At 42.8% G+C, this 57,671-nt stretch carries 47 protein-coding genes, 2 tRNA genes and 1 riboswitch (1 of these 50 running past the window's edge); of the genes, 29 read left to right on the forward strand and 20 right to left on the reverse strand.

Annotation, left to right across the window (positions count from 1 at the left end):
- The 4 genes from rsxC to L4D20_RS09220 form a co-directional block, all read right to left on the reverse strand.
- Positions 1-2,227 (reverse strand): electron transport complex subunit RsxC (rsxC, locus tag L4D20_RS09205; protein ID WP_428801724.1); only part of this gene is annotated, 2,227 nt, incomplete at its 3' end.
- A 2-nt stretch (positions 2,228-2,229) separates the two neighbouring features.
- Positions 2,230-2,826: an electron transport complex subunit RsxB gene (rsxB, locus tag L4D20_RS09210; RefSeq protein WP_428801290.1), complete on the reverse strand. Its 597-nt coding sequence runs from the start codon at positions 2,824-2,826 to the stop codon at positions 2,230-2,232.
- Positions 2,826-3,407, reverse strand: a complete 582-nt coding sequence (gene rsxA, locus L4D20_RS09215) for an electron transport complex subunit RsxA (protein ID WP_428801291.1) — start codon at positions 3,405-3,407, stop codon at positions 2,826-2,828. Before rsxA ends, rsxB begins: the two co-directional genes overlap by 1 nt.
- Positions 3,408-3,662: 255 nt before the next feature.
- A tRNA-Asn gene (locus tag L4D20_RS09220) sits at positions 3,663-3,738 on the reverse strand.
- Positions 3,739-4,307: 569 nt separating this feature from the next.
- On the opposite strand from L4D20_RS09220, the gene uvrB reads away from it, so the two are divergent.
- The 3 genes from uvrB (at position 4,308) to luxU (ending at position 8,372) form a co-directional block, all read left to right on the forward strand.
- On the forward strand, positions 4,308-6,338 hold the full coding sequence (gene uvrB, locus L4D20_RS09225; protein ID WP_428801292.1) for an excinuclease ABC subunit UvrB: 2,031 nt from the start codon (positions 4,308-4,310) through the stop codon (positions 6,336-6,338).
- 301 nt (positions 6,339-6,639) lie between these two features.
- Complete coding sequence (luxO, locus tag L4D20_RS09230) at positions 6,640-8,028, forward strand: quorum-sensing sigma-54 dependent transcriptional regulator LuxO (RefSeq protein WP_428801293.1); 1,389 nt, start codon at positions 6,640-6,642, stop codon at positions 8,026-8,028.
- A gap of 2 nt (positions 8,029-8,030) precedes the next feature.
- On the forward strand, positions 8,031-8,372 hold the full coding sequence (gene luxU / locus L4D20_RS09235; protein WP_428801294.1) for a quorum-sensing phosphorelay protein LuxU: 342 nt from the start codon (positions 8,031-8,033) through the stop codon (positions 8,370-8,372).
- Positions 8,373-8,446: 74 nt separating this feature from the next.
- Here the strand turns inward: luxU and L4D20_RS09240 are convergent, their stop codons facing one another.
- A complete protein-coding gene (locus L4D20_RS09240; protein WP_428801295.1) occupies positions 8,447-9,337 on the reverse strand; it encodes a YvcK family protein in 891 nt (296 codons plus the stop codon).
- A 228-nt stretch (positions 9,338-9,565) separates the two neighbouring features.
- A riboswitch (molybdenum cofactor riboswitch) is annotated at positions 9,566-9,710 on the forward strand.
- On the opposite strand from L4D20_RS09240, the gene moaA reads away from it, so the two are divergent.
- The 12 genes from moaA (at position 9,699) to L4D20_RS09300 (ending at position 22,962) form a co-directional block, all read left to right on the forward strand.
- Positions 9,699-10,688, forward strand: a complete 990-nt coding sequence (gene moaA / locus L4D20_RS09245) for a GTP 3',8-cyclase MoaA (protein ID WP_428801296.1) — start codon at positions 9,699-9,701, stop codon at positions 10,686-10,688. It overlaps the preceding riboswitch by 12 nt.
- A gap of 97 nt (positions 10,689-10,785) precedes the next feature.
- Complete coding sequence (moaB, locus tag L4D20_RS09250; protein WP_428801297.1) at positions 10,786-11,298, forward strand: molybdenum cofactor biosynthesis protein B; 513 nt, start codon at positions 10,786-10,788, stop codon at positions 11,296-11,298.
- Between the two features lie 11 nt (positions 11,299-11,309).
- Positions 11,310-11,789 (forward strand): cyclic pyranopterin monophosphate synthase MoaC, encoded by a 480-nt coding sequence (moaC, locus tag L4D20_RS09255; protein ID WP_428801298.1) that lies wholly within the window; start codon positions 11,310-11,312, stop codon positions 11,787-11,789.
- Positions 11,786-12,031, forward strand: coding sequence for a molybdopterin synthase sulfur carrier subunit (gene moaD / locus L4D20_RS09260; RefSeq protein ID WP_428801299.1), 246 nt, complete (start codon positions 11,786-11,788; stop codon positions 12,029-12,031). The genes moaC and moaD overlap by 4 nt, the downstream gene beginning before the upstream one ends.
- A 2-nt stretch (positions 12,032-12,033) precedes the next feature.
- On the forward strand, positions 12,034-12,492 hold the full coding sequence (gene moaE / locus L4D20_RS09265; protein ID WP_428801300.1) for a molybdopterin synthase catalytic subunit MoaE: 459 nt from the start codon (positions 12,034-12,036) through the stop codon (positions 12,490-12,492).
- A 136-nt stretch (positions 12,493-12,628) separates the two neighbouring features.
- The gene (gene nrtS, locus L4D20_RS09270) at positions 12,629-12,829 is read left to right on the forward strand and encodes a nitrate/nitrite transporter NrtS (RefSeq protein WP_428801301.1); all 201 of its coding nucleotides are present in this window, start codon (positions 12,629-12,631) and stop codon (positions 12,827-12,829) included.
- Between the two features lie 150 nt (positions 12,830-12,979).
- Complete coding sequence (locus L4D20_RS09275; RefSeq protein WP_428801302.1) at positions 12,980-13,396, forward strand: CBS domain-containing protein; 417 nt, start codon at positions 12,980-12,982, stop codon at positions 13,394-13,396.
- 94 nt (positions 13,397-13,490) lie between these two features.
- Positions 13,491-14,975: an MATE family efflux transporter gene (locus tag L4D20_RS09280; protein ID WP_428801725.1), complete on the forward strand. Its 1,485-nt coding sequence runs from the start codon at positions 13,491-13,493 to the stop codon at positions 14,973-14,975.
- 86 nt (positions 14,976-15,061) lie between these two features.
- Positions 15,062-17,401, forward strand: coding sequence for a zinc/cadmium/mercury/lead-transporting ATPase (locus L4D20_RS09285; RefSeq protein WP_428801303.1), 2,340 nt, complete (start codon positions 15,062-15,064; stop codon positions 17,399-17,401).
- 295 nt (positions 17,402-17,696) lie between these two features.
- Positions 17,697-18,455 carry a uridine phosphorylase gene (gene udp / locus L4D20_RS09290; protein ID WP_428801304.1) on the forward strand — a complete coding sequence of 253 codons (759 nt, stop codon included), beginning with the start codon at positions 17,697-17,699 and terminating at the stop codon, positions 18,453-18,455.
- A gap of 230 nt (positions 18,456-18,685) precedes the next feature.
- Positions 18,686-19,843 (forward strand): efflux RND transporter periplasmic adaptor subunit, encoded by a 1,158-nt coding sequence (locus tag L4D20_RS09295; RefSeq protein WP_428801305.1) that lies wholly within the window; start codon positions 18,686-18,688, stop codon positions 19,841-19,843.
- Positions 19,843-22,962 carry an efflux RND transporter permease subunit gene (locus L4D20_RS09300; protein ID WP_428801306.1) on the forward strand — a complete coding sequence of 1,040 codons (3,120 nt, stop codon included), beginning with the start codon at positions 19,843-19,845 and terminating at the stop codon, positions 22,960-22,962. The genes L4D20_RS09295 and L4D20_RS09300 overlap by 1 nt, the downstream gene beginning before the upstream one ends.
- Before the next feature lie 66 nt (positions 22,963-23,028).
- Here the strand turns inward: L4D20_RS09300 and L4D20_RS09305 are convergent, their stop codons facing one another.
- Together L4D20_RS09305 and metG are read right to left on the reverse strand one after the other, a co-directional pair.
- Positions 23,029-23,571: a hypothetical protein gene (locus tag L4D20_RS09305; protein ID WP_428801307.1), complete on the reverse strand. Its 543-nt coding sequence runs from the start codon at positions 23,569-23,571 to the stop codon at positions 23,029-23,031.
- Positions 23,572-23,779: 208 nt separating this feature from the next.
- Positions 23,780-25,855 (reverse strand): methionine--tRNA ligase, encoded by a 2,076-nt coding sequence (metG, locus tag L4D20_RS09310; protein WP_428801308.1) that lies wholly within the window; start codon positions 25,853-25,855, stop codon positions 23,780-23,782.
- A gap of 157 nt (positions 25,856-26,012) precedes the next feature.
- Between metG and apbC the strand changes: the two genes are divergently transcribed.
- From apbC to L4D20_RS09325, 3 genes are all read left to right on the forward strand, one after another.
- Positions 26,013-27,104, forward strand: coding sequence for an iron-sulfur cluster carrier protein ApbC (apbC, locus tag L4D20_RS09315; protein ID WP_428801309.1), 1,092 nt, complete (start codon positions 26,013-26,015; stop codon positions 27,102-27,104).
- A gap of 159 nt (positions 27,105-27,263) precedes the next feature.
- Positions 27,264-27,905: a uridine kinase gene (gene udk, locus L4D20_RS09320; protein WP_428801310.1), complete on the forward strand. Its 642-nt coding sequence runs from the start codon at positions 27,264-27,266 to the stop codon at positions 27,903-27,905.
- A gap of 154 nt (positions 27,906-28,059) precedes the next feature.
- On the forward strand, positions 28,060-30,249 hold the full coding sequence (locus L4D20_RS09325) for an AsmA family protein (protein WP_428801311.1): 2,190 nt from the start codon (positions 28,060-28,062) through the stop codon (positions 30,247-30,249).
- A gap of 82 nt (positions 30,250-30,331) precedes the next feature.
- On the opposite strand, the gene cobO is transcribed toward L4D20_RS09325, so the two are convergent.
- Positions 30,332-30,937, reverse strand: coding sequence for a cob(I)yrinic acid a,c-diamide adenosyltransferase (gene cobO / locus L4D20_RS09330; protein ID WP_428801312.1), 606 nt, complete (start codon positions 30,935-30,937; stop codon positions 30,332-30,334).
- Positions 30,938-31,031: 94 nt separating this feature from the next.
- On the opposite strand from cobO, the gene L4D20_RS09335 reads away from it, so the two are divergent.
- Entirely contained in the window at positions 31,032-31,487 is a 456-nt protein-coding gene (locus tag L4D20_RS09335; protein ID WP_428801313.1) for a low molecular weight protein-tyrosine-phosphatase, read from the forward strand.
- Positions 31,488-31,516: 29 nt separating this feature from the next.
- Here the strand turns inward: L4D20_RS09335 and L4D20_RS09340 are convergent, their stop codons facing one another.
- The 3 genes from L4D20_RS09340 to sodB form a co-directional block, all read right to left on the reverse strand.
- Positions 31,517-32,200 carry an SDR family oxidoreductase gene (locus L4D20_RS09340; RefSeq protein WP_428801314.1) on the reverse strand — a complete coding sequence of 228 codons (684 nt, stop codon included), beginning with the start codon at positions 32,198-32,200 and terminating at the stop codon, positions 31,517-31,519.
- Positions 32,201-32,391: 191 nt separating this feature from the next.
- Entirely contained in the window at positions 32,392-32,895 is a 504-nt protein-coding gene (locus L4D20_RS09345) for a VC2046/SO_2500 family protein (protein WP_428801315.1), read from the reverse strand.
- A gap of 231 nt (positions 32,896-33,126) precedes the next feature.
- Positions 33,127-33,711: a superoxide dismutase [Fe] gene (sodB, locus tag L4D20_RS09350; protein ID WP_428801316.1), complete on the reverse strand. Its 585-nt coding sequence runs from the start codon at positions 33,709-33,711 to the stop codon at positions 33,127-33,129.
- 255 nt (positions 33,712-33,966) lie between these two features.
- Here sodB and grxD point away from each other — a divergent pair, with 255 nt between their 5' ends.
- Positions 33,967-34,302: a Grx4 family monothiol glutaredoxin gene (gene grxD, locus L4D20_RS09355; RefSeq protein WP_428801317.1), complete on the forward strand. Its 336-nt coding sequence runs from the start codon at positions 33,967-33,969 to the stop codon at positions 34,300-34,302.
- 84 nt (positions 34,303-34,386) lie between these two features.
- Positions 34,387-36,327, forward strand: coding sequence for a DNA topoisomerase III (locus L4D20_RS09360; protein WP_428801318.1), 1,941 nt, complete (start codon positions 34,387-34,389; stop codon positions 36,325-36,327).
- A 22-nt stretch (positions 36,328-36,349) separates the two neighbouring features.
- Here the strand turns inward: L4D20_RS09360 and L4D20_RS09365 are convergent, their stop codons facing one another.
- Both L4D20_RS09365 and L4D20_RS09370 read right to left on the reverse strand, forming a co-directional pair.
- Positions 36,350-37,042, reverse strand: coding sequence for an SDR family oxidoreductase (locus L4D20_RS09365; protein WP_428801319.1), 693 nt, complete (start codon positions 37,040-37,042; stop codon positions 36,350-36,352).
- Positions 37,043-37,264: 222 nt separating this feature from the next.
- Positions 37,265-38,308 (reverse strand): MBL fold metallo-hydrolase, encoded by a 1,044-nt coding sequence (locus L4D20_RS09370; protein WP_428801320.1) that lies wholly within the window; start codon positions 38,306-38,308, stop codon positions 37,265-37,267.
- Positions 38,309-38,450: 142 nt separating this feature from the next.
- Here L4D20_RS09370 and L4D20_RS09375 point away from each other — a divergent pair, with 142 nt between their 5' ends.
- Positions 38,451-39,074: a TetR/AcrR family transcriptional regulator gene (locus tag L4D20_RS09375; RefSeq protein WP_428801321.1), complete on the forward strand. Its 624-nt coding sequence runs from the start codon at positions 38,451-38,453 to the stop codon at positions 39,072-39,074.
- A gap of 55 nt (positions 39,075-39,129) precedes the next feature.
- Here L4D20_RS09375 and L4D20_RS09380 read toward each other — a convergent pair.
- A tRNA-Ser gene (locus tag L4D20_RS09380) sits at positions 39,130-39,220 on the reverse strand.
- Between the two features lie 445 nt (positions 39,221-39,665).
- On the opposite strand from L4D20_RS09380, the gene L4D20_RS09385 reads away from it, so the two are divergent.
- Positions 39,666-40,442, forward strand: a complete 777-nt coding sequence (locus L4D20_RS09385) for a ParA family protein (RefSeq protein ID WP_428801322.1) — start codon at positions 39,666-39,668, stop codon at positions 40,440-40,442.
- 144 nt (positions 40,443-40,586) lie between these two features.
- Here the strand turns inward: L4D20_RS09385 and L4D20_RS09390 are convergent, their stop codons facing one another.
- A complete protein-coding gene (locus L4D20_RS09390) occupies positions 40,587-42,380 on the reverse strand; it encodes a DUF3413 domain-containing protein (RefSeq protein WP_428801323.1) in 1,794 nt (597 codons plus the stop codon).
- A gap of 24 nt (positions 42,381-42,404) precedes the next feature.
- Positions 42,405-42,629 carry a YejL family protein gene (locus L4D20_RS09395; protein WP_248007220.1) on the reverse strand — a complete coding sequence of 75 codons (225 nt, stop codon included), beginning with the start codon at positions 42,627-42,629 and terminating at the stop codon, positions 42,405-42,407.
- A gap of 85 nt (positions 42,630-42,714) precedes the next feature.
- On the opposite strand from L4D20_RS09395, the gene yejK reads away from it, so the two are divergent.
- The 4 genes from yejK (at position 42,715) to asd (ending at position 47,943) form a co-directional block, all read left to right on the forward strand.
- On the forward strand, positions 42,715-43,713 hold the full coding sequence (gene yejK / locus L4D20_RS09400; RefSeq protein ID WP_428801324.1) for a nucleoid-associated protein YejK: 999 nt from the start codon (positions 42,715-42,717) through the stop codon (positions 43,711-43,713).
- Between the two features lie 103 nt (positions 43,714-43,816).
- Complete coding sequence (locus L4D20_RS09405) at positions 43,817-45,292, forward strand: Hpt domain-containing protein (protein WP_428801325.1); 1,476 nt, start codon at positions 43,817-43,819, stop codon at positions 45,290-45,292.
- A 100-nt stretch (positions 45,293-45,392) separates the two neighbouring features.
- Positions 45,393-46,577 (forward strand): chemotaxis protein, encoded by a 1,185-nt coding sequence (locus L4D20_RS09410; RefSeq protein ID WP_428801326.1) that lies wholly within the window; start codon positions 45,393-45,395, stop codon positions 46,575-46,577.
- Positions 46,578-46,824: 247 nt separating this feature from the next.
- Positions 46,825-47,943, forward strand: coding sequence for an aspartate-semialdehyde dehydrogenase (asd, locus tag L4D20_RS09415; RefSeq protein ID WP_428801726.1), 1,119 nt, complete (start codon positions 46,825-46,827; stop codon positions 47,941-47,943).
- A 76-nt stretch (positions 47,944-48,019) separates the two neighbouring features.
- Here asd and L4D20_RS09420 read toward each other — a convergent pair whose 3' ends face one another.
- Complete coding sequence (locus L4D20_RS09420; protein ID WP_428801327.1) at positions 48,020-48,862, reverse strand: ion transporter; 843 nt, start codon at positions 48,860-48,862, stop codon at positions 48,020-48,022.
- Between the two features lie 85 nt (positions 48,863-48,947).
- Positions 48,948-49,586, reverse strand: coding sequence for a YchE family NAAT transporter (locus tag L4D20_RS09425; protein ID WP_428801328.1), 639 nt, complete (start codon positions 49,584-49,586; stop codon positions 48,948-48,950).
- Positions 49,587-50,224: 638 nt separating this feature from the next.
- Between L4D20_RS09425 and adhE the strand changes: the two genes are divergently transcribed.
- Together adhE and L4D20_RS09435 are read left to right on the forward strand one after the other, a co-directional pair.
- On the forward strand, positions 50,225-52,897 hold the full coding sequence (adhE, locus tag L4D20_RS09430; RefSeq protein ID WP_428801329.1) for a bifunctional acetaldehyde-CoA/alcohol dehydrogenase: 2,673 nt from the start codon (positions 50,225-50,227) through the stop codon (positions 52,895-52,897).
- A gap of 205 nt (positions 52,898-53,102) precedes the next feature.
- Positions 53,103-53,492, forward strand: a complete 390-nt coding sequence (locus L4D20_RS09435; RefSeq protein WP_428801330.1) for a glycine zipper family protein — start codon at positions 53,103-53,105, stop codon at positions 53,490-53,492.
- Between the two features lie 155 nt (positions 53,493-53,647).
- On the opposite strand, the gene L4D20_RS09440 is transcribed toward L4D20_RS09435, so the two are convergent.
- Together L4D20_RS09440 and rne are read right to left on the reverse strand one after the other, a co-directional pair.
- Positions 53,648-55,207, reverse strand: coding sequence for a SulP family inorganic anion transporter (locus L4D20_RS09440; protein ID WP_428801331.1), 1,560 nt, complete (start codon positions 55,205-55,207; stop codon positions 53,648-53,650).
- Between the two features lie 270 nt (positions 55,208-55,477).
- Positions 55,478-57,671, reverse strand: the 3' portion of a protein-coding gene (gene rne, locus L4D20_RS09445) for a ribonuclease E (protein WP_428801332.1). The gene runs 812 nt beyond the window's last position; the window shows 2,194 of its 3,006 coding nt (coding positions 813-3,006); the start codon falls outside the window, past its right edge — the gene reads right to left on this strand; its stop codon occupies positions 55,478-55,480.

The following is a 57,671-nucleotide window of genomic DNA, read 5'->3' on the forward strand; positions in this document are numbered from 1 at the left end:
TTTTCTCGCTAGAGTTAGCCGGTTCAGAGTTAACGGATTCTTCAGCTTTGCTCTGCTTTGCCTTACGAGCTTTGGCTCTAGCAATAGCAGCGGCGACAGCGGCTTTTTTAGGGTCGTCTTCGCTTGAGTTAGTTGGTTCAGGTGTAACAGCTTCTCCAGCGGTACTCTGCTCAGCCTTTCGAGCCTTGGCTCTAGCAATGGCTGCGGCAACAGCGGCTTTTTTAGGGTCGTCTTCGCTAGAGTTAGCCGGTTCAGAGTTAACGGATTCTTCAGCTTTGCTCTGCTTTGCCTTACGAGCTTTGGCTCTAGCAATAGCAGCGGCGACAGCGGCTTTTTTAGGGTCGTCTTCGCTTGAGTTAGTTGGTTCAGGTGTAACAGCTTCTCCAGCGGTACTCTGCTCAGCCTTTCGAGCCTTGGCTCTAGCAATGGCTGCAGCAATAGCAGCTTTCTTAGGATCGCCTGGGCTAGAGTCGTTGTTGTTAGAAGAAACTTGCTCTGTAGTCGGCATTTCAGCTCCTGATGACTCCATCAGTGCTTTTTTCTGTTTCGCTTGCTGTTTTCGCTCGGCTCGCAGTCGACTCATATCTGAGTTATCAGGTTCACCCGATTCCGTTGCTTGTTGAGCTTTAGCTCTGGCAATCGCAGCCGCAACGGCAGGTTTAGCGGTGGGCGTGTTGTTCTCGCTAGCATTGGATTCTTGTTGAGCTTTAACTCGAGCAATTGCCGCAGCGACAGCATCGTCACCATCGGATTTTTTCATTTCGCTTCGACGTTTATCTGCCGCTTTTTTAAATCGATTCTCTCTTTCTGCTTTGGCTCTTTCTAGTCGAATATTTCGTTCTTCAAAGCGTTGGCGTGCACGTTCTGCAGCTTGAGCTTCTTCTTTACGTGAGCGAATTTCTGCTTTGGCTTGGCGGTAATATTGCACTAAAGGTATTTCGCTAGGGCAAACATAGGCACAAGCACCACATTCGATACAATCCTGAAGATTAAGCTCCGCGCATTTCTCATACTCTTCTGATTTAGCATACCACTGTAGCTGTTGTGGCAATAAAGACGATGGACAGACTTCGGCACATTGACCGCAACGAATACACTCCATCTCATATTTGTTTGATGGCAGCTCTTTCGCGCTAGGGGCAAGAATACAGTTACTTGTTTTCGTTATGGGTACAAGGGTGTGCGGAAGAGTAAAGCCCATCATTGGCCCACCCATGATAATCCTAGGGTTCTTTCTTAGAGCCTTGTATTTGAATTGTTCCAATAACGTATCAATAGGGGTACCAATAAGGGTCCATACGTTTCGCGGTTGAGGAAAGCAATCGCCGGTTAAAGTCACTATGCGCTCAATTAACGGCTCACCATCGAAAACGGCTCGCTTAATAGCGTACATTGAGGCTACATTTTGAACCAACATACCTATATCCGCTGGGATACCATTATTTGGTACTTCTTGATTAGTGAGAAGTTTGATTAGCTGTTTTTCGCCACCAGATGGGAATTTAGTGGGTACAACTCGAATAACAATATCTTTATCTTTTGCGGCTAACTCTAATGCTTGTATAGCTTCAGGTTTGTTGTCTTCTATGGCGATAATGGTAAGTTTCGGCGTGAGGATATGCTCAACAACCTCGATACCGAGTAGGATTTCATCCGCGTAATGCTGCATCAAGACATCATCAGCCGTGATGAAAGGTTCACACTCAGCAGCGTTGATAATCAACAAATCCGTTTTTGATAGTCCGGATTGGATTTTTTTTGCAGTAGGGAAGCCCGCACCGCCCATACCAGAAATACCAGATAAACGAATATGTTCAATGAGCGTGTCGGCAGACTCATTACGAAAATTGTCGATGATATTTTTCTCGCACCAACGCTCTTGGCCGTCGGGTGAGATGACGATGCATAATTCACTAAAACCTGATGGGTGACTGGTTGTTCTTGGTTCAATCGAAGTGATCACGCCGGAGGTCGGTGCGTGAACAGGAAGCATCATTGTGGTTGTGTACTTTGTAAGAGGCTGTCCTTTTAGAACCGTTTCACCCGCTTTAACAATCAAGTTGCCCGGCTTTCCGATGTGTTGCTTTACCGGCAAAATAACTTCTGAAGGTAACTCCGTATTAATAGGAGGTAACTTATTGGATTGAGTTTTATTTTCTTGTGGATGAACACCACCATGGAAATCCCACAGAGTCCCTGTTTGTATTTGTTCTATCAGTGAAGGCATACTCATTTCGAAGTACCTTCCACTTGGCTTTTCGGAAGGACAGAGTCGCTAATATTGACGACAGGAATTGAATTCATTTGCCATTTCCAGTTGTCAGTCGTTGGGGCTATAGGGATCATTTCAATACAATCTGTAGGGCAAGGGGCAACGCACAGGTCACAGCCTGTACACTCATCTTTGATTACGGTATGTAGCGCTTTAGTTCCGCCAACAATGGCGTCTACAGGGCAAGCTTGAATGCACTTAGTACAACCGATACACATATCTTCGTGAATATAGGCGACCGTTTTTATTGCTTCTTCAAGGTCATGGGCAGACTCTTCTGCTTCAACACCCATAAGGTCTGCAAGCTTTTCAATTGTCGCTTGGCCGCCTGGTGGACATTTATTTATTTTGTCTCCGTTGGCGATAGCTTCAGCATAAGGACGGCAGCCGGGGTAACCACATTGACCACATTGAGTCTGTGGCAGAATACTGTCTATTTGCTCAACAATAGGGTCAGCTTTAACTTTGAATTTTATCGAGGCAAATCCTAGCAAAGCACCAAACAGAGCAGCAAGAGAGACAAGCGCAATAACAGCAATGACAATAGTGATCATTATAACTTCACCAAACCAGTAAAGCCCATAAATGCTAGAGCCATTAATCCTGCGGTGATCATGGCAATCGAAGCACCTTTAAATGGCGCTGGTACATCTGCGGCAGCTATTCGTTCTCGCATTGAAGCAAAAAGGATCAGAACCAGTGAGAAGCCAGCGGCTGCGCCGAATCCGTAGATAATAGATTCAATGAATGTGTGATTCTCGATGATATTAAGCAAAGCAACACCAAGTACAGCGCAGTTGGTGGTAATTAAGGGCAGGAAAATACCAAGTAATCGATACAGCGTTGGGCTTGTTTTATGAACGACCATTTCAGTAAATTGCACAACAACGGCAATAACCAAGATAAAACTCATCGTTCTAAGGTATTCAATACCTAGAGGTGCTAGCAGGTAGTTTTCAACTAGATAGGCACAGACAGACGCAAGCGTGAGCACAAAAGTGGTCGCAAGCCCCATACCAATCGCCGTTTCGAGTTTTTTCGATACGCCCATAAACGGGCATAGGCCCAAAAACTTTACCAGTACAAAGTTGTTCACTAGCACAGTGCCAATCAACAACAAAAAATATTCGGTCATAATTATATGTATTTGAAATTCCGATCCTAATATTATCGTGCTTTGCTTGGCTAATAACAACTGACGATCAGTAAGGTTTTACTGTTTTTGAGTGAAAAATTAGTAGTTCTAAGGTTTTAGCCAGCGTAGCTCTGATAAAAGTGACAATTATCTAGTATGAAATCTTAGATTTCAGCCTGAACGCGATTGGTTAAATTAAGAGTTTCTGTGTTGAAAAACGAGAAAAGCCCAGTCAAAAGACTGGGCCTTAAAATTTGGCTCCCCTTGCAAGACTTGAACTTGCGACATACGGATTAACAGTCCGCCGTTCTACCAACTGAACTAAAGGGGAATTGCTGTAAAGCGGGGCGAATATTAACGACAGCTTTTGATAGTGTCAACTCTTTGGGATAAGAAAATAGTTAAATTTTTTAAGTGAATTTTCTTTACTTTCTCTAATGCCTTGTCGTTGTTGGGCTACGTTTACTTATCCACTAAAATTGTGGATAAGTGTGTTAATTAAGTGGTAAAACAACCTTTGACCCGCTTTGGTGGTGTTATTACTCTAATGCTAGCGACAAAGAGAGATTGCTCTAACGGATTGTTATTTAAGATTAATTTTTAGAAAAGGTAAGAGAAAGCGGTAATGTCATAGTACAACTAAAACAAAGAATATTTGATCATCTACGCAAAAATGGGGAAATCATGTGAATAAAACAGAGGTTAGTTTCATGGTGTTCTTGGTGCAGGGCGAAAGATAATATCAGACTGAGGTAGGGATATCTAGTCTAATGATCTCACAAATTGGCATTTCTATAGATTCAAATGTGTTTTTTATAAGATATCAAAATATAATTATTGCAGGTGTATATACATACAGCGACAATGATGAAAATGAGATGTCATTGAAGTGGGGAAAAGATGAGTAAAGTGTTTAATTTAAAGTCTGATTATCAACCAGCAGGCGATCAACCAGCCGCCATTGAGAAGCTACTTGATGGTTTAGATTCTGGCCTGGCTCATCAGACCTTGCTTGGGGTTACGGGATCAGGAAAAACATTTACCTTAGCGAATGTTATTGCTGAGGCTCAACGCCCGGCTATCTTACTTGCACCAAATAAAACGCTTGCTGCTCAATTATATGGCGAGATGAAGTCGTTTTTCCCCAATAACTCTGTTGAGTATTTTGTTTCTTACTACGATTACTATCAGCCAGAAGCTTACGTTCCAACGACGGATACGTTTATTGAAAAAGACTCATCTGTTAATAAACACATTGAACAGATGCGTTTATCCGCAACGAAAGCACTTTTAGAAAGAAAAGATGCCATTATCGTTGCTTCAGTTTCGGCCATTTATGGTTTGGGTGATCCTCAATCATATCTAAAAATGATGCTTCACGTTACTCGTGGCGATGTCATGAATCAGCGTGATATTTTGCACCGCTTGGCAGAGCTCCAATACTCACGAAATGATGTCGCTTTTGAACGGGGGCAATTTAGAGTGCGTGGAGAGGTTATTGATATCTTCCCCGCAGAGTCAGAACAAGATGCAGTTAGACTCGAAATGTTTGATGATGAAATCGACTGCATTAGTGTATTTGATCCCCTAACAGGTGCAATTAAACAACGTGATTTAGCTCGCTATACGATATATCCCAAAACTCACTATGTAACTCCTCGAGATCGAATTCTAGATGCCATTGAACACATAAAAGTCGATTTAAAAGAGCGACAAACCTACCTGTTGGATAACAATAAACTGCTTGAAGAGCAAAGGATTAGCCAGAGAACACAATTTGATCTAGAGATGATGAATGAACTTGGTTTCTGTTCTGGTATCGAAAACTACTCTCGTTATTTAAGTGGACGAAAAGAGGGCGAGCCGCCTCCAACATTGTTCGATTATTTACCAGACAATGGTGTGCTTATTATTGATGAGTCGCACGTAACCGTCCCTCAGATAGGGGCAATGTTTAAAGGTGACCGATCACGTAAAGAAACCTTAGTTGAATTTGGCTTCCGACTGCCTTCTGCTCTTGATAACCGACCGTTAAAGTTTGAAGAGTTTGAGTCGCTAGCGCCACAGACCATTTTCGTTTCAGCGACTCCAGGAAACTATGAGTTAGAAAAGTCAGCCGATGACATTGCAGATCAAGTTGTACGCCCTACAGGACTATTAGATCCGCAGCTTGAAGTGCGCCCTGTTGCGACTCAGGTGGATGATCTATTATCTGAAATTCGCATTCGCTCTAAGAAAGATGAAAGGGTACTCGTTACAACATTAACGAAAAGAATGGCTGAGGATTTAACCGAGTATTTGACCGAGCATGATGTCAAAGTACGTTACCTTCACTCTGATATTGATACTGTTGAACGAGTAGAGATCATACGCGACTTACGTCTGGGTGAATTTGATGTGTTAGTGGGTATTAACTTACTTCGAGAAGGCTTGGATATGCCAGAGGTTTCCCTCGTTGCTATTTTAGATGCAGATAAAGAAGGCTTCTTACGTTCTGAGCGTTCATTAATACAGACCATTGGTCGTGCAGCACGTAACCTTGAAGGTAAAGCGATTCTATACGGTGACCGGATTACTAAGTCGATGAAAAAAGCGATGGATGAAACGAATCGTCGTCGCGAAAAGCAACAAGCACATAATGAAGCGCAAGGTATTGTCCCGCGAGCTTTAAAGCGTAGTGTGAAAGACATTATGGAAATTGGTGATATTGCTAAGACAAGAAACCAGAAGGCGAATAAGCAGGTGCCGCTGTCTAAAGTGGCCGAGCCTTCAATGGCATACAATGTACTCACTCCACAAGAATTGGATAAAGAGATCGCTAAATTGGAAGCTCAGATGTATCAACATGCTCAAGATTTAGAGTTTGAACTTGCCGCTGATAAACGGGATCAAATAGGTAAATTACGAGAGCAGTTTATAACTAATAGCTAAAACAGTTTATAACCACTAGCTAGAGGTACTACTAGTGCTAGAAAGGGCTGAGCAGGCAAAAAAAAGCCAATAGATAAATAAGTCTATTGGCTGTAATTTGTGGATATTGTATCCACTAACAACGTCAGTTGGCTAGGTGACCTGTTAAGGTCATAATGATAGAAGCATCTTTTAGACCAGTAAAAATTCATGATATTCGCCACAAACCTAGCCCTTTAGTGTTATATTTGTGGTCGCCATTTGCAAAATGCAATTCGTAATGCAATTATTTAGGAAAATGCAAATAACTATTGGCTAGGTTATGCAGCAATTATCAGATGTTCACAAATCAAAATATTTATTGATGGTAGAAGATACGGCGTCCGTCGCTGCTCTTTATCGATCCTACCTGACTCCTCTTGGTCTCGACATTAACATTGTCGGTACAGGGCGCGATGCTATTGATAGCTTAAAAAATCGCACACCAGACCTTATACTTCTCGATTTACGACTGCCGGATATGACGGGCATGGATGTACTTGAGAGCGTAAAACACATCCACCCTGATGTACCTGTTATATTTATGACTGCTCATGGCTCTATTGATACGGCCGTTGAAGCAATGCGTTTGGGCGCACAGGATTTCCTAATTAAACCGTGTGAAGCGGATCGGTTGCGTGTCACGGTGAATAACGCCATTCGCAAAGCGAGTAAGCTCAAGAATAAAGAAGATTATCCCGGCAATCAGAATTACCAAGGCTTTATTGGCAGTAGTCAAACTATGCAAGCCGTCTACCGGACGATCGATTCCGCAGCCATGAGTAAAGCGAGTATCTTTATTACAGGCGAGAGTGGTACTGGTAAAGAAGTGTGTGCAGAAGCGATTCACGCGGCGAGCAAACGGGGTGACAAGCCCTTTATTGCGATCAACTGTGCCGCCATTCCTAAAGACCTTATTGAAAGTGAGTTATTTGGTCATGTAAAAGGCGCATTTACTGGCGCGGCTACCGATAGGCAAGGCGCAGCAGAGGCAGCCGATGGCGGTACACTATTTCTTGATGAACTGTGTGAAATGGATCTCGACTTACAAACAAAATTGTTACGCTTTATACAAACAGGCACGTTTCAGAAAGTCGGTTCATCGAAAATGAAAAGTGTCGATGTTCGTTTTGTATGTGCGACCAATCGAGACCCGTGGAAGGAAGTCCAAGAAGGTCGCTTTAGAGAGGATCTCTACTACCGTTTGTACGTTATTCCTTTGAATTTACCGCCACTTAGAGAGCGTGGTGAAGATGTGATTGAAATAGCCTATTCTTTATTGGGGTTCATGTCTAACGAAGAAGGTAAAGGGTTTGTACGTTTATCGCCAGAGGTCGTGGAGTGTTTCAATCGCTTTGAATGGCCCGGTAACGTAAGGCAATTACAGAATGTATTGCGAAATGTTGTGGTACTCAATAATGGTAAAGAGATCACTCTAAACATGCTACCACCACCGCTGAATTTACCGATCGATAACCAGATTCGCGTTCAGCCAAGCGTTAAAGAGCAAGTATCAGTGCATGAAATTTTCCCGCTATGGCTCACGGAAAAAACAGCGATTGAACAAGCTATTGAAGCGTGTGAAGGGAATATACCGCGGGCAGCCGGATATTTGGATGTCAGTCCATCAACGATTTATAGAAAATTGCAAGTATGGAACAGTGACAAGTAACGATGGATATATTAAACAGCCAAAAAATCGAGCGACTCTCGAATGAGATTGGACAAGAAAATGTACCCGTATTATTGGATATATTTCTTGGTGAATTGAATCTGTATATGAAAACGCTTCTCGACGAAGAAGGGTTAGATAAGGCAGATTACCTAAGGGAAATAAGTCACGCGCTAAAAAGCAGTGCCGCAAGTTTCGGAGCCGATAAGCTATGCCAGTTTTCTATCGATTTAGATAGCAAAATAAAAGCAGGCATAGAACTCAACCCCGTTGTTGATGCTGCTCAGATGATTAAAATTCTCGATACCACCAGAGAAGCTTATCAGTCACTCGTAGCCAAATAGCGAGCATTAGTGCTAAATAACATCGAAAAGGTAAAAGATGCGTTATTTAGCACTCGTTAGTTACGGCTAGCGAACTAACGGTTAATCAGCTCTTCTACCGCAGATTGAAGTTTGCTTCTATCATGTCGCCAATCTCGATTTGGTGAAGCAAGCTCGGTGGTCAAACAGTACCAATCTTTATCGATCTCAGGATGAGGCGTATCACCAAGTACAACGTCTATCTTCCTACCTTGGCAAGCTCTCTCACACCACTCTAACTTCTGTTTTAAACTCATTCGTCCAGCAGGGCCGTACTCTGGCGACAAGTTTTCGACAAAAACCAATTTAGCCTTGTTGTTTGCTGCAATGGCTTTTCCAATTTCAGGTAAGAGTAGTGGCGGCATAATGCTGGTCAAAAAGCTTCCTGGTCCTAAAACGATGCAGTCCGCGTCTTCAATAGCGAGAACACCTTCTTTAGTTGCGGGCACTTCAGGTGATAAATCTAATCGCATCAGGTCATCGGTCATCTCATCAACGTTTGTTTCGCCTGTAACCCATTTACCTTCCGTAGAGAGAGCCGCTAAATCGGAAGGGTGCTCAGACATCGGCACGATATTTACATCGACTTTGAGCATATTTCGAATTAGCTGAATCGCTTCAAATGGACGAACTGATAGATTATCAAGAGCCGTTAACATTAGATTACCAAGGTTGTGTCCATCTAACTCGCCAGCGCCTTTGAATCGATATTCAAACATCATTGAACTAATGGAAGGATCGGTAATGAGCTGATTGATACAATTTCGAGTATCTCCCCATGCTATTCCGCCTTGGCAATGGCGAATTCGGCCTGTTGAACCACCGTTATCTGTCGTGGTAACAATTCCCGTAGCATTAGAGCCAAAATCTTTAAGCGCGGCAAGCATTCGACCTAATCCGTGACCGCCACCAATGGCAACCACTTTTTTAGATGAGTATAAAGTCATGTCATTCTTCTTTCTGTAGGGGCGTTGTTTCGCATATTTCGCCTTATTTGGGTCGATACTAAGTCAACTCCGCTATATCTCTATAAATTTAGTGTAATTATGAGGCTTTAAATACTCAAAAGTGGTTATTTTTGTTCGGGACGATAATTTTTTGACCGCGAGGGTAGAATCGTATTGAAATATTAAGTATTTTATAAAACAGCTACCAGTGGTGTGCTTTAGCTGCACTGGTTGCCATAACTCCGAGCTCATTTAGCTAAGTTCACCACGTCGGTAAGGATAAGCGGAATGAGCCAGTGACTAACAGTCACCAGGGTTGAATTAGAAATGATTCCGCCTCCCGTATTTGGAAAGGTGTTCCGTGGCGCAACAATTCGAAGATCAATTTAACCGCAAGTTTTATTACTTGCGGCTATCTGTTACAGACGTCTGTAACTTCAAATGTAATTACTGTTTACCTGATGGTTATAAGCCTTCGGGGCAGAAAAACTCATCTTTTTTAACCGTTCCTGAAGTGAAACGTGTCGTTTCAGCTTTTGCCGAATGCGGTACATCTAAAGTACGCATTACTGGTGGTGAGCCAAGCCTACGTAAAGACTTTATTGATATCATTGATGCCGTTTCTTCAACCTCTGGTATTGAAAAAGTGGCAACGACGACCAATGGCTACCGTATGGAAAAGCAGGTCGCAGACTGGCAGCAAGCTGGTCTTACCCATATCAATGTGAGCCTCGATAGCCTAGACCCTCGCATGTTTCATCAAATCACGGGCGAAAATAAATTTACTCAAGTGATGGGTGGAATCGATCGGGCTTTTGAAGTGGGTTACTCACAGGTGAAAGTCAATGTCGTATTGATGAAAGACCTTAATGCGCACGAGCTGCCAAGTTTTCTTAATTGGATTAAAGACCGCCCGATTCAACTCCGCTTCATTGAGCTGATGCAAACCGGTGAGATGGACGACCTTTTCAATAAGCACCATGTCTCTGGTGTCGCAATACGTAATCAGCTGATTGCCAACGGTTGGATTTTAAAGGTCCGCGCCGTTAATGATGGCCCTGCTCAGGTTTTTGTTCATCCTGATTATCAAGGTGAAATAGGGCTCATTATGCCTTACGAAAAAAGCTTCTGTGAGAGCTGTAACCGATTACGAGTCTCTGCGCGAGGCAAGCTACATATGTGCTTGTTCGGTGATCACGGCGTAGAGTTACGCGACTTATTAGAGAGCGATTTGCAACAAAATGCGCTCATGGCTCGCATCTCACAGCAGTTGCAAAACAAATCACAGAGCCATTTCTTACATGATGGCAATTCAGGAATTACTCCTCATTTAGCGTCGATTGGTGGCTAGTTGACTTTTAGTGGTCAACTAGAGGGTGAGCGCCATTGCGCGTTCGACATACACGCCTCACAGACGAATTATTAAAAACTTAAAAATAGGTGAACAAATGGGTCACGCAGAAAGCAAATTTCAAGCAGCAAATATCGCAGTCCTTACCGTTTCAGATACTCGCACAGAAGAAAATGACACATCAGGCGGTTACTTAGCTGAGCAGGCTAAAGAAGCAGGCCACAATGTTGTAGACAAACAAATCGTGATTGATGATATGTACAAGATCCGTGCAATTGTTTCACAGTGGATTGCTGATGAATCGGTTCAAGCAGTTGTCATTACTGGTGGTACCGGTTTTACCTCTCGTGATAGCACCCCTGAAGCACTTGTTCCTCTGTTTGACAAGCAAGTAGAAGGTTTTGGTGAGCTGTTCCGCACAGTCTCTTATGAAGAGATTGGCACTTCGACGATTCAATCTCGCGCAATTGCAGGGTTTGCTAATCATACGGTGATTTTCGCTATGCCAGGATCAACTGGTGCTTGTCGTACAGCGTGGACTAAGATCATCAAACAGCAATTGGATGCAAGCCATCGCCCATGTAACTTTATGCCGCATCTTTCGGTATAGAGGAGTCAACTATGAGCGAATTAACACATATTAATGCGTCGGGCGAAGCCAACATGGTTGATGTATCGGCTAAAGCAGAAACCGTTCGTGAAGCAAGAGCGGAGGCTTTTGTTTCTATGTCGGCAGAGACACTTAACTTGATCGTTTCAGGTCAGCACCATAAAGGTGACGTGTTTGCTACCGCGCGTATTGCTGGTATACAGGCGGCTAAAAAGACCTGGGACCTAATCCCACTATGTCACCCTCTGTTACTGACGAAAGTAGAAGTTCAGTTGGAAGCCTTAGAAGCTGAGAATAAAGTACGTATTGAATCTGTTTGTAAATTGGCCGGTAAGACTGGCGTTGAAATGGAAGCATTAACCGCTGCGTCGGTTGCTGCTCTGACTATTTACGACATGTGTAAAGCCGTACAAAAAGACATTGTTATAGAGCAAGTACGTCTGCTTGAGAAAAGTGGCGGTAAATCTGGTCACTTTAAGGTGGAGTCATGATTAAGGTTCTCTTTTTTGCTCAGACTCGCGAGTTGGTGGGTGTTGATAGTGTCGAATTGGACGCGACGTTTGATACAGTAGAACAAGTACGTGCTCACTTAGTGCAACAAGAAGGAAAGTGGGACATTGCTCTTGAAGAAGGCAAGCTATTAGCTGCCGTGAATCAGTCTATTGTTCCGCTTGATTCATCAATTGTTGATGGTGATGAAGTCGCTTTCTTTCCTCCTGTTACTGGAGGTTAAAGATGGATAACCGAGTTAGCGTCCAATATGGCGATTTTTCTGTTGCGGATGAATACGACTATTTAGCCAAGGGCACTCAGTCCGGAGCTGTTGTTACGTTTATTGGTAAGGTTCGCGATATGAACTTGGGCGATAACGTAACCGGACTGTCGCTAGAGCATTACCCTGGCATGACTGAAAAAGCCCTGTCAGAGATCTGCGATCAGGCAGAAAGCCGGTGGCCGTTATTAAACTTACGTGTGATTCATCGTGTGGGCGATCTCGATATTGGTGATCAAATTGTCTTTGTCGGCGTCTCTAGTGCACATAGAGGTGCAGCGTTTGAAGCGTGTGAGTTCATTATGGATTATCTTAAAACCAAAGCTCCGTTTTGGAAAAAAGAACGGACCACGGAAGAAACTCGCTGGGTGGAATCGAGAGACTCAGATGCTCAAGCTGCAGAGCGGTGGAATAACAAATAGCAGGCATGGAAAATGCTTAGATAAAGGTTAACTTCGGTTAACCTTTTTTGATCATGCAGCACAAGATGAGATCAATAGTTTTGCCATACTAGAGAAAGGTGAGCAAAGGGGAGTTTAAGGCGTGGTAAGCAGGAAAATGATTAAACGTGCTGTGTTGATTGCGCTGGTCGTCGGAACATTGCTGAATATCATTAATCAATACGACGCAATCTTTGGTGGCGTGGCCATTCAATGGCTAAAAGCGGTTCTAACTTACTGTGTTCCCTTCGGCGTTTCACTGGTAAGCAGCGTGATTACAATGAGAGATATCGCACAAGAACAGAAAAATAGTGGCTAAGTCATTTAGTTAGAAGTCAGGCCACATGGGGCTTAACCGATTAATAGGAAAAATCTATTGATAAAATTGGCCAAAACCATTTAGTAAAATCAAGAAATTAGACAACAATTACCTTATACGCAGTAAAAATTGTAGCTTAAGGAGTAAGTTATGGAATCACAAAGAGTAAAAGACTATATGACGCTTCAGGCGGTAACATTTAAGCCCGACATGTCGTTAAGTGTGGCCTTACAGAAAGTAATGAAATGTACGCATCTTGGTGGTCCAGTTATAGATGATCAGGAAAAAGTGATCGGTTTTCTATCTGAGCAAGACTTACTCGATAAGCTGGTAAAGGTGAGCTATTTCTGCCAAGACACGCACCTAGTGAGTGATTGTATGCACCAAGAAGTGCTCTCGGTGTCACCAGAAACAACCATTATAGAGATGGCCGACAAAATGAAAGTTGGTAAACCTAAGGTGTATCCGGTAATTGATAACGAAAAATTGGTCGGAATAATCAGTCGTCGTGATGTTCTGCGCGCAATCGGAAAGAGTATTGATGATTGCTTTAAGCATCCTGTGTGATAGTTTGTAGCTAATCTATAAAAGTAACAAAATGTAAGGCGCATAATTTAATGCGCCTTTCTTTTTACTTAAAGTAATGCTCTAGGAGAACATGATGTCAAACCAGACCGCTAAATTTGTCGAAGGCTCAACGATGAGGCATATCCTTGTCATGTCTGGTGCGGGGTCTGTTGGTTTGATGGCACTTTTTGTCGTCGATCTGCTTGATATGCTGTTTATTAGTATGCTCGGTCAAGTTGAATTGGCTGCTGCTGTTGGGTTCGCTGGTAGTTTAGTGTTCTTCTCAACATCAATATCGATTGGAACTTCCATTGCGATGGGGGCATTGGTCTCGAAGGCCATTGGTTCTAAGAAACGTGATTATGCGCGGCAGCTCAGTGCTAGCATTATGACGACAGCTTTCGTTATTAGCTCGATTGTTTGTGCGCTGATGTATGTTTATATCCCAGAGTTACTTGCGCTGATTGGCGCTCAGGGATTTGCAGCGGAAAGGGCTCAAGCTTATCTAGAGATACTGTTACCTAGTGGACCAGTGATTGCCCTGGCGATGGCTGCGGGCGCAGGATTACGTTCGGCGGGTGATGCAAAGCGGTCAATGTGGGCGACCTTATCGGGAGGGTTAGTGAATGCGGTATTAGATCCGTTATTTATCTTTGGCTTTGGTTGGAATGTGGAAGGTGCTGCCCTAGCATCGGTTATTGCCCGTTTCACTGTACTGTTCTTTTCTCTGTATCCACTGATAAAGGTTCATAAGTTGGTCGCAAGACCTTCGTTTGTCGTATGGCAACGCAATTTAAAAGTCATTTTGGCCATTGCCGTACCTGCGATCATTACAAATATTGCAACACCAGTGGGCAACGCGATAGTGACTTCTTCAATCGCACAGTTTGGTGAGAACTTTGTCGCAGGCTATGCGGTGATAGGGCGCCTTATTCCAGTCTGTTTTGCGGTTATTTTTGCTCTTTCTGGCGCAGTCGGACCTATTATCGGGCAGAATTTCGGTGCGGAGCGTTTTGATAGGGTAAAAGAAACGCTGAACAACTCGCTAATTGTGACGACGACGTACACCCTAATTGTTTGTGCTGTTCTCTATTTTGCTCAAGATCTGATTGTTGCTATGTTTAGCCTTGAGGGTGATGCGGCCATTATTGTTGCTGCTTTTTGTACTTACGTGGCGATAAGCTTTGTGTTTAATGGGACCTTGTTCGTTGCCAATACCTCATTTAATAATTTAGGTAAGCCATTGTATTCAACGGCACTTAACCTAGGTAAAGCAACCATTGGAACATTACCTTTTGTCTACTTTGGTGCGCAGTGGTTTGGTGCACTAGGTGTTCTGTATGGGCAAGCGGTAGGTACGATTGTATTTGGTGTCATTGCGATGTTTATGTTGAGAAAACACATTGCCGGAATGATGCAGGGACAAGAGCCAGAAATAGATGATGACCCTTCATTTACCTGTGTTAACTCTCAACCTTTTTGCACACATGATGCTGTTTTAATTGATGATGCAATTATCGATGAAGAGTTAATGGCCGTCATTCAGCCTGATGTAAAAAAAACCAATAAAACGAAATAAACCGTTTGACCTTGGAGTAGGCTCAAAGGTTTATACTTTCTGTAAACATAGCTCATTCTTTGAACATGGATTACGGAGAGAACAATATGTGCACAAAACATGCGGGTTGCCGCTCTAATAAGGTAGCGCCAGTTGCAACAGCAAGCAGCTCTTGCGCTGCCCCTAAAATAAACTCAATTCAAATGGCAGGCGTTGCGACATCAGAATCTGGTTGCTGTGCTTCCGACTCTTGTGACAGTGGCGCGAGCCCTAATGACGAGGAAGGTGAGTCCGGTGGATCCACATCTACTGCTTCACCTGTTAAAGAAACAGCACAAACGTTATTGAGCCAAAGCTGGAAAATCGAAGGAATGGATTGTCCGGCATGTGCAAGAAAAGTAGAAACAGCCGTTAATAAAATCGATGGCATTGTAGAATCTAAAGTTCTATTCGCGACGGAGAAATTGGTCACAAAATTTAACGACCCATCAATCGTCAATAGCATTGAACAAGCCGTGATCAATGCAGGCTTTACCTTTACCTCTCCAAACAATACTGCAAAGCCTGAGGTTCAAATGGGTTGGCAGTCAGTCATTAAGCAAAACATCAAAATTATCGCCATTGCTTTAGCGATGGTGTTCGCCGCACTAATTAAGCCGACACTTCCTCAAGTAAGTGAATGGTTATTTGTTTTTACCTGTTTAGCTGGTTTGTACCCGATTGGGAAGAAAGCCCTGTTGCTGGCTAAATCCGGAACCCCTTTTTCGATTGAAACACTGATGAGCGTTGCTGCCCTAGGCGCTTTGTATCTTGGCGAAACCGTTGAAGCGGCGATGGTATTACTACTGTTTCTTATCGGGGAACGTTTAGAAGCTTTTGCTGCATCAAGAGCAAGAAGTGGTGTTCAAGCTTTGATGGCTTTAGTTCCAGAAACCGCAACGAAAATTGTTGATGGTAAACGTGTTGATGTCTCAGTAAGCGAGCTTAACCCTGGTGATGTCATTGAGGTTTCTCCCGGTGCTAGGCTTCCAGCAGACGGTACGCTTCATGACGAAGCCGCTAGTTTTGATGAAAGTGCGCTAACGGGCGAATCTATCCCTGTCGAACGTTATAAAGGCGAAGCTATTATGGCGGGAGCAGTTGTAGCGGATAGAGTCGTTCGTTTCACTATTACCTCAAAACAAGGTGAAAATGCGATTGATCGAATTCTTCATTTGATTGAAGAAGCGGAATCACGCAAAGCACCGTTAGAGCGTTTTTTAGATAAATTCAGCCGTTGGTACACGCCGTTAATGATGGTTGTCGCGTTAGCCGTTATTACTATGCCTCCTCTGCTATTTTCACAGCCATGGGAAACATGGATCTATCGTGGTTTAGCCTTGCTGCTTATCGCGTGTCCATGTGCTTTAGTTATTTCAACACCTGCAGCTATAACTTCTGGCCTTGCCGCGGCAGCGCGTAGAGGTGCACTGATTAAAGGCGGAGCGGCATTAGAGCAACTTGGTAAAATACAAACCGTAGCATTCGATAAAACTGGCACCCTAACTAAGGGTAAACCTGAAGTGACGAATGTTATTGCGTTTGATCATTGGCAAGAGTCGACACTACTCGAAGTGGTCGGTGCGATTGAAGTGGGTTCAAGCCATCCTCTGGCTGTATCACTAGTGAAACGAGCTGAGAGTATGGGGATTTCACTGCCTGAGGCAACTGAGAAACAAGCCTTGATTGGCAGTGGTGTCCGCGGCGTTGTGAATGGTAAGCACTATCAAGTGAGTGCCCCAAGTAAGATTGACTTTGAATTAGATAATCAAACCGTAGCAACGATAGAGAAGCTAGAAGACGAAGGTAAAACGGTTGTCGTCGCCATTAAAGGCAATATGGAATGCATTGGCATCATTGCTTGGCAAGATACGCTTAGAGAAGACGCAAAACAGGCGGTGAAAGCACTTCAATCTCTTGGTATTAACTCAATTATGTTAACCGGTGATAACCCTCGAAGTGCGCAGGCGATCAGTGGGTTAATCGATATCGATTTCAAAGCTAGCTTACTTCCTCAAGATAAAGTGAGTTATGTTGAACAACTCTCTCAAAACGACAATGTCGCGATGGTTGGGGACGGCATCAATGATGCGCCTGCGATGAAAGCGGCCAGTATCGGTATAGCGATGGGTGGTGGCACAGACGTTGCACTAGAAACAGCCGACGCCGCTATTACTCATAACCGATTGGTTGAATTGTCGGGCATGATTGAGCTTTCGAGAGCGACGCTCGCTAACATTAGACAAAACGTATTTTTGGCACTTGGTTTAAAGTCCGTATTTTTGGTCACTAGCTTATTGGGTATTACAGGGCTTTGGGTTGCGGTATTGGCGGATAGTGGAGCAACAGCATTAGTGACATTAAACGCGCTTCGATTATTGAAGTTTAAATCGAAGTTTAGTGATTAGGTCATGATGGCACTTTCATAACTCTATCGGTGAAAAGTATAAACGATGTAATTTGATAGCCACTTCAAATCGAAGTGGCTATCAATTTTATGAAACCAATTGTTCAATCTTGAACTTAAAGTGTGATGCCAATCGTTTTTCTGTGAAATGAAATGTCACTAGTGAGTTTTGGTTGTGATTGTGATCACTCTTTGTTGTGGTGAGGTTAGATACAGTAACCCTGTGAACAATAAACCTACAGTTCGTCCAATTAACGAATAAACCATAGCTGAACAAGCTGCAAAAGGAGTGACTTATGTCTCAAGCTGTTTTCCACTTAGGTATTACTGAAGCTGATCTACAAGGCGCAACACTTGCTATTATCCCTGGTGATCCTGCACGTGTACAAAAAATTGCTGAAGAGATGGAGAATCCAGTTTTTCTAGCAAGCCATCGTGAATATACGCTTTATCGTGCTGAACTAGATGGAAAACCAGTTGTAGTTTGTTCAACAGGTATTGGTGGCCCATCAACGTCTATCGCTGTTGAAGAGCTTGCGCAGCTAGGTGTTCGTACTTTCCTACGTGTCGGTACTACTGGCGCAATTCAACCGCATGTGAATGTGGGTGATATGATTGTCTCAACAGGTTCAGTTCGTTTAGACGGCGCAAGCTTACACTTTGCTCCAATGGAGTTCCCTGCAGTAGCTGATTTCGAAGTCGCAACAGCAATGAAAGCAGCCGTTGAAGAGTCAGGTGCAAATGTACACATGGGTGTAACTGCTTCAAGCGATACGTTCTACCCAGGTCAAGAGCGTTACGATACATTCTCTGGTCGCGTAGTTAAGCGTTTCCAAGGTTCGATGCAAGAGTGGCAAGACATGGGCGTGTTGAACTTTGAAATGGAATCAGCAACGCTACTAACCATGTGTGCAAGCTCTGGCTTGAAAGCTGGCTGTGTTGCGGGTGTAATTATCAACCGTACTCAAAAAGAGACACCAGATCACGCAACGTTGAAGACGACAGAAGCGCGTTCAATCAAAGTTGTAGTAGAAGCTGCACGTAAGATGCTGTAACGATTCTTATCATATAGAAATACAGTTAGCTTGCCTTTGGCAAGTTATTGGTTCAAAAGCCACTGATTCTTATCAGTGGCTTTTTTTTATCTATGTATTCAAGACGAGACAATAGCAAAAGCGTATTATTGAGGAAGAGCAGGGTATCAGTCGTTATATACTGGAATAATACTGCGTGATTTTTTCATCACAATTCAAACTAATTATTGCTTTCCCATTTAAGGATTTTCATGAATTTAGCACTCATAGCTAGAAGGGCTGCGCCGCTTATCATTCTAGGTCTGTTTTTTATTGCATCTAAGATACTTATCGCGACTAAAGAAGAACCCGAGCAGATAGCTATTGAGCCAACAGTACTTCGTATCGAAGTATTAGAAGCCAATCCTAAAACCGTTACTTTTCACGTCGATTCTTACGGTTTTGTTGAACCGAAATATCAATCCAAAATTGTGAGTGAAATCTCAGGCCGAATCGTCATGTTAGCGCCTGATTTGTTGGTGGGTGGCTTGGTTAAAAAAGGTCAAGTACTGGCTAATATCGACCCCTCTGATTATGAAGCCGATTTAGAGCAGGCTAAGGCATCACTTGCTCAGGCGAAAGCATTGCTAGAAGAAGAACTGGCTAGAGCAGAAGTTGCTAAGCGAGATTGGGCTCACGTTGGCGAGGGAAAAGCGCCAAAATTGGGTTTACGGGTTCCACAGGTAAAACGAGAAAAAGCGAATGTGAAGTTTGCACAGGCCGCTGTTAAGCGTGCTATTCGTAATGTTCAAAGAACCGTTATTCGGGCCCCTTTTGACGGTTTAGTGAGTGAGCGTCATGCCAGTTTAGGTGAGTACTTAACTGTCGGTGCACCAATCGCCGACATTTATGATACTAAGCAAGCAGAAGTCTCACTGCCTATTTCCAATAACGACCTTGCTTACCTGCCAATCAATGATGACGTCTCTTTATCAGGTATGCTGCAAGTTCGATATGCAGGGCAGAAGTTTGATTACCCAGCCGTGATAGCGAGAAGTGAGCGTGTTATTGACCGCAATTCCCGTATGTTCAACTTAATTGCCGAAATTGAAGACCCATATTGCCTTGAGCAGCCCTCATGCATTCAGCCGTCTTTGAAGTTTGGCAGCTATGTTACTGCGCAAGTAGTAGCAAATACGGTTGAAGATGTTGTCGTACTGCCGCGAAACCTTGTACGAAATGGCGAGGCCTATGTGGTTAATAGCGAAGAACAACTCGAACCTAGGAACGTTAATATCATTCGCCAAGATGAAGAATTTGCCTACATACAATCAAGCTTCACCGATGGAGAAAGAATATCGTTGACGCCGATTAGTCAGTACAAAGCCGATCAAACGGTCACCATTATTAATGCTCAGGAGAGTGAGTAATGAGTCAGCAACGTGGCATCATAGCGTGGTTTGCTCATAACCCAGTAGCAGCAAACCTCATCATGTGGTTATTGATTATTGGTGGTTTGTTTAGCGTATTTACTCTCAATAAAGAAGTTTTCCCAACGATTGAAACTAACTTTGTTCAAGTAACAGTTGCCTACCCCGGAGCTGCGCCTCAGGAGATTGAAGAAGGCATTAATATCAAAATCGAAGAGGCGATCAAAGATATTCGTGGTATCAAGCAGCTCTCTTCGGTGGCAGCAGACAGTGTAGGTACAGTGACCGTTGAGGTGGACTCAGGTTACAAGCCAAAAGATATTTTAGATGAAATTAAGCTAGAAGTTGACTCTATTTCGACCTTTCCCGATAGCATTGAAAACCCCAATATTTTCCAAATAAAGCCGAAGAACTTGGTGATGTTTGTCTCAATTTATGGTGATTTAACCGACCATGAAATGAAAGAGCTGGCTAAGCAGACTCGCGATGAATTCACATCACTACCCGCAGTATCGAGTGCGGATCTTATTGGTGCGTTAGATTACGAAATTGCGATTGAAGTTCGCGAACAAAAGTTACGTGAATTCGGACTAACGTTCAACGAAGTTGCTCAAGCTGTTCAGCGTTCTTCATTTGATCTTCCTGGTGGTTCAATTCGAGCTGATGACGGCAATATTTTGCTTCGCACTAAGGCGCAAGCCTACCGAGAAAGTGATTTTACCAATATTGTTGTTGCTGCCAATGCAGATGGCAGTCGAATTTTATTATCTCAAGTCGCTGATGTTCAAGATGGTTTTATCGATTGGGATAACTACGTTCGTTTTAATGGTTATCCTGCTGCCATTATTCAAGTAAATAGTGTTGATAGCCAAGATGCCGTTGAGATTTCCACACAGGTCAATGCATGGTTAGATGAGCATAAGAAAGCGCTACCCGATGGCGTGTTTATGGACAGTTGGTTAGATCTTACACACTACCTTGATGGCCGACTCGACATGATGATTTCGAACATCGTGTTTGGTGCGATCCTTGTGTTTGCGATATTAGCGCTGTTTTTGAATGTAAAGCTGGCCTTTTGGGTCATGATGGGTCTTCCTGTCTGTTTCCTTGGCGCGTTCTTCTTAATGCCTCATCCGCCATTTGGCGTCACACTCAACATGGTCAGTCTGTTCGCCTTTATTTTGGTGTTGGGCATTGTGGTTGATGATGCGATAGTGACCGGTGAAAGTGCGGCGCAAGAAATTGAAAAAAATGGTCATAGCGTTGATAGCGTCGTAACAGGTGTTCGTAAAGTAGCAACGCCCGCGACGTTCGGTGTATTGACTACCATGGTGGCGTTTATTCCTATGTTGATGATCTCTGGGCCGATGAAAAGCCTGAGTGAAGCCGTTGCTTGGGTCGTGATTCTCTGCCTTGTTTTCTCACTGATTGAATCAAAGCTAATATTGCCAGCGCACTTGGCACACATGAAGCTAAATCCGAATAAGAAACCGAATCGATTTGTGAAAGCGAAACAAGCTTTTAATGGAGAAGTAAATCGGTTTGTTGTGGAGCGGTATAAACCATTCCTAGAGCTGTGTATTCAATATCGGTATCGAGTATTGGCGGTATTTTTCGGTGTGTTAATGCTCTCAGTCGCGTTAGTGATGAGCGGTAAGGTTCGTTGGGTGTTTTTCCCTGATATGCCTTCAGATTATATCCATGTCACATTAGAAATGGAGCCCGCTTTTTCGGAAGCACGCACAATTGAAACGGCGCAGCTGATCGAGAAATCTCTTCATCAGATGGATGAAAAAGTGACGGAAGAGTTTGGGCATTCCGTTGTCGACCACTATCTTGTTGTGAAAGCCTCACTCACTAACATTGAGTTTTTTGTTGAGCTATCTAAAGCGGAAGATCGCCAAATCGATGGGGTTCAGATTGCGGATAAATGGCGAGCAGAACTACCAACGTTAGTCGGAGTCAACAAGCTCTCGTTTGACGCGGGAGGGGGCGCTCAAACCAATACTGTGACATTTGAGCTAGCATCGGATGATTTAGATGCGCTAACGTCTGCTTCTGAAGAGTTAAAAGAAAAGCTCGCGTTATACAATGGTCTTTACGATGTATCTGATAACTTCTCGTCAGGTTCTAGTGAGATTCGCCTACAGATCAAACCTGAAGCGGAAGCCTTAGGGTTAAGCTTGCTTGATCTCGCTTCTCAGGTTCGTCATGGCTTCTTTGGTTATGAAGCACAACGATTGCTGAGAGACAAAGAAGAAGTGAAGGTGATGGTGCGCTACCCACGTGAAGAGCGACGCAGTATTGGTCATTTGGAAAACATGCTAATCCGCACTCCTTCAGGTGAGAGTGTGCCGTTTTCAACGGTTGCCGAGGTTGAGCTTGATGATTCATATTCGTCGATTAACCGTAAAGATAATCGCCGTGCATTGACGATTGTTGCTAATGTGAATACTAATGTCGCAGAGCCTAAGAAAGTTATCGATGATGTGCTATCAAACTTTGTTCCAGAGCTTACTGATAAATATGATGGATTGTCAGTGAAGCTGGGCGGTGCAAGCTTGGATGAGCAAGAGTCGATGGTCGCTTTAGCTCAAGGTGCGTTATTTGTTCTACTGGCCGTTTATACCCTGCTAGCTATTCCGTTGAAATCCTATACTCAACCGATGATCATTATGTCGGTCATACCGTTTGGCATGATTGGCGCGCTGTTTGGGCACCTATTTCTTGGTTTATCGATGAGTATGTTGAGTATGACGGGGATTATCGCTTTAGGCGGCGTTGTGGTGAACGATTCATTGGTTTTAGTCGACTATGTTAACCGAGCTCGTTCAGAGGGTAGAAGTATCGCACAGGCTGCGATTGATTCAGGCTGTTTCCGTTTTAGAGCGGTTATTTTGACCTCGTTAACCACGTTCTTTGGTTTGGTTCCTATGATGCTTGAAACCAGCCTTCAAGCTCAGGTTATGGTTCCTATGGCAGTGTCGTTGGCGTTCGGTATTCTGTTTTCTACCTTCGTAACCCTATTGTTAGTGCCAATTCTGTATTTGGTATTGAACGATATTAAGAGTGGAAGCCGTAAGTTTTACCAATGGTGGTGGCAACCAGAAAGTCAGTAATCATAGCTTTATCGAGACCGATTACGGATAAATAAAAAGCAGGCTAATTAGCCTGCTTTTTACGTTTTAGAATGTATATCGAAGTCCAATGTTTCCAGAAAGGCCACCGCTATCAAAGGTTTCATAGTCGTATGAATCAATTCCAACTAAGCCATATAGGCTCAGGTTATCGACACTTTCAAATGTACGAGATAATCCGAAATGTAATCCGTAATAAGTCGCAGTATGTTTACTGTCTGTTTTCGTCTCTGTTGATGGAGAAAACTCAGTCTCGATGAAAGTATTGTCGCTATTACCAACACCAATCGCAGCATTTAAGAACATATCAAAACCATCAAAACTACCGAGGATGTACGAATAGTCAATCGTTGCAAATTCAGCTTCTGTTTCATGTCGCTCTGTAGCATTTCCTGAATTGTCTAAATAGGTTTTGTCGCTCTTTCCTTCGCTTGCCATATAGCCCAGAGAGATTGAATGCTTATCGACTGAGTATCCGATTGAAACCTTGTTGGCTTTATCTGAACCTACGCCAATTTGTGCGTTTACAAAGGGCTTAGCCGTTACTGCTGTGCTTAATAAAGCGGTTGTTGCCAATACTAGGAATCTCATTACACACTCAATTTATCATCATGATTGCCGTAGCCTATAGAACGTATAGCGTTATTACAATATACCAATACGTAACTTTACGAACCCTTTACAGTTCGCTTTTTTAGAGACAAAAAAATCCCCGTTATTTGATGCCAAATTTAGATAGCAATAACGGGGAGTTCTATTTCCTGCTTTTAGCTTCATCATTAGAAGCTAGAAGTGGATATTACATAACGCGCATACCAGGCTGTGCACCTTCGTGTGGCTCAAGGATCCACAGGTCACTGCCACCAGGGCCAGCGGCTAGGATCATGCCTTCAGACATACCAAACTTCATCTTACGAGGCTTAAGGTTCGCGACCATAACGGTAAGCTTACCTTCTAGTTCTTCAGGCTTGTACGCAGATTTAATACCTGAGAATACCTGACGTGTTTCACCACCGATATCCAATTGGAATTTCAGCAGTTTGTTGGCTTTTGGCACTTCTTCACAAGAGATAATACGAGCAATACGCATGTCCACTTTCGCAAAGGCATCAAACTCAATTTCTTCTGCAATTGGGTCTTTGTCTAGCTCAGTCTGACTTGCTTTATTCTTGTCAGCTTCTGCTTTCTCTTTTGCTGCCATTTCAACAGCGGCATCTTCTTTCGAAGCTTCGACCATAGCTTCTACTTTCTTAGGGTCGATGCGGTTAAACAGCGCCTTGAACTTAGTGATTTCATGGTCAACAAGTGGAGATGCAACACCTTCCCACGTTAGCTCTTCGTTAAGGAAAGCTTCAGTACGGGCAGCAAGCTCAGGCATAACTGGCTTAAGGTAAGTCATTAGTACACGGAACAGGTTAATGCCCACAGAACAGATGTCTTGCAGCTCTTGATCTTGGCCTTCTTGTTTCGCCACAACCCACGGTGCTTTTTCATCAACGTATTGGTTAGCTTTGTCAGCCAGTGCTGTGATTTCACGAATTGCACGGCTAAATTCACGCGCTTCAAACATCTCAGCGATACGGTCAGCGGCTTGTGCAAATTCGTTGTACAGCTCAGGTTCAGCGAAGTTAGCCGACAGCTTGCCTTCAAAACGCTTAGAAATGAAACCTGCGTTACGAGAAGCAAGGTTAACAATCTTGTTTACGACGTCAGCATTTACACGCTGTGTGAAGTCTTCAAGGTTCAGATCAAGATCGTCAATGCGGTTGTTCAGTTTAGCTGCGTAGTAGTAACGCAAGCATTCTGGGTCTAGGTGGTTTAGGTAAGTACCCGCTTTAATGAATGTCCCTTTAGACTTAGACATTTTCGCGCCGTTCACTGTTACGTAGCCGTGTACGAATACATTGTTTGGTTTACGGAAACCTGAACCTTCTAGCATTGCAGGCCAGAATAGACTGTGGAAATAAACGATGTCTTTACCAATGAAGTGGTAAAGCTCAGTAGAGCTGTCTTTTTTCCAGTACTCGTCGAAATCAAGATCGTCACGTTTGTCACACAGGTTTTTGAATGAACCCATGTAACCAATTGGTGCGTCTAGCCAAACGTAGAAGAACTTGTCTTTCTCGCCTGGGATTTCAAAACCGAAGTAAGGTGCATCACGTGAGATATCCCACTGTTGAAGACCTGATTCAAACCACTCCTGCATTTTGTTTGCCGTTTCGTTTTGTAGCGATCCAGAGCGAGTCCACTCTTTTAACATGCTTTCAAACTGAGGAAGGTCAAAGAAGAAGTGCTCAGAATCTTTCATTACTGGCGTTGCGCCTGATACTGCTGACTTAGGGTCAATCAGTTCAGTTGGGCTATAAGTTTCACCACAGTTATCGCAGTTGTCGCCGTATTGATCGTCAGACTTACACTTAGGGCAAGTACCTTTTACGAAACGGTCTGGTAAGAACATCTCTTTTTCTGGGTCAAACAGCTGAGAGATAGTACGGCTAGAAATGAAGCCGTTCTTTTTAAGCTCTAGATAGATGTGAGAAGCCAGTTCACGGTTCTCTTCAGAGTGCGTGCTGTGGTAGTTATCAAAGCTGATATCAAAACCGGCGAAGTCTTTTTGGTGCTCTTCGCTAACTGCCGCAATCATCTCTTCAGGAGTAATACCCATCTGTTGTGCTTTAAGCATAATTGGCGTGCCATGAGCATCGTCTGCACAGATGAAGTTTACAGTGTTGCCACGTAGACGCTGATAACGAACCCAAATGTCCGCTTGGATATGCTCAAGCATATGACCAAGGTGAATTGAACCGTTAGCGTACGGAAGGGCACAAGTTACCAGCATTTTTCTTGAAGGAAGGTTTCTTGAGTCAGTCGCCATAGTTAATTATTCGCTTTAATTGATAGGTATAAAAATGATGGCTAATACTACCGCATGACGCGATTAACTCCAAGGCATGGCAGAGTCTATTCCCTCAGTTTTTTTGGGGTTCAGTCAGGACACTGCGAGTGTTAGGATTGCTAAAAAAGGAGAAGTTATGCGTCAGTTTCATTCTAAACAAGAGTTTTGCCAGTGGCTCAATGAATTTGAGCACCAGAATCTAATCGAAGGTTGGGCTGATCAAACTGGCCTAGTGACTGTATTGCCGAGTGGCGTTTTTCAGATCTCCATTCCATTTGCAGCCAATGAACTGATTGATTTACTTAGGCATTGGATTGAATCAGCACAGAAGAAGCAGCTAGTCGCGCCCTTTGAGTTTTCAGTTTCAGCGGTGATCAAAACACTTAAAACCCAAGTATCACAGCCCATTAAAGGGGTGAAAAACGTCATCGCGGTGACCTCGGCAAAAGGCGGAGTCGGTAAATCCACCACATCGGTGAACTTGGCTCTGGCGATTGCTAAGTCGGGCGCTAAAGTCGGACTGCTTGATGCCGACGTTTATGGTCCTTCAGTACCTATGATGATGGGAAAAGAGGATGCGCAGCCGCAAGTTCGTGATAATAAGTGGATGCAACCCATAGAGGCGCACGGCATTCATACCCATTCAATCGGCTATCTTGTTGATAAAAATGAAGCGGCTATTTGGCGTGGTCCAATGGCGTCGAAAGCATTAGCGCAATTAGTGAATGAGACGGAGTGGCCAGATCTCGATTATTTGGTCATAGATATGCCACCGGGAACGGGCGATATTCAATTAACGCTTTCGCAACAAATTCCGGTCACTGGCGCTGTCATCGTGACCACCCCACAAGATCTTGCCTTAGCTGATGCTCGTAAAGGTGCCGCGATGTTTAAAAAAGTGGATGTTCCCGTTGTCGGCTTAGTTGAAAACATGAGTTATCACATCTGTAGTCATTGCGGTGAAAAAGAGCATATCTTCGGAGCGGGTGGTGCACAAAGCTTGTCTGCGGAATATGGATTGTCGTTACTGGCTCAAATCCCATTGCATATAAAAGTACGTGAAGATATCGACCGTGGCCTACCAACGGTGGCATCCAGTGATATTCCAGATGCTGAATGTGAACATACCCAGCGTTACTTAGTATTGGCTGAACGTGTGTGTAGTTGCTTATTTTGGCAAGGAGAGCCGAAACCTGACGCGATCAGTTTTCAGTTAATTGGTGAATAACAGCAAGCGGTATATGCCAGGTAATCGATTGCATGGCGGTTTGTTATTCTATTTATTTAAAAGCTGACATTAAACTCAGTAGACGACTAGAATCTAATGAATGAACTGCCTATAATCGGGCCGTTTATCTGTTCCTCCAAATCATCACTGGGTATAATAATGTCTGAGAATAATCAATGTGTCATCATCGGAATTGCTGGCGCATCTGCTTCTGGTAAAAGTCTTATCGCAAGTACGGTCTATAAAGAACTATGCGCCAAAGTAGGATATGACCAAATTGGTGTCATCACGGAAGACTGTTATTACAACGATCAAACCCACCTCAGCATGGAAGAACGTGTAAAAACCAATTATGACCACCCTAAAGCGCTCGATCACGATCTATTGTGTCAACACCTAGAGCAGCTGATAAAAGGCGAAGCGGTAGAAGTACCTGAATATAGTTATTCAGAACATACTCGTATGGAAAACTCCACCACACTAACGCCAAAGAAAGTCATCATTTTAGAAGGTATCTTGCTTCTAACTGATCCTCGTTTACGCGATTTAATGCACGCAACTGTCTTTATGGATACACCATTGGATATCTGTTTACTTCGTCGTGTTAAACGTGATGTTGAGGAACGTGGACGTACAATGGAATCGGTATTGACTCAATACCAAGAGACAGTTCGCCCTATGTTCATGCAGTTTATTGAACCTTCAAAACAGTACGCGGACATTATTGTTCCACGCGGTGGTAAAAACCGTATTGCGATTGATGTGTTAAAAGCGCATATTGCTAAATTACTAAAATCTTAAGGTTACTAGAACCTAGGATTGACCAAATTCTCACGTTTAGATAGCGAATGAGTCTTTATTTTTATTAAGAGAAGTGGCACTTTAAGTGCCACTTTCTTTTTTCCAATTCCTAGACAATGATTGAAAGGAATTACTTCCAGCAAGGAAAAAGCTAATGAAAAAACTGTTTTTGTTCATTGCCATCCCACTGTTCGCAATTATCGTTGCGATCGCAGCCCTCGTATTTTTCGTTAATCCTAATCAATTTAAACCGCTGATTGTTGATCAAGCAAAACAGAATACAGGGTTAGATTTAGTTATTGAGGGTGATATTAGCTGGCAGTTCTTTCCTTCTATTGGTTTTGAATTAGGAAAAACAGCACTAAAGAATCCACAAGGTTTTAGCCAACCAAATCTGTTTAAAGTGGAATCAATCGGCATTGATGTGTCTGTTATGCCACTATTTAGCCAACAGCTAGAAATTGGTAATGTCACACTAGACGGTGCTGAATTTTATCTAGAAACGCTAAAATCCGGCGTTCGTAATATTGATGCGCTAACCCAAGCTCAAAATGAAGCGGCCAAGCCAGAACAAACGAATACCACGTCATCTCAGGATACTCAATCTAGTGCTTCTGCCTCATCGGATACTACGGCTAGTCAAGACGCAACACAGTCACAATGGACAATTAACTTAGCGGGTGTGACGGTTTCAAATGCTGTGCTTGATATTCAAGATCACCAAGCGGGGTCATTTACGAAGTTGTACGATGTATCGCTTGGCTTAACTCAGTTTGAATTTGATAACTGGACGACAGCAACCTTTGCTGCTAAAGGTCAAAGTAACCAACAGAAATTTGCAGCAAAAGGTCAAGCCGAGTTTAAATTGGCGTCTGACTTTGCCCATTACGCGTTGAAGAATATTGACTTAGACGCAAGCTTTAGTGACCCTTCGAATACTATAGATTCTGCCAAAATTGGTTTAGATACCTTTGAGTTCGACAAGGTTAACAACCTAACTTATGTCATTGCTGGTAATGCGGCAGGGTTGGATCTTGATATGAAAGGGACAGGTCAGTTAAGCGTTGATAGTGCAATCTCTAAGGTATTGCTGAATAAGCTAACACTTGATGCGACATTCAAAGGGGACTCTCTTCCTCAAAGCCCAATGAAAGTGGATATGGCATCCGACTTAAGCTTTGACCTAACTAAAAACCATCTTCAGTTTATTCTTGAAAAGCTGACCGCGAATGCTATTGAATTAGATGGCGAAGCGAATGTGACGTTGTTGGATATTCCTAAAGTTCGCTTTAACCTCCACAGCCCAAATATCGATTTAGATGAATTCTTAGGTTTGGGCCAAGAGAAAACACAAGCTAAAGGTGCTACAAGCCCAGAGTCACCAGAAGCTGGCGAGTCAAAATCAGCCAAGACATCACCAGCTAAGCCTACTTCCAATGAAAGCAGCGCTGAAGTTGAACCCGATCTTTCAGCACTAAAAACGTTAGATGTGAAAGGATCGATAGTGATCGATAAGTTCAAAGCAAACAACGCTAAGATGCAGGACGTTACGACTCAATTTTCAGTAAATCGTGGCATAGCAGAACTGACATCATTTAGTTCGAAGCTTTACGACGGTTCTATTACGGCGACGGCAAAATTAGATGCACGTAAGAGCCCGGCAAGTTATACCGCTAAGAAGCGAATTAAGGGCGTACAAGTTTTACCATTGTTAAAAGATGTTGCTCAAAATGAAATGCTAGAAGGCACAGGTAACATTAATGTTGATGTGAAAGGTAAGAGTTTAACGCCGACAGGCATTAAGAAGAATTTGGTCGGAACAGTTGATATCAACTTTGAAGATGGGGCGGTTAATGGTATTAACATTGCTCAGGTGATTCGTGATAATTACGCTCGCTTTACGGGTGGACAAATTGATGATCATGATGAGCCGCAGAAAACCGATTTTAGTGCAATGAAAGCGACGCTGAAACTGAATAAAGGTGTGTTAACAACAAATAACCTTACCGCTCAATCTCCTTTGCTCAGAGTGAGAGGAGAGGGGCAGGCTAATTATATTAATGAAACCGTTGATATGACGATCAGTACATCGGTTGTTGGCTCATTAAAAGGTCAAGGTGGAAAGAACATTGATGAGCTAAAAGATGTGACTATTCCTATCCGTATTCATGGTACTTGGGCTCAGCCTCAATTCTCACTTATCTTTGATGATGTATTGAAACAGAAAGCAGAAAAAGAGATTGATCGCGGCTTGAACAAGTTAGAAGAGAAATACGGCGACAAGCTTGGTGATGAGAAGACCAAAGACGCGATAAGAGGTGCGTTAAAAGGGTTATTTAATTAAACCGCTTTTAAAAATATAAAGGGTCGCTTAGTGCGGCCCTTTTGTTTTATTACTTTCAATTCTTCATTAAGAAGGTGCTAGGTTACCAGTCGACGCCCTTAAGCGCTTTAACGCCCGATTCAAAAGCGTGCTTCACGTTCTTAACTTCAGAAACGGTATCCGCCATTTCAATTAAGCTACGATGTGCCCCACGGCCAGTGATGATCACTGATTGCATTTTTGGACGGTTATTCAGCGCTTCGACGACTTCATCTAGCTCAATATAGCCGTAACTAACCATGTAGGTCAGCTCATCGAAGAGGATGACATCAATAGCTTCATCATTGAGCATGCGCTTACACTCTTGCCATACTTTTTGTGCTGCGATGATATCTGAAGTTTTATTTTGGGTTTCCCAAGTAAACCCTGTCGCCATGACTTGAAACTCAACGCCCAGCTTTTCGAGAAGATTTTTTTCCCCGTTATCCCAAGTACCTTTGATAAATTGTGCGACTGAGCAGTTTAACCCATGACCCACAGCGCGAGCGACAGTACCAAAACCAGACGTTGATTTGCCCTTGCCATTTCCTGTGATGATAAGCAGTAAACCTTTCTCTTCCTGAGCTGCGGCGATTCTTTCATCAACTTTTTCTTTTACTTTTTGCTGGCGGGCTTTGTGACGTGATTCTTTATTGTCGTCAAGTGACATGGTAAATCCTTTTTATTGAGCCATTTTTAGCTATCATAACTGAAGTTAGCAGTCGTAATAAACTCTAATCAGGTAAATAACTTAAGGATAAGTAATGAAAAAAATCCTCATAATTTGCATGGGAAACATTTGTCGCTCGCCAACAGGCGAAGCAGTATTAAGAACCAAAGCGGAAGAGAAGGGAGTGGCTGTAGAAATAGACTCTGCTGGAACAATTGGCTATCACCAGGGAAGTGCTCCTGACTCACGTGCTATGGAAGCAGGGGAGCGAAGAGGTTACAGCTTTAAAGGTATTCAATCTAGAAAAGTCATTAGCAGTGATTTTGAAAAATTTGATCTGATTTTAGCAGCTGATAAGGCGAATTTGGCTGATCTTTATGATGTTTGCCCTGATAGGTATCAGCATAAATTAGCGCTGTTTTTAAGTTATTCAGAATCTGATTACGATGAAATTCCAGATCCTTATTACGGTGGGGATAGAGGTTTTGAGCTTGTATTGGATTTGATTGAAGAGGCAGCTGAACAAGTTTTGAAGCAGCTGCACAGTTAGTTAGCTTTAGAACGGTTGTTATGTAGTAATTAAGACGCCTCTGCAGACATAATACGGCCACTAAAGTAATCGTTGGCAACAATATACTCTGTATTTCTAATTAGCTCGTCTCGTACTTCTGGCCAATGATAATCATGCGTTTTAGAAGAATGGCTAAGAGCCGGCACAACACCACCGACACGAATATTAAAAGGCGTTAGCTCTTTCGCCCAACTTTGGGTAAATCCAGTCACGATAGATGATGCATTTTCAAAGCCTTCGAGGTCGTGCCCATCATCCACAGAAATCACGTTTACGATCACGCCCTTCTTCTTCTCAAGACACATTCGCTCTGCACTGGCTTGACCAAATCCAAATAGTGTTGATGCCAGAGTGCTTATTTTATGGGAAAACTGCTCTGCCGACTGATTGCCAATTAATCCCGGTAAAGGGGCGTTCGGCCAGTTATTGACAAGAACATCTGGTGATCGTTGAAATTTATCATCAACAAAATCAAATAGCTGATGAATAGAGTCTAGTGAATAGTCTTCAACCTTATAAAAGTACACGTCATCTGAGATTGCTTTGCAGCGACTATAGGTATCATTGAGTAGTTGAATGTTTTGATCGCACAAAACGAGCTTTGCGCCCAGTGACGCAAAGTGGGTTGCCAGTGTTCCCCCTAACAACGAACCGGCAGATGTAATTAATATGACAGCACTTTTAATATCCATTGATGACAATACCCCTTGTCTATTTTTATTGGTGGGATTTTTTTGTCCACATAGCATGGTTCATTAACTGTGGTTTAGGTGTGAATAACATCAAATAAGCTGTGGATGAAGCACATTAATTACGAAAGTTAGTCTGATGTCACATAAACCCATTCATTTGTTGAATGGGTCTTAATAGTGAGATTGATAGATTAGGCTTGTGCGCGTATTTCAAAGCTGCGTTGGGCAACAACAAGCTGATTGTAGAGATCCACAGGAAGCAGGTTTTTCGGTTTATTTTCAGAGAGTTGCCGTCGAAGATGACCAGAAAGGTTGTGATATACCTCTTCTGGTAGATCATGAGTATCTTCCGGTAGGTAAGTCAACGTTTCAGGTATTAGGTAGTGATTTAACTTAGCACTTGCCATCCCACCTTTATGGAACGCATTCGCTTGGCTCGCCGAAATGTCATAGGAACTCTGATCGGAACGAAGTTGCTGTGGAGGTTGTAACTCAAACCGTTTACGCAGAGTTTGATCGGTGATTTCTGGCTCTTCTATCTTTTCAACGGGCGTATTATCACGAACATCGTCCGAGAACATCGAAAGAATGAGCGAAAAATCAGCGCGTCTACCAGCATGGACGGCATGATTGATCCCCGTGCCAAATTGTAGCTCGTTGATAATACCGGCTTTGTCTAACGTATGTACTTGCATAACACTCCCCGTTGAATTCACTTTTAACGGCAAGTACTTGGATAACTTTAGGTTTATCTGCTAAGTAGTGAGGATTATTTTAGATGGTAAAGACATTGGAAAGTGTGAGTGGAGATCGAACAAAAAAGCCTGCATTTCTTTATATAAAGTAAGTGCAGGCTTTCAATATGACTAAATTGAGCGGGGGACTTATATACTTAAGAATTAACCGTAGCTAAGAACCCGTTCGAATTACTTCGCTAGGTTTTGTGCAACAAAATCCCAGTTTACTAGATTCCAGAACGCACCCATGTAATCAGGACGAACGTTACGGAAATCAATGTAGTAAGCGTGTTCCCAAAGGTCAACAGTTAGAAGTGGTGTTACGCCTTCTTCTGTTAGAGGAGTCGCTGCGTTAGACGTGTTTACGATAGCTAGTGAACCGTCTGCATTTTTAACAAGCCAAGTCCAAGAAGAACCGAAGTTGTTGATTGCAGAATCAGTGAATTTAGCTTTGAATTCTTCGAAAGAACCGAATGCAGCGTTGATCGCGTCAGCTACAGCACCTGTTGGTTCGCCGCCTGCTTTAGGAGCAAGACAGTGCCAGTAGAATGTGTGGTTCCAGATTTGTGCAGCGTTGTTGAATACACCACCAGTAGAAGTCTTAACGATCTCTTCTAGTGTTTTACCTTCGAACTCAGTACCAGGGATAAGACCGTTTAGCTTAACAACGTAAGTGTTGTGGTGCTTACCGTGGTGGAAATCTAAAGTCTCAGCTGAGATATGTGGTTCTAGTGCGTCTTTTGCGTAAGGTAGTGCTGGTAGTTCAAATGACATTGCTTAATTCTCCAGTTAGTTGAGAGTGCTCACTCTCTTTATTGCTTCCAATATTATTTTATTTTTGTCTGCCAAGGCGACTTGCGATCTAGTTTAGCAAGTTTTTACTTTATTAAAAGGTTTGCGATTGGTTTTCTTACAAATTTAGTGCGAATTGAGAACAATTTAATAACCTTACAATATCAAAGCTTTTTATTCTTTGGCAATGGTCTTAGAATGTCGGACTAAACGCAGGACACCGATACAGAGGAAGCAATGGAAACTATCGACAAAATCAAACAGCAAATCGCAGAAAACACTATCCTTCTATATATGAAAGGATCTCCAAAGCTACCTAGCTGTGGCTTCTCTTCTCAAGCATCACAAGCACTAATGTCTTGTGGCGAGAAGTTTGCTTACGTAGATATTCTACAAAACCCAGATATCCGTGCCGAGCTTCCAGCTTACGCACAGTGGCCAACTTTCCCACAATTGTGGATTGAAGGTGAGCTAATTGGCGGTTGTGACATCATTCTAGAGATGTTCCAAAAAGGCGAACTACAGCCTTTAGTGAAAGAAGCGATGGCGAACGTACAAGACGACGCTGAGTAATACTGTATAAATACACAATATTGCTTGTAATATGAGGGCCACATTTTAAAATGTGGCCCTCATTGTTTTTAAAGTGATTATTTTATGTCTCGTCTATTTATTGCCGAAAAACCTAGCTTAGGCCGCGCGATAGCAGCAGCCTTACCAAGTCCTCAAAAAAAGGATCAAGGTTTTGTTCGTTGCGGTAATGGCGACATAGTCACGTGGTGTATTGGTCACCTTTTAGAACAAGTCGAACCGGATGCTTATGATGATCGTTATAAAAAATGGAATCTTGCTGACTTACCAATAGTGCCAGACCAATGGCAACTTCGACCGAGAAAAACATCCAGTAAGCAACTCACTGTCATTCGAAAGCTATTAAAAGAGGCGACCTCAATTGTTCATGCTGGTGATCCAGATAGAGAAGGGCAATTGCTAGTAGATGAGGTTCTTGATTACTGCAAAGTAGGAAAGCGGAAGAAAGAAGCGGCGCAGCGACTGCTTATTAGTGACTTGAACCTTCCCGCGGTGAAAAGAGCCATCTCTAGTATGCGCAGTAACCGAGACTTTATTCCTTTATCCATTTCTGCTTTAGCACGCTCTCGAGCTGATTGGCTTTATGGCATGAATATGACACGGGCGTATACTTTACTTGGACAAAAAGCAGGCTATCAAGGCGTTTTATCGGTAGGGCGTGTACAAACACCTGTATTGGGTTTGGTTGTTCGTCGTGATGAAGAGATCGAAAACTTCGTATCAAAAGATTATTTCACCCTAGATGCAATGATCCCTTATCAAGACGCCACGAAACCCTTTGATATTGTGGCGAAATGGAAACCAAGTGAAGCGTGTGAGCCTTGGCAGGATGAAGAAGGTCGAATTCTAAATCGAAGGCTGGTTGAGAATGTCGCGCAGCGTATTGCTAATCAGCCTGCGGCAGTAACAAAATCAGAGCAGAAGAAAACTAAGCAATTCTCACCACTACCTTACTCTTTATCTTCGCTTCAAATTGATGCGGCTAAACGCTTTGGTATGAGCGCGCAACAAGTGCTTGATACCTGTCAGTCTCTTTATGAGAAACATAAGCTAATTACCTATCCGCGATCAGATAGTCGTTACTTACCTGCTGAACATTACGGGCAAGCAGCGGTAGTCACCCAAGCGATAGCCAATAATGCAAAAGAGCTTAGCGAAGCGGTAAATAACGCTAATTTGTCGATTAAATCCAAAGCGTGGAATGATAAAAAAGTGGACGCGCACCATGCGATTATCCCTACGCCTAAAAAAGCATCTATTAATTCATTGTCTGCGTATGAAATGAAAATTTACCTGCAGATTGCTCGCCAGTATTTGATGCAGTTTTATCCTGAAGCTGTTTATGCTGAGTCCAAGCTAGAGTTTGATATTGCGGGCGGTGTGTTCATCGCGAAAGGCAAGCAACTGATTGAGGCCGGCTGGAAAGTCTTGATGGGAAAAAGTGACAATGAAGATTCTTCGATTGATACCGTTCCTGCGATTCCTAAAGGCACTGAATTAATTTGCCGAGAAGGCGTGATTCACGATAGAAAAACAGAGCCACCGAAACACTTCACTGAAGCAACTTTACTGCAGGCGATGACCGGGATTGCACGCTTTGTTGAAGATAAAAGCCTAAAGGGAATACTCAAGGAAACAGATGGGCTTGGAACGGAAGCAACACGAGCAGGCATTCTTGATACTTTATTTAAAAGGCAGTTATTGGTAAGACAAGGAAAAAGCATCATGGGAAGTGGCGCGGGGCGAGGGCTCATTCATGCTTTGCCAAAAGAGTCGACATTCCCTGATATGACAGCGCATTGGGAGCATCAGCTGCAAGGTATGGCTGAGAAGAACCAAGCATATTCGCCATTTATGCAGGCTTTGGAACAGCGCGTCACGTCTATTATGTCTGAGGTGAAAGTGAATGCTGTTCCCGAGTCGTTGCGTTCGCTACCGAAAGTTGAGCGCCCAGCTTTTAAACGTAAAAAGCGCAGTTATTCTAAGAAGCCAAAGAAGAGTTCGTAATGACACTTGCGTATAATTAGCGCTACCAAGGAATACTACTGCCATCGAAGTTAATGAAATGCCCACTTTGTGCATCGGTAAGTGACTCGATGACCTGAGTTAAGCCAGACACTGAGGTTTCAGTATCGATGAGAGCATTTGGTCCGCCCATTTCAGTTTTTACCCATCCAGGGTGAAGGGCAACCACTTTGAACCCTTGGGAGCTTAGGTCATTACTTAAGCTTTTAACCACAGAGTTAAGTGCAGCCTTTGAAGAGCGGTAAATATACCCTCCACCAGATGTGTTTTCTGTCATGCTCCCGACTTTGGAAGATATGCAGGCGATCTTCTTTAATTCCCCTTCGAGTAAATTGGTGTAGAAAGACTCAACAAGCTTTAATGGAGCAATGGTGTTGATTTCCAACACGTTACGCCATTCATCTTCATCGACCTGACCAAACGTACTCCCCTTAGGGCCATAGTAGCCCGCATTGTTAATTAAGAGGTCGAGTGGAGGAAGTGATCCCGCTAATTGACTAATTTTAGGGTAATCAGTGATGTCGAATTGATGGCATTTCAAAAGAGGCTGATGAGCTTCAAGTTCGAGAAGCTCTTGAGACTGTTCAGTCGAACGGTAGCTAGTATGTACATACCACCCTTCAGTGAGATAATACTTCACTAAACTAAGGCCTATCCCTCGATTTCCGCCGGTAATAAATACAGATTTCACAGTCATGTTTAAGCCTCATTATCTTAAGTTATCATTACATCTATAACGAACCAGTAACTGGTAATTATCATGAGAGAGAATAAAGTGACGGCGGTAATTGCGCCAGAGATAACACCCAAAAAGAAAAATGATTGTTTAGACATAATAAGTAATAAGCACATAAATGATAATCATTATCATTTATGTGCTTGGTTAAATCAACTGAATGCTTGGTAATCCGTGGGGGGATTAATTCGAGACAATAAACGGCTTCCACCATGGTGTTGTCTCATTTGCCAGTTTACTAGTCTTGCTCTCACTAGTGACATCGACAAGCCTCACCTCTTGGCCGAATATAGGGGTAAAGATCGGAACATTGTTTGTTTCCCCCAGCGCGACGATTCGCTCAAATGGTTCATACCAATCATGTAAAGAGAGATCGAATGTACCATTGTGAACTGGAAGTAAATATCGCCCTTGAAGGTCTATATGTGCTTGCATAGTCTCTTCTGGCATCATGTGAATCTCTTTCCATAACTTGTTGTAAGCACCAGTCTCCATCATGGTGACATCGAAAGGACCATACTTGTCACCAATCTCTTTAAAGCCACTGAAATAGCCACTATCACCGCTGAAGAAAAGATTCTTGTCGCGGCTCTGTATCACCCAACTTGCCCACAATGTTTCATTTTTATCGAACAGCCCACGACCAGAAAAGTGCTGTGAAGGTGTGGCTACGATATTGATGCCTTCCACTTTGGTTTCTTGCCACCAATCTAACTCGATGACTTGTTCACTTGGTACCCCCCAATTAATAAGGCGCTGACCGACTTTAAGTGGTGTGATAAAAACTTTCACCTTCTCTTTAAGATCTTTGATGGCGGATTTATCAAGATGATCATAATGGTCGTGACTAATGATCACTGCATCAATAGGTGGTAGGTCAGCAATTGATATAGGGCTTTCATGGAATCGTTTAGGGCCGGCCCATTGAACAGGAGATGCTCGGTCACTGAAGACCGGATCAGTCATAATGAGCGTCTCATTCAGCCTTATAAGCAGTGTTGAGTGACCAAGTCGATAGATGGCATCATGACTTTGGGTAAGTTGTTTTGCTGTCACTGGCATTAATGGAACATCCTGTAACGGTGTTGCGGCTTGTCTTTTTGACTTGAAATATGCTTTCACTATATCCCAAAGATTACTGGCATCGGTTTGATAACGAACCTCAGAATTCACAAACTTATCGTTGTGCTGTTCAGACGCCATTGTCGCTGCTACTGCTACCGTCATAATTATTCCTCCGATCGCCATTAACTTATTCATTATTACAAACTCAAAAAGTAAACTACACGGTGTAGTTTATGTGAAAATTTTGAAAAGTATACTACTCAGTGTAAAATAACTGAATATGAAAAATGGATTGATGTGAACCATGACCGAATTGAAAAAAACACGAAGTGAGTTAAAACGCGACGCTATATTACAGGCTGCAACGGAAGCGTTTAAATCTGAAGGCGTTCAAGCAACCAGCATGGATAAGCTTGCTCAGCTTGCGCAAGTATCCAAAAGAACCGTGTATAACCACTTTAAAACCAAAGAAATTTTAGTCATGGAGCTTATTTCCCAGCTATGGAAAGCAGCGCTGGTGGATATTGTATTTGAGTATCGTTCAGACTGTCCTTTACATGAGCAGTTATCAACGTTGTTAACGAAGGAACTTAGCCTGCTTTCATCGCCAGAATACATAGATTTATCACGCGTAGCCTTTGGTCATTTCTTTTATGATTCAGAAACGCTTCAACAAGAAGTCGCCAAGTTTTCGGCTCAAGAAACGGCCATTCATCGCTGGCTAAAGGAAGCTGTTGATGATGGGCGCTTGAAAGAAATGGATATTGATTTTGCTAACTCACAATTGCACAGCTTAATTAAGGGCAGTGGATTTTGGCCTCAACTGATGCAGATGAAACCGATGCTAAATTCCGAAGATATGACCTTTATTGCCGAGCAATCAGCAGGCATGTTTCTCAGTCATTATGAAGTAAGTGTTTGTGTTTAGACGTTAATCAGAAACGAAAAAGCCCGCTAATTTCTTAGCGGGCTTTTTCTAAATGTGGCGGAGAGATAGGGATTTGAACCCTAGAAGGGCTACAAACCCTTGCCGGTTTTCAAGACCGGTGCTTTCGACCACTCAGCCATCTCTCCGTTGTTGGAATGCATACTATAGCGAGAGATTGATGTTGTAAAGGGCTAACCAATTCGTTTGCCTTAAATTTATACAGATTAAAGGAATTAATTTTTGGTAGGGTGTTTAGTGAGCAAAATTCGGAAGTATAATAATAGGAATTTATAATTAAACTATTCGGATAATAAGCATAAATTGAATATCTTTAATCGCAAGCTAAATAAAATTGGCTTTTGTGCATATTTGGCACAGAGATCTGCTTATCTAGATAGTTAAATATGATTACGAGTAATGCGCTATTAGTATACAGAAAGTAAAACTATTGGTTATTTAGATGGTGAATTAAGTTGCTTATCTATATGTGTTAATTATGCAGGACTGATAGTTTGGGCAGATAATCAGCTTGAATATATAGCGATATGGGCTTCTGTTTTTGGTTGTGTATGAATGTAAGGTTAACTCTCAATGAATAGTTTGAACGAAGCTAGAGGTCAAATTAAGCCGTATAATAACCGGCTAGGTTCCTCATTAACAAATAAGAATAAAGTGAGTATAGCTCATACAAAAGCCAAGCGAATCATTACCCTGAACTTAAAAGGAGGAGTTGGAAAATCAACGTTTACGGCTGGGCTGTTAAGTCAACTCGTCGCTGAAGGGCATAACGTAGAGTTAATTGATTTCGATCGCCAAGAGTCATCTTATAGCTGGGCAAACTCAATACCAGAAGTCGTATGCCAAACGTATAACCCTGCATTAAAAAGCTTTTCAGAAATGGCGTCAACATTAAAGGTTAATACTAGTTCTGAATACGTTGTTATAGACTCACCTGCAAACTTCAGTGATCGAGAATTGTTCCGTTATCTAAAATATGCGGATTATATCGTCATCCCAATGCAGCCATCTCCAATTGATCTTCATTCGTCATTACCGCTTATTAATAACCTGATCGACCAACATCTTTATAAAGGTCGCGAGATCAAAGTAGGCTTTGTACTTAATCGTGTTTATCCTGGTGATGAACGTTTATTAAGCGTACAGAAGTTACTGAGTAATTTTCGCCAGTTTAAATCACTCGGTATTATGAGTGAATCGGCACATTATCAAGAAGCTTTTTATTATAAGAAATTGGTTGGTCACTCTACAAAAGATAGCGAGCTCTGGCAGGATACGTTGACCTGGTTAGATGCGTGTGATGAAAATAGGAATGATCGAGCACGAAGTGATGACGTTGTTTTCGCATAAACATGCCCAACACACTTCTTTAGGGGATAGCTGGAAAGTGTCAACCTTATTTGGGATGGGTCAGTGAAAATAAAAAAAGAGCCAAGGCTCTTTTTTTATTTTAATAACAGTAGGTTAATGACTTCGCAATAGACCCATCAATTTTTAGTCTTCACGAATATAAAAGCGTTGCAGCTCAGTTAAACCTTGCATCAGAATTGGTAGAGTAGGGCTTTGATCTTTAAGCCTTTTATACTCGCTATCATAGAGTTTGAAGTTACCAAATTTATCAATGACGGTCGTTTGAGTATCTGTGATCAAGGCCAACTCTCTAGAATCCCCTGCCAAAATCCACTTTCGCTTACGTTCATTAAAAATGTTTCGGCCACTGCTGTAATCAGTGGGGTTAGATGAGACGCCTAATAAGTCTTGCAGTAAAGTAACAGACACATCTAAATGGCTAGATCGATGATTATAAGTAGCGGGCAGTTTACCCGGCCAGTTAATGATCATCGGCACTTGAAGTTGATAGCGACTGAAGTTGGTACTCGCTCCCCAAGTATTACTATTCGTTTCGTTAAATTCAGTGCCGTGATTTGAGGTGATGATCACCACGGTATTTTTATCGAGCTGTAGTTCTTCAATTTGTTTGAATAGGATACCTAGCTCTTCGTCAGCCTGTTGTACTGAAGCTTGGTAGTTACTCTTGAATAGATCTTTTGCACTGCCGCTGGCTTTAGAAGAGGTGTAATTATCAAGCGTTGATAATTCGATAAAGCCAAACCAAGGGCCTTTTGTCGTAGTTGCCCAATCGCTCCAAGCTTGAATTGCTTGGCTGTCTTCTGACTTTGACTCATCAAATGCAACACCGGTAAAGGTCATGCCTCTAAACACAGTTTCAGCGTAAAGATTATCATCGAAGTTATCGCCGCTGAACAATCCGAAACTGTATTTTTTTTCTTCTAGCGTGCTCATTAGTACAGGTAGGCTAGCCTGCGCTTTTATACTCGCAGCATAACTGCTCGGTAGCCCGTAAAGCAGGCCAAATATGCCGTGCATATTATTACTAGAGCTGTAGTGGTTGGTGAAGTTCAAAGCATTCTGAGCATATTCAGATGTTAGGGGCATCGAGCCGGTCGTTAACGCATCTGCTCTTAAGCTGTTTACGTTAACCATTAGAATATTAAGGTTGTTGCCACGGCGATCAAAACGGATCGGCTCGTATGGGTAACGAACAATATCGCTACTGTGCTCACTTTCAGCTAAGCGTTTCAGGTAGTCGTCTTTATCAAGTAACCCATGCTTTTCCATGAATGACTTGGCTGTCATTGGGTAAGACAGTGGGAAGTTAGCTTTTTGAGTAGTAACCGGATTGTAGAAGTACGCATCCGACCATACATAAATAAGGTGGCTGGCAATAAAGCTAACAAAAAAGATGGCAGTAATTGGTCGACCAACGTGTTTATGGGAAAGTTTACGTTGCTTACGCCATACCCATTCCGACAAACCTAACTGAAGTAAGAATATTAGCGGTAAAACGATAAACAGTTGCTGCAACCCTGCGCCGGCTTCTTTATTGTCATCACTGAACAGAAGCTCCCACACCACAGGAGTTAGATGCAGATTTATGGTTTGATAGGCTTGGGTATCAATCAATAATATCGTTAACCCAGCTGTCGCAAAGCAGACTGCAACTAAACGGAATAACTTACGTGATGGGACCACAAATGTTAACGGGAACAAAACCAGTAAATAAAGCGCAAAAACCAAAAATCCAAAGTGCCCTACCCAAGAAACAGCGAGGTAGAACTGCCCAAGTAAGGTTTCTGGCCAAGGGGATTGTGTTATATAGCGGGTACCAATCAGCATTGCTGCGATGATATTGAAGAAGGCAAACCAGTGCCCCCAACCCACTAAACGAGAAACTCGTTCACTATATGTATTTCCGCTATCTACCATTAGTCGTTTTGCAGCCCGTTAAGATTAATGTGTTTGTTCTTCTAATGAAGAAATCAACGCTTGTGCAAATTTTTCAGCAATTGCTTTGCGTTGTGAAGCAGCAACGTTTTGATTTAAGACATTGGTTGCGATATTTCCTGCGATCATTAAAGAAAGCTCAGGAGTCGCGCCATGTTTTTCCAAGATTGCAGCCACCTCAGCAAGGATGATTTCAACTTGGTCGTCACTGTATTTAGATGTAATAGGCATAAAGACTCTATAGATGATAGTAAAAGCGGCTTATGATAACCTACAATGCCTAACAACTGAAACTTAGAACGACGATATTTTCACTATGAGCCTTCAATTATCCAATGTCATTTTACACCAACTTTCGAAAAACGATCAGGACGAACTGATTGTTAATTTTCGCTCTCATTCTCTAGAAAACGATGGTTCTACAGAGCACCTCGTTGCTGAACTACATCGTGTCTTTAATGCAAAAGCAGGCAAAGGCTTCGGCTCTTTTAAGTCTGACAGCGAATTTCAATCGTGGTTGCAAGAACTTCGCCAAGGTGACAAGAATTTTTACGATTTCTCACAACTTAGTGCAAATAGACTGAAACAAGAGTTAGCAAAGTACCCTTTTGCGGATGAAGGCATCTTAGTTATTGCTGAATATCAGTCGTTAGCAACAGATTACCTTTTTGTTGCTTTACTTCCATCAATTCAAAGTCTTAAAGTGACTGAAGGTCTAGAAATTAGTGCTACAGATTATCTAGACATTAATAAGATGGATATCGTAGCGCGTATTGACTTATCGAGTTATGAAACAGACAAAGAATCAAACCGCTATTTGGCCTACATAAAAGGTCGAGTCGGAAGAAAAGTGGCAGACTTTTTCCTCGATTTCCTTCAGGCGGAAGTAGGGCTTGATACTAAGCAGCAAAACCAAGTGCTAATGCAAGCAGTTCAAGATTTTTGTAGTGACTCTAAATTGGAAAAAGAAGAGGCAACCAACTACAAGAAGCAAGTTTACGATTACTGTAATGAAACAATTAAATCTGGTGACGAAGTTCAGGTTCGTGAGCTATCTGGTGAGCTGCCTCAGAGCCAAGAAGGCACAAGCTTTTTAGATTACACCAAAGAGCAAGGCTACGAGTTGGAAGAGAGCTTCCCAGCCGATCGTTCTACCATGCGAAAATTGACTAAGTATGTTGGTGCTGGTGGAGGATTAAACGTTAGTTTTGATAGCTTATTACTTGGCGAACGTATTTTTTACGATCCAGAGACTGATACGCTAACAATAAAGGGTACCCCGCCTAATTTACGTGACCAATTAACACGAAATTAGTGACGAGAGAGAGCTTTTGCTCTCTCTTTTTTTATTTATTTACAAAGGTGTCTTAATCTATATAGATAGAACGTTATGCCATGGAAAATAATAGGTTATCTCTATGTCGAAGGAATCGATGAATACTATGCCGTCAGTGAAAGCAGTGCAGTCAATGAAAACTAAGCAAAAACAACTATCCGCCATTGTTGGCATTTGGCTTACCGTGATTCTTTCCATAGTCATGCTCACAAGAACGAATTTAGAGAACTTGTCGAGTGTAGAGGAGCTAGGCAATAGCTTAGAAGAGCTTAGAAGTACGCTCTACCTTGATACTCAATACAGAATGAAGCATGCGGATGATATATCGTTAAAAATCCAGTTAATTTATTCTCTTAGGTTGCAATTAGAGAGCAGTTACGAAGGAAGCTACTTTCAACCGGATATCAATCAACTCATTTTTACAACAGATCGCTTTATAGAACTCGTGAAACAATTTAATGATTCCGAAGTGGAAGTGATTGAACTGGTTGATCGTTTAAAAACGATTCGAGATAGCTATCAACAGCAGCCTGAGATCCAAGCGCTATATTACCAATTGAGTACCCGGGTTTTTGAGGCAATGTTTAGCCACTCATCTGCAAGCCCTGAAATCTATCGATCTTTAGATTATCTTTTTGTTCAATCTCAATTAATGTCTCCAGAAGATGGAGAGAAACTTCAGCTAGCTTTAGCTCAAACCTCTTCTGTCCTTGGCGGTTATGCCAAAGGGAGCTATCTAGTCGAGAAGCTGATTAACCACCCAGTCAACATGCTTCAATCTGAAATCCGGGATCAATATGATGAATTGGCTCAGCGCTATTTCATGATTGTTACTTTAACAAGCGCGTTGGCGATGTTTTTATTGTCTATGATATTGATGAAAAAAACGAATATTGCATGGGTAGATGAAGGGTTAACCACTAATACAATCGAGACAAATGTCCCATCTGGTGCTGTCGTTGATACGAATGAAACAGCCAATCGAAATGATAGTGGTGCTGCTGGCTCTACTGCCAGAGCGAACTCCACTTCGATGCCTTTAACGACTGATATACAAACCGAGAAAATTGTTTATGAGGATGGCTCAGCTCAGGCACCTATGAACTCTAGTAATTCTATAGCGTCGAGCGATACAGTGCCTATAGATAAATTAGATAAAAGAGATTCCAAGGAGTACGAGCTTAATGAAATAGCTGTGGATGATGCCCAAACAATGTCTTCACCAGAAGTGAACATTGACTATATGCTTCAATGTTTAAACGATGATAAAGAGTCGGTGCTGTTACTTTTGGATGTGTTTATTCAGGATCATGAGGACGACGCAAAAGAACTACCTTCTTTGCTTAAGTCTGATATGGAACATGCAATGCGAAAAGCACACAGCTTAAAAGGGGTAGCAGCTAACTTAGGAGCTGAGCTATTAAAAGAAGTAGCGACGTTAATTGAGTCTGATATAAAAGATGAAATTGAGGTCAGTGAACAAAAACTAGAACAGTTAGTTACAGCATTGTCTTCTACAATAGAAAGCGCAAAAGTGTATATAGAGAACAATCAGTAGAGTTGGAAGAAAGATCACGCTTATTTTGAAATCCTGATAGTACTCTGACTTTACAACCTCATAATTTCGGCCGAAATTTTTGGTGGTGTTTGGGGTGATTATGTTTGTTAAGTATTGGTATAAAACAATTATTTTGTTTTGTGTGTTCAGCGTTAGTGGTTGTTCACTTCTTGAAGTAAAAATAGACAGTCAAACAACACCGTTAACCAAGCAAGAGCTCAATATGCGATTGTTAACTCGAGAGTACGCACAGCAATTTTTCTCTCAGGTTGAACAAACAGCCGACACTATGGCCTTGCAGTACCCTTCTGATGATACAGTTAATCAATCTCACCTATTACTTTGGAAAATTAACGCTTCCGAAGGCCTTCAGGGAGCCGCATATCAAGTTGCACCTATGGCGGCTCTTATCGATAGTTGGGTATTTAGCTATCAAATGACCTCCTTTTTTGAAAGTGGGGCAGGTGAAAACCTCTTCGATGTCGAAGACGCGCTTTTAGTATCGAAACAGCTTTCCACAGAGATGGATCAATTGGCGAAGTCTTTATTAAAAGGCAGTTCTTACAAATCAACTAAAGAATTTGTTACTCAATTTTCCATTAATAATCCATTTAATGATGTCTCATTTACTCGCGCGCCAGCGTACCGAAAATGGTTAGAAAGTAATAATATTGAAGGTGAAGAAGCCGTTGCCACACTCGGTACCATGCCGGAAGCACTCGGCGATGTATCAGACAAACTCAGCTTGGTTTCAGAGCAAACGCCTAAAGTGATGACCTGGAAAGCTCAGCTAATCGCATTAAACAGCAGTATTAGTGGGCAAGACTTATCTGAAACCCTTCAAAGCTTGCAAGCGAGCTCGCGGTCATTTCAAGACTTTGTCGAAAACAATCCTGAGTATATGCGTAATCTTGCCGAGCAGATGGCCATTGAATTAAAGCCGCTAGTGGATGATATAGACGATAAAACGGATGCTAAGCTCAACCAGCTCAGTATTGAACGTCAAGCGCTTGAAAAAATGGTGGAAAAAGAGCGTATCGAACTGATTAATATGATTGAAAGAGAGAGAAATGCCATTGCTGCAATCGTCACTAGCGAACGCGAAAAATTTGCTCAGGATCTGGATAAAGTTTCTCAAGACGTGCTGACTTTGGCCATTGATAAACTGATCGAACTCATCAAGAGTGTCTTGCTCTATTTCGTTCTGTTCATTGTGGTTATTTTCTTTGCTCCATTAGGGATTGGGTACTTTTTAGGGAAGCGTTCTGCAAGTAAATCTAATTAAGTAAAAGCGCCAAAATGTGGCGCTTTTTTAATTTTTTTAAACGCCAATTGGGTAACTTTGACTCTCAAGCACTGGTATGAGTTCATTGGAACATTCAAACCATAAACATCGACTTTTAGCTACTCTAGAGACTTTTTCATAGGTTGAGGGAGAAAATTGTAACTTTTAGCAATTATTTCTTGAGTTCTTTTGCTGAAAATCTTATAGATGGTGTATTCCCTTTTTAAAATACACGGAGAGTTTTGTGATGAGAGTCGGTTTAGTCGGTTGGCGTGGTATGGTTGGTTCAGTACTAATGCAGCGTATGGTCGAAGAGAAGGATTTTGATTTAATCGAACCTGTTTTTTACAGTACTTCACAGATAGGCATTCCAGCACCTAAGCTAGGTAAAAATGACGCTGGTATGTTGCAAGATGCATTTGACATTGAAAGCTTGAAGCAACTTGATGCAGTTATTACCTGTCAAGGTGGCGGCTACACTGAGAAAGTTTACCCAGCGCTACGTCAAGCAGGTTGGAAAGGCTACTGGATCGATGCGGCTTCTACTTTACGTATGGACGCCGAGTCAATTATCACATTAGATCCTGTCAACCTTGCTCAAATTCAGCAGGGGATTCACGGCGGCACTAATACGTTTGTTGGTGGTAACTGTACCGTGAGCTTGATGCTGATGGCTCTTGGCGGTCTTTATGAAAAAGGCATGATTGAGTGGATGAGCGCAATGACCTACCAAGCTGCCTCTGGCGCTGGTGCTAAAAACATGCGTGAGCTTATCTCCCAAATGGGGGTGATCAACGACTCGGTAAGTTCTGAACTGGCAAACCCTGCAAGCTCAATTTTGGATATCGATAAGAAAGTTGCGGAAACTATCCGTTCAGATTCGTTTCCTACGGATCAATTCGGTGCTCCTTTAGCCGGTTCTCTGATTCCTTGGATCGATGTTAAGCGTGAAAACGGTCAAAGCAAAGAAGAGTGGAAAGCGGGCGTTGAAGCGAACAAGATTCTAGGCTTAGATGGTCAGCCAATCCCTATTGATGGTACTTGTGTACGAATCGGTGCCATGCGCTGCCACGCTCAAGCATTGACGATTAAGCTTAAGCAAGATGTGCCAATGGATGAGATTGAAGAGATTATAGCGACGCACAATGATTGGGTTAAAGTTATCCCTAATGACCGTGACATCACAGCTCAAGAGTTAACTCCTGCAAAAGTAACCGGCACGATGTCAGTTCCTGTTGGCCGTCTACGTAAGATGTCTATGGGTAACGATTTCCTAAACGCATTTACGGTGGGTGACCAATTACTTTGGGGTGCTGCAGAACCACTACGCCGTACTCTTCGTATTATTCTTGCTGAAAAACAGTAATTGTAAATATAAGTTCCATTTAAAAAAAGCGCCTTTACGGCGCTTTTTTTGTAACTAGAGTAGCGAGGAATTTGCTCTAATCGTCTATAGGGATGATTCGTTTATCTGGGTCTGCTAATTCTCCGCCACAATACTTACAAAAGTGTGCATCGGACTCGTGTCCTGATTTGGAGCAATTTGGGCAGCGTACCAAGTTACGATGTGCATTCATTTCTTGATTGAGTTCTGCGGTGATGATCCCCGTTGGTACGGCGAGTATAGAGTAGCCGAGCAGCATAGTTAATGAAGCAATGGCTTGACCAAAAGGAGTTTGAGGAACGATATCGCCGTAACCAACGGTGGTTATGGTCACTATTGCCCAATAGATGCTTTGTGGAATAGAGGTAAAACCATTTTCTGGCCCTTCAATTACGTATATCACTGAGCCAAGAATAATCACCAGAATTCCTACCGTGCTAAAGAAAATAAGAATCTTTCTTTTTGCCATAAGCAGCGATCGCAGCAATATATTAGAGTCTTGCAGGTATCTCACAAGCTTTAGTATTCGGAAAATACGCATTACACGCAGCATTCGAATCGCACTGATATAGGACGCAGCGGGGAAGAAAATGGCGATATAAGTCGGTAGGATAGCGAGCAAGTCAATCACACCGTAAAAACTCCGCACGTAAGCCGTGGGCTTTGGCGAGCAATATAGCCGTAGTAAGTATTCAACGGTAAATAACGCGGTAAAACCATATTCCAGATACATGAAAGTATTGGCCCATTGAGCGTTTAGTGCAGGAATAGAATCCAGAACCAATACGATCAGCGACGCAATAATGGCGACAATAAGGCTGATATCAAAGATTCGTCCGGCTGGTGTATGTGTACCGAAGATAATGACGTAAAGATGATGTTTTAAAGAATGGCGTGGCATGAATGGTCGCGTGATTTCTAATCAATATGCTTATAATACAATTTTCACAATAAAGAGGCGAGTATGATCCCTCGCCTCAATTTAATTAAGCTAGCCCGGGAAATAGATTACGTAATCCGTTGGCAATAAATTCTATGCCTAGTGCACCAAGAATCAAGCCCATGATACGAGTAATCACGTTAATCCCTGTTTGACCAAGGAAGCGAACGATCAACGGTGCCGAGCGAAATAGCAGCCATGAGCAAAAACAGAAAAGAGCTATAGTAAAGATGATGCCTACCGTATCTAAAGCACTTGGGTAGCGAGAACCATAAACAATTGTTGAGCTAATTGCACCTGGGCCGGCCATTAAGGGCATGGCTAGAGGAACAACGCCGATTTGTTCTTTCGTTACGTACTCTGATTTTTCTTGTTTGTTCTGCTTATCTTCACCGAGCTTACCACTCATCATTGAAAAGGCGATGCTTAGTAACAGCAGGCCGCCTGCCACGCGAAATGAATCGAGAGAGATACTAAACATGTCTAATAGCACCTGACCTGCTAATAAAGAGATGATGAGTATCATCGCAACGGCGATGTTGGCAGTCCGGGCTGTTTTGTTTTTCTCTTCAACAGTCATATGTCCAGTCAAAGAGACAAATATCGGCATAATTCCAATTGGATTAACAGCCGCGACAAGTCCGAGAAAAAACTGCAAAAATATAGCGATCTCAAATGAAGTCATAGCAATAACTCTGTAAAAAAGTAAGTGTGGATGATTTGCGGCGATTCTAGGATAAATCCTTACGTTGTACGAGGGTTATTGGCCGAGAATATAATGATTTTTTCTTGGTCTACTGATGTAATTTAACTAATCCGATTTATTAGCGTTTGGTCATCGTGTTGCATTGCGCGAAAAGTTAAATCGCTCCGCAAAAAAATGCGTTCATTCCCACATTTATGACATTTATAACGGTCATAAATGTCACATCCATCTCAAAAAAGTATAAGCTCGTAGCACGGAAAAAGTTCCGGTATGTGTGCTTTTTTGTAGGAAAATGAAATTTTTTTACAGTTTTTTGAAAGTTATATATTTTTATTTGTCTGTTTGTGTAATTTTTCAACATTTAAGGTTTGTTTAGTTTCCCTTTGTTTTCAGGGGGTTATGTTGAAGTTTAGGTTTGGTGCACTACTTTGTAGGTAATTGCCATTTGAGAACTGATCTGAGTCAATTTCTTTCGCGGTATGAAATATTATACTCAGTCCTGAAAGCAATTTACTAAGTCTGTGTCGTAAGTGTCGGCCTTGACAGAGGTTTTAATCAGCCTCCCAACGCAATCTTAATAAAAAGTTTTTAATATTATTTATTTTAGGAGATCCACTATGCCTGTAACTAACTTAGCTGAACTAGATGCTCTAGTAGCTCGCGTAAAAGCGGCTCAAGAAGAGTTCTCAACTTTTTCTCAAGAAAAAGTAGATGCAATTTTCCGCGCAGCATCATTAGCAGCTAACCATGCTCGTATCCCTCTAGCGCAACAAGCGGTAGAAGAGTCTGGAATGGGTATTGTTGAAGATAAGGTAATCAAAAACCACTTTGCTTCAGAATTCATTTACAACAAATACAAAGATGAAAAGACGTGTGGCATCTTAGAAGAAGATGACAGCTTAGGCACAATGACTATCGCTGAGCCAATCGGTATTATCTGTGGTATCGTTCCAACGACGAACCCAACGTCTACTGCAATCTTCAAATCTCTCATCTCTTTGAAGACTCGTAACGGCATCATCTTCTCTCCACACCCACGTGCTAAGAACTCTACAAACGACGCAGCTAAGCTTGTTTTAGACGCAGCAGTAGCAGCGGGTGCTCCAAAAGACATCATCGGTTGGATTGACCAACCTTCAGTTGAGCTTTCTAACGCGCTTATGAAGCACGACGGTATTGCACTTATCCTTGCGACTGGTGGTCCAGGCATGGTTAAAGCAGCATACTCTTCGGGCAAGCCTGCTATCGGTGTTGGTGCTGGTAACGTGCCAATCGTTATCGACGAAACCGCTGACATCAAACGTGCAGTTGCTTCTATTCTAATGTCTAAAACATTCGATAACGGCGTAGTGTGTGCTTCTGAGCAAGCAGCTATTGTAGTTGACGAAGTGTACGACGAAGTGAAAGAGCGTTTCGCTTCTCACAAAGCGTATGTATTAAGCAAAGCTGAAGCCGATAAAGTACGTAAAGTTCTTCTAATCGACGGCAACCTAAACGCGAAAATCGTTGGTCAACCTGCTCCTGCAATTGCAGAAATGGCCGGTGTTAAAGTTCCTGCTGATACAAAAGTACTTGTAGGTGAAGGTCTTGGTAAAGTAAGCATCGAAGACGAGTTTGCTCACGAGAAACTGTCTCCAACACTTGGTCTATTCCGCGCTGACGATTTCGAAGACGCTGTTGCTCAAGCGGTAACTATGGTTGAAATCGGCGGTATCGGCCACACTTCTGGTCTTTACACTAACCAAGATACTAATACTGACCGTATTCGTTACTTTGGTGACAAGCTAAAAACAGCACGTATTCTTGTAAACATCCCATCTACTCACGGTGGTATTGGTGACCTTTACAACTTTAACGTTGCACCGTCTCTAACTCTTGGTTGTGGTTCATGGGGTGGTAACTCTATCTCTGAGAACGTAGGTCCTAAGCACCTTATCAACAAGAAAACTGTAGCGAAGCGAGCTGAAAACATGTTGTGGCACAAACTACCTAAGTCTATCTATTTCCGTCGTGGTAGCCTTCCAATCGCTCTTGGCGACCTAGAAGGTAAGAAACGCGCATTCCTAGTAACTGACCGTTTCCTATTCAACAACGGTTACGCTGATGACGTAGTTCGCCTTCTTAAAGCTCAAGGCATCGAAGTCCAAGTATTCTTCGACGTAGAAGCGGATCCAACTCTATCTGTAGTAGAGAAAGGTGCTGAAGCAATGAACAGCTTCCAACCTGACGTTATCCTAGCTCTAGGTGGCGGTTCTCCAATGGATGCAGCTAAGATCATGTGGGTTATGTACGAGCACCCAGAAACGCACTTTGAAGAACTAGCAATGCGCTTTATGGACATCCGTAAACGTATCTACAAGTTCCCTAAAATGGGTAAGAAAGCTGAGCTAGTATGTATTACTACTACTTCAGGTACAGGTTCTGAAGTTACTCCGTTTGCTGTTGTAACTGACGACAAGACAGGTGCTAAGTACCCACTAGCTGATTACGAAATTACGCCAAACATGGCTATCGTTGATGCTAACCTAGTAATGAACATGCCTAAGTCTCTAACAGCGTTTGGTGGTTACGATGCAGTAACTCACGCTCTAGAAGCATATGTTTCAGTTCTTGCTAACGAGTACTCAGACGGTCAAGCTCTTCAAGCACTTAAGATGCTTAAAGAGTACCTACCTTCTAGCTACAAAAACGGTGCAGCTGACCCAATCGCTCGTGAGAAAGTACACAATGCAGCAACAATCGCTGGTATTGCGTTTGCGAATGCTTTCCTAGGTGTGTGTCACTCAATGGCTCACAAGATTGGTGCTGAGTTCCACCTTCCACACGGTCTTGCTAACGCACTACTTATCTCTAACGTTGTACGTTACAACGCGAACGATAACCCAACTAAGCAGACTGCTTTCTCTCAGTACGACCGTCCACAAGCACGTCGTCGTTATGCAGAAGTTGCTGACCACCTAGGCCTGAGCCAAGCTGGTGACCGCACTGCACAGAAGATTGAGCGTCTACTAACTTGGTTAGAAGAGCTTAAGAAAGACCTAGACATTCCACTATCTATTAAAGAAGCGGGTGTGAACGAAGCTGACTTCATCGCTAAACTAGATGAACTAGCGGTAGAAGCGTTTGATGACCAATGTACAGGTGCAAACCCTCGTTACCCTCTAATTACAGAGCTAAAAGAAGTTCTTACAACTGCATACTTCGGTACTGCGTATGTTGAAGGCGAAACTTTTGAAGGTACGACTGTAATTAAGAAAAAAGCTGACCAAAAAGCAGCAAAAAAGAAGTAAGACTTCTTAAGTTATAAGATGTTTCGCTAGCACGAAATGTTGACTAAAAAACCCCAGCCTTTGGTTGGGGTTTTTTTATGCCTAAATATTTAAAGCTTGGAAATTAGTCCCCTTTATTACATGAGGAATAATCGTTATTCCATTAATTGTACATTGTTTCTTTATACTCTATTGGATAACTCTGGCTCAATAGGACTACCTAGGTATGAAACGCGTAACTCTACTATCACTGGCAATGGCTTTTTCATTAAGTGCCAATGCTAACTTAATTATTGATAAATCTGGTGTTGACGAGAAAGACTATGTCTACGACATGCACCAATGTGAAGAGATGTCTAATCAAGTACAAAAAGATACACGTTCTCGTGGTGCGGTAGGTGGTGCATTAAAAGGTGCTGCAATTGGATCTGCTGGTGTTGCTATTGCAGGTGGGTCAGGATCTGAAGGTGCTAAGAAAGGTGCGGCTGTTGGTCTAGGTGCAGGTGTAATTGGCGGAAGCCGTGATCGACGTGAGAATCAAGCGAACTATGAACAAGATCAGCAAACCGTAATGCGTAACTGCATGACAAACCGTGGTTATGTTGTGCTGAATTAATCGTAAAAATAAAAGATAACCTTGAGAGGAAGCGATGTGCTTCCTTTTTTATTACCTACAGTTTGGGCGTAGAGGTTAGTGGGTATGAAAAAGGCTTACCCTTAGGTAAGCCTTATAATGATTTGATGCTGTGTCAGTTGGCTGTGATGCTAGAGTTAGCCAGCTAATACGTCAGTAGCAACCTTGTAGCTAGGGTCTTCTTTTACGTTTATCTCAACTAAACTACCCGCTTTGTGTAGCAATGCACGACAATCAGGACTTAGGTGGCGTAAATGCAGAGTCTTCCCTAGAGTAGAGTACCTTACCGCCAAGGTTTCGATTGCTTCAATCGCTGAGTGGTCGGCAACGCGAGATCCTGCGAAATCAACGATGACGTCTTGAGGGTCATTTTTAAAATCAAACAGTTCTAAAAAGTTAGCCGCTGAACCAAAGAAGATAGGGCCATTGATGTGGTAAACCTTTGAGCCTTCGTCATTTAATGTGCTGCTAGCGTAGATGTGTTTTGCGTGTTCCCATGCAAACATTAGAGCAGAAACAATAACACCCACCGCGACAGCTATAGCAAGGTCTGTAAGTACCGTCACTATAGTCACCAGTACAATAACGAAGAAGTCTTGCTTAGGTACGCGACGTGCTAGCTTAAAGGTCGCCCATTCAAACGTACCAATAACAACCATAAACATCACACCAACTAATGCTGCTAGTGGGATGATTTCAATAAGTGCCGAAGCAAATAGAATGAATGCAAGTAGTGCTAGTGCAGCAACAATGCCTGATAGACGACCACGACCACCTGAGTTTACATTGATCATTGATTGACCAATCATTGCACAACCACCCATTGCACCAAAGACTGAACAAGTTACGTTTGCAAGACCTTGGCCTACACACTCACGGTTTGATTTACCACGAGTATTGGTCATTTCATCAAGTACAGTAAGCGTTAGCAAAGACTCGATAAGACCGATTGCAGCAAGGATAATCGCGTAAGGCAGAATGATTTGCAGTGTTTCAAAGTTGAACGGTACCATCGGGATTGAGAACGTTGGTAGAGAACCCGCAAGAGTCGCGTTGTCGTCACCCGACATAGTGCGTAGGAAATCCACAACAGTATTTGTGTCTAAGCCCAAGCCCATGACGAGCAAGGTGACAGTTACAATCGCGACTAGAGAAGAAGGGACTGCTGTTGTCAGCTTAGGCAGAAAGTGGATGATTGCCATAGTAAGAGCGACTAACCCAAGCATAACCATCATTTCACCTTGCGGTAACCAAGCTAGTACACCAGAGGCATCGGGCGTTTTAAATTGTCCTAGTTGCGCAAGGAAGATAACAATCGCGAGGCCGTTAACAAAACCGATCATAACCGGGTGCGGAACCATTCGAATAAATTTACCGAGCTTAAAGATACCGGCAGAAATTTGTAGCAAGCCCGCTAACATAATAGCTGCAAACAAGTATTGAACGCCATGAGTAGCAACAAGGCTAACCATAACAACGGCCATCGCACCAGTAGCACCAGATATCATGCCGGGGCGGCCACCAAAGATAGAGGTAATAAGGCCAACGATAAAGGCGGCATACAAGCCAACCATCGGGTCAACGCCTGCAACAAAAGCAAACGCAACGGCTTCAGGCACAAGTGCTAGCGCAACAGTTAGCCCCGATAGGACATCATTTTTTACAGAATGTTTAGAAAACTGTGGAAATTCGAACATGGTTACTCAGTATCGTCGGTTGTGGGTTTGTCCTTAAACAACACTTCCTATAAATAGAGCAAAAATCAGAGATAGAAGAACAATCTATTTTGAAGTGTGACTAAGTGTGAATAAGTATGAATCGGCGCATGCTACCGAAAAGTGTGATTAAGTTCAATGATTAACCTAGTATAGGTTAATTTCGTCTATGGCTAGTTTGATATGGTAAAAAAAAGGCTGCTAAATTAGCAGCCTTTTCAATACTTATTGAGCTATGAACAATTCAAGGTATTAGTAACCTTGAGGTTTCGTCATTCCCGCACCAGCTTGACTGCGAGCAACTTGACTGCCTGCGCCTTTCGCTTGGTAGCGTTCAGCTTTTAATGGCATAGCAACAACTTCAATCTCTTTAATCTCTTGAGGTCCAGGAGCCTTTGTCATCACTGAAGTAGCATGTGCTTTTACACGACTCGCTTTCACTGATTGAGCTGGCTGAGGTTTAGCCTTAGTTTCCACGACAGGCGCTTCAACAACAGGAGCAACTTCTGGTTGAACTTCTTGAATCGATTCAGTTTGCACTGGAGCTTCAACTTCAACTACGTTCACTGGTGCTTGCTCAGCTTTAGCTTGTTGTTGAACTTCCACAACAGGTTTTTCAATAACCGTCTCATTCACTTCAATATTAGCGTCAACAGTCACCTCGGTTGCAACTACTGCTGCTTCTACGATAGGTTTTGATTCAGCAACCTTCGTTGAACGAACAATAATCTTACCCATCGCCATCTCAGGCATAGCGAAACCGGCTGAAGCGACAACATTTGTCTCTTCAACTAGAGCTGGCTGAATTTCTGCTTGCTGCTTGTAGTTAGGCTTAGCTAAGTCATAGCGAGGCATCACTTTACCCATAGCCATCTCAGGAGAAGCTACACCACCTTTACGTAGGCGGAATGGGTTAGGGCGACGATCACGACCGCGACGACGGCGCTGTCCGCTTGCACGTAAGTGACGAGGAGAGCGGCGGTTACGACGTTGCTTCGGCTGCTCTTCTTGAGCGGCGTCTGTAGACTCAACGTTTACTTCAACTTGTTCCGCGGCAACGACTGCTACAGCAACTTCTTCAGCTTTAATTTCAACTTCAGCTTGCTGTTGTTGAGCATTAGAGCGAACCTTCTTGCTTAGCTGGCGACGCTGACGGCGTTCTTTAAGTTTTACCGGCTTTGGCTCAGGGCGTACTTCTTGTTGGTCAACTTGTGCATCTGCGGCAATTTGTTGGCCTTGCTCTGCAACCTTAGATACTTTTGTTTCATCACGGTTGTTACGACGATCCTGCTTAGGTTTACGATTATTAGGCTTACGTTCTTGTTTCGCCTTCTCTTCAACGGTAGGAGCTTGTTCGTCACGAGCAGGTTTACGCTTGTTACGATCACGATTGTCGCGATTATCTCTGTTGTCACGGTTATTGCGACGACGTTGATCATTACGGTTTCTGCGTGGACGTGTATTACGTTGCTCAGCGGGCTTCTCTTCCTTAACTTCTACTTTAGCTTCTTCAGGAGAACCTGAGAAGAAGTCGCTCAATGCTTTAAGCATACGAGAAATAAGGCCTGGTTCTGCTTTTTCAGCAGGAACAGATGCTTTAGGTGCTTCGGCAGGTTTTGGTGCCGGAGCTGGTGTCGCTGCGGTTTGCGCTGGAGATGCAAAGCCTTTTAGAGCCGGTTCTTCAATCTTGCGCAGTTTAACTTCTTGCTCAGCAGGCTCTTTGCTTTCCGCTTCTTTTAGAGCGTCAATCTTTTGAGGAAGTAGGTAAGAAAGAAGATCGAATTCTTCACCTTCACGGACACGAATAACCTCGAAGTGAGGTGTTTCCATATCTGAATTAGGAACAACAGTGATCTTAACTTCTTGGTTCTTCTCAATGTGGTTAACTGAGCGACGTTTTTCATTTAGAAGGTAAGAGGCGATTGGCACAGGAACAACAGCTAATACTTGAGCTGTATTGTCCTTTAGTGCTTCTTCTTCAATCAAGCGAAGTACAGATAGCGCTAAAGATTCGTTATCACGTACCACACCAGTACCTGTACAACGAGGACAGATATGGTGGCTAGCTTCTGCCAATGAAGGGCTTAAGCGTTGGCGTGACATCTCTAATAAACCAAAGCGCGAGATACGACCAATTTGAACGCGTGCACGATCTAGACGAACGGCATCACGAAGGCGGTTTTCTACTTCACGTTGGTGGCGAACTGGTGTCATATCGATGAAGTCGATAACAACCAAGCCACCCAAGTCACGTAGACGCAGTTGACGAGCAATTTCATCAGCCGCTTCAAGGTTTGTATTTAATGCTGTCTCTTCGATATCGCCGCCTTTAGTTGCACGAGCAGAGTTGATATCGATAGAAGTAAGAGCTTCTGTTGGGTCAATAACAATTGAGCCGCCAGATGGAAGACGAACTTCACGTTGGAAAGCTGATTCAATTTGGCTT

The sequence above is a fragment of the Vibrio kyushuensis genome (genome assembly GCF_050337325.1).
Classification (GTDB): Bacteria; Pseudomonadota; Gammaproteobacteria; order Enterobacterales; family Vibrionaceae; genus Vibrio; species Vibrio kyushuensis.

Coding starts and splice junctions, on each gene's coding strand:
- L4D20_RS09240 (WP_428801295.1), bottom strand. CDS start 9,337: ATGACTTTATACTCATCTAAAAAAGTGGTTGCCATTGGTGGCGGTCAC.
- udp (WP_428801304.1), top strand. CDS start 17,697: ATGTCTCAAGCTGTTTTCCACTTAGGTATTACTGAAGCTGATCTACAA.
- yejK (WP_428801324.1), top strand. CDS start 42,715: ATGAGCCTTCAATTATCCAATGTCATTTTACACCAACTTTCGAAAAAC.
- L4D20_RS09425 (WP_428801328.1), bottom strand. CDS start 49,586: ATGACTTCATTTGAGATCGCTATATTTTTGCAGTTTTTTCTCGGACTT.
- rsxA (WP_428801291.1), bottom strand. CDS start 3,407: ATGACCGAATATTTTTTGTTGTTGATTGGCACTGTGCTAGTGAACAAC.
- udk (WP_428801310.1), top strand. CDS start 27,264: ATGTCTGAGAATAATCAATGTGTCATCATCGGAATTGCTGGCGCATCT.
- L4D20_RS09305 (WP_428801307.1), bottom strand. CDS start 23,571: ATGAGATTCCTAGTATTGGCAACAACCGCTTTATTAAGCACAGCAGTA.
- metG (WP_428801308.1), bottom strand. CDS start 25,855: ATGGCGACTGACTCAAGAAACCTTCCTTCAAGAAAAATGCTGGTAACT.
- moaB (WP_428801297.1), top strand. CDS start 10,786: ATGGGTCACGCAGAAAGCAAATTTCAAGCAGCAAATATCGCAGTCCTT.
- L4D20_RS09390 (WP_428801323.1), bottom strand. CDS start 42,380: ATGGTAGATAGCGGAAATACATATAGTGAACGAGTTTCTCGTTTAGTG.
- nrtS (WP_428801301.1), top strand. CDS start 12,629: ATGATTAAACGTGCTGTGTTGATTGCGCTGGTCGTCGGAACATTGCTG.
- L4D20_RS09325 (WP_428801311.1), top strand. CDS start 28,060: ATGAAAAAACTGTTTTTGTTCATTGCCATCCCACTGTTCGCAATTATC.
- apbC (WP_428801309.1), top strand. CDS start 26,013: ATGCGTCAGTTTCATTCTAAACAAGAGTTTTGCCAGTGGCTCAATGAA.
- L4D20_RS09280 (WP_428801725.1), top strand. CDS start 13,491: ATGTCAAACCAGACCGCTAAATTTGTCGAAGGCTCAACGATGAGGCAT.
- L4D20_RS09385 (WP_428801322.1), top strand. CDS start 39,666: ATGAATAGTTTGAACGAAGCTAGAGGTCAAATTAAGCCGTATAATAAC.
- L4D20_RS09365 (WP_428801319.1), bottom strand. CDS start 37,042: ATGACTGTGAAATCTGTATTTATTACCGGCGGAAATCGAGGGATAGGC.
- L4D20_RS09370 (WP_428801320.1), bottom strand. CDS start 38,308: ATGACGGTAGCAGTAGCAGCGACAATGGCGTCTGAACAGCACAACGAT.
- L4D20_RS09345 (WP_428801315.1), bottom strand. CDS start 32,895: ATGCAAGTACATACGTTAGACAAAGCCGGTATTATCAACGAGCTACAA.
- adhE (WP_428801329.1), top strand. CDS start 50,225: ATGCCTGTAACTAACTTAGCTGAACTAGATGCTCTAGTAGCTCGCGTA.
- L4D20_RS09300 (WP_428801306.1), top strand. CDS start 19,843: ATGAGTCAGCAACGTGGCATCATAGCGTGGTTTGCTCATAACCCAGTA.
- asd (WP_428801726.1), top strand. CDS start 46,825: ATGAGAGTCGGTTTAGTCGGTTGGCGTGGTATGGTTGGTTCAGTACTA.
- L4D20_RS09335 (WP_428801313.1), top strand. CDS start 31,032: ATGAAAAAAATCCTCATAATTTGCATGGGAAACATTTGTCGCTCGCCA.
- moaC (WP_428801298.1), top strand. CDS start 11,310: ATGAGCGAATTAACACATATTAATGCGTCGGGCGAAGCCAACATGGTT.
- cobO (WP_428801312.1), bottom strand. CDS start 30,937: ATGTCACTTGACGACAATAAAGAATCACGTCACAAAGCCCGCCAGCAA.
- L4D20_RS09285 (WP_428801303.1), top strand. CDS start 15,062: ATGTGCACAAAACATGCGGGTTGCCGCTCTAATAAGGTAGCGCCAGTT.
- L4D20_RS09295 (WP_428801305.1), top strand. CDS start 18,686: ATGAATTTAGCACTCATAGCTAGAAGGGCTGCGCCGCTTATCATTCTA.
- uvrB (WP_428801292.1), top strand. CDS start 4,308: ATGAGTAAAGTGTTTAATTTAAAGTCTGATTATCAACCAGCAGGCGAT.
- rsxB (WP_428801290.1), bottom strand. CDS start 2,826: ATGATCACTATTGTCATTGCTGTTATTGCGCTTGTCTCTCTTGCTGCT.
- luxU (WP_428801294.1), top strand. CDS start 8,031: ATGGATATATTAAACAGCCAAAAAATCGAGCGACTCTCGAATGAGATT.
- L4D20_RS09360 (WP_428801318.1), top strand. CDS start 34,387: ATGTCTCGTCTATTTATTGCCGAAAAACCTAGCTTAGGCCGCGCGATA.
- moaE (WP_428801300.1), top strand. CDS start 12,034: ATGGATAACCGAGTTAGCGTCCAATATGGCGATTTTTCTGTTGCGGAT.
- L4D20_RS09405 (WP_428801325.1), top strand. CDS start 43,817: ATGTCGAAGGAATCGATGAATACTATGCCGTCAGTGAAAGCAGTGCAG.
- grxD (WP_428801317.1), top strand. CDS start 33,967: ATGGAAACTATCGACAAAATCAAACAGCAAATCGCAGAAAACACTATC.
- moaD (WP_428801299.1), top strand. CDS start 11,786: ATGATTAAGGTTCTCTTTTTTGCTCAGACTCGCGAGTTGGTGGGTGTT.
- L4D20_RS09275 (WP_428801302.1), top strand. CDS start 12,980: ATGGAATCACAAAGAGTAAAAGACTATATGACGCTTCAGGCGGTAACA.
- L4D20_RS09340 (WP_428801314.1), bottom strand. CDS start 32,200: ATGGATATTAAAAGTGCTGTCATATTAATTACATCTGCCGGTTCGTTG.
- L4D20_RS09395 (WP_248007220.1), bottom strand. CDS start 42,629: ATGCCTATTACATCTAAATACAGTGACGACCAAGTTGAAATCATCCTT.
- luxO (WP_428801293.1), top strand. CDS start 6,640: ATGCAGCAATTATCAGATGTTCACAAATCAAAATATTTATTGATGGTA.
- L4D20_RS09375 (WP_428801321.1), top strand. CDS start 38,451: ATGACCGAATTGAAAAAAACACGAAGTGAGTTAAAACGCGACGCTATA.
- L4D20_RS09435 (WP_428801330.1), top strand. CDS start 53,103: ATGAAACGCGTAACTCTACTATCACTGGCAATGGCTTTTTCATTAAGT.
- sodB (WP_428801316.1), bottom strand. CDS start 33,711: ATGTCATTTGAACTACCAGCACTACCTTACGCAAAAGACGCACTAGAA.
- L4D20_RS09410 (WP_428801326.1), top strand. CDS start 45,393: ATGTTTGTTAAGTATTGGTATAAAACAATTATTTTGTTTTGTGTGTTC.
- L4D20_RS09420 (WP_428801327.1), bottom strand. CDS start 48,862: ATGCCACGCCATTCTTTAAAACATCATCTTTACGTCATTATCTTCGGT.
- L4D20_RS09440 (WP_428801331.1), bottom strand. CDS start 55,207: ATGTTCGAATTTCCACAGTTTTCTAAACATTCTGTAAAAAATGATGTC.